Raw genomic sequence first — 55,376 nt, 5'->3', positions numbered from 1 at the left:
TGCTCGACGCCGTGATCGACTTCCTGCCGTCGCCGGTGGACATTCCCCCGGTCAAGGGCGAGCTCGAAAACGGTGAAACGGCCGAGCGCCGCGCAGCCGACGACGAGAAGTTCTCGGCACTCGCGTTCAAGATCATGACCGACCCGTTCGTCGGCCAGCTGATCTTCTTCCGCGCGTACTCGGGCATCGTCAACTCGGGCGACACCGTGCTGAACTCGACCAAGGGCAAGAAGGAACGCCTCGGCCGTATTCTGCAGATGCACGCGAACAACCGCGAAGAAATCAAGGAAGTTCGCGCTGGCGACATCGCCGCCGCGGTCGGCCTGAAGGAAGCGACCACGGGCGACACGCTGTGCGACCCGGCGCACCCGATCGTTCTGGAACGCATGGTGTTCCCGGAGCCGGTGATTTCGCAGGCCGTCGAGCCGAAGACCAAGGCTGACCAGGAAAAGATGGGCCTCGCCCTGAACCGCCTGGCGCAGGAAGACCCGTCGTTCCGCGTCCAGACGGACGAAGAATCGGGCCAGACCATCATTTCGGGCATGGGCGAGCTCCACCTCGAAATTCTGGTCGACCGCATGAAGCGTGAATTCAACGTGGAAGCGACCGTCGGCAAGCCGCAGGTTGCCTACCGCGAAACGATCCGCGCAACGGCGAAAGACGTGGACGGCAAGTTCGTCAAGCAGTCGGGTGGTCGCGGCCAGTACGGTCACGCGGTCATCACGCTCGAGCCGAACGAGCAGGGCAAGGGCTACGAGTTCCTGGACGAGATCAAGGGCGGTGTGATTCCTCGCGAATTCATCCCCGCGGTCGACAAGGGTATCCAGGACACGCTGAAGGCTGGCGTGCTGGCGGGCTTCCCGGTCGTCGACGTCAAGGTTCACCTGACGTTCGGTTCGTACCACGACGTGGACTCGAATGAAAACGCGTTCCGCATGGCCGGTTCGATGGCGTTCAAGGAAGCCATGCGCAAGGCGCAGCCGGTCATCCTCGAACCGATGATGGCTGTCGAAGTCGAAACGCCGGAAGACTACATGGGCAACGTGATGGGCGACCTGTCGGGCCGTCGCGGTATCGTCCAGGGCATGGAAGACATGGTTGGCGGCGGCAAGATCGTTCGCGCCGAAGTGCCGCTGTCGGAAATGTTCGGCTACTCGACGTCGCTGCGCTCGCTCACGCAGGGTCGCGCAACGTACACGATGGAATTCAAGCACTACGCAGAAGCACCGCGTAACGTGGCCGACGCGATCATCAGCGCGAAGGCGAAGTAAGCATCGGCGCTCATTTGAGCACGCAGTGGGCCAGACATGGGTCTGGCTCACTTTGCACAAGTCACCGATTCATCACTTTTTTGAAAGAAGAGAAACATGGCAAAAGGTAAATTCGAACGGACCAAGCCGCACGTGAACGTGGGCACGATCGGTCACGTTGACCACGGCAAGACCACGCTGACGGCAGCGATCACGACGGTTCTGACCAAGAAGTTCGGCGGTGAAGCCAAGGCGTACGACCAGATCGACGCAGCACCGGAAGAAAAGGCACGTGGTATTACCATCAACACCGCGCACGTCGAGTACGAAACGGCTAACCGCCACTACGCACACGTCGACTGCCCGGGCCACGCTGACTACGTGAAGAACATGATCACGGGCGCGGCACAGATGGACGGCGCAATCCTGGTGTGCTCGGCCGCTGACGGCCCGATGCCGCAAACGCGTGAGCACATCCTGCTCGCCCGTCAGGTTGGCGTGCCTTACATCATCGTGTTCCTGAACAAGTGCGACATGGTCGACGACGCCGAGCTGCTCGAGCTCGTCGAAATGGAAGTGCGCGAACTCCTGTCGAAGTACGACTTCCCGGGCGACGACACACCGATCATCAAGGGTTCGGCCAAGCTGGCGCTCGAAGGCGACACGGGCGAGCTGGGTGAAGTGGCGATCATGAACCTGGCCGACGCACTGGACACGTACATCCCGACGCCGGAGCGTGCGGTTGACGGCGCGTTCCTGATGCCGGTGGAAGACGTGTTCTCGATCTCGGGTCGCGGCACGGTGGTGACGGGTCGCGTCGAGCGCGGCATCGTCAAGGTCGGCGAGGAAATCGAAATCGTCGGTATCAAGCCGACGGTGAAGACGACCTGCACGGGCGTGGAAATGTTCCGCAAGCTGCTCGACCAGGGCCAGGCAGGCGACAACGTCGGTATCCTGCTGCGCGGCACGAAGCGTGAAGACGTGGAGCGTGGCCAGGTTCTGGCCAAGCCGGGTTCGATCACGCCGCACACGCACTTCACGGCTGAAGTGTACGTGCTGAGCAAGGATGAAGGCGGCCGCCACACGCCGTTCTTCAACAACTACCGTCCGCAGTTCTACTTCCGTACGACGGACGTGACGGGCTCGATCGAGCTGCCGAAGGACAAGGAAATGGTCATGCCGGGCGACAACGTGTCGATCACGGTGAAGCTGATCGCTCCGATCGCGATGGAAGAAGGTCTGCGCTTCGCAATCCGCGAAGGCGGCCGTACCGTCGGCGCCGGCGTGGTTGCCAAGATCATCGAGTAAATCGAGTAGAATACTCGGCTTGCTGTAAGCAGTAGTAGTTGAGGTACTTGGACCGGCCTGCGGCTCTCCGCCGCAGGCCGGTCCTGCGCTCTTTATATCGTCTGGCGGCGCAAGTCCGCCTCGCTCTTTTCAAGGAATTGCCATGCAGAACCAAAAAATCCGTATTCGCCTGAAGGCCTTCGACTATCGCCTGATCGATCAATCGGCTGCTGAAATCGTCGAAACGGCGAAGCGGACGGGTGCAATCGTTCGCGGTCCGGTGCCGCTGCCGACGCGCATCCAGCGTTTCGACATCCTGCGTTCGCCGCATGTCAACAAGACCTCGCGCGACCAGCTCGAAATCCGCACCCACCTGCGTCTGATGGACATCGTCGACCCGACGGACAAGACCGTCGACGCGCTGATGAAGCTGGACCTGCCGGCTGGCGTGGACGTCGAAATCAAGCTGCAGTAAAAGTCTCGAGCGCGGCCAGGATAGCCTGATCGTGCTAAGTCTTTGATTGCTTGCGGAAATCGTGGGAGGACGTTATACTTGACGTCTTTTCGCGCATTTGCGCAAAAAATCGGTGTGATTTTTCGGGCCTTTACCCTGAAAACACGCCGGTACTTTGTAAATTAGCCCCGACCAATCGCAGTCGGGAATGGAGAAAACGATGAGCCTTGGACTCGTAGGTCGCAAGGTTGGCATGACGCGTATCTTCACGGCTGACGGGGATTCGATTCCCGTGACCGTGCTGGACGTGTCCGACAACCGCGTGACGCAGATCAAGACTGTTGAAACCGACGGCTACACGGCCGTTCAGGTTGCGTTCGGTACGCGCCGTGCATCGCGCGTGACGAAGCCGCTCGCAGGTCATCTCGCCAAAGCTGGCGTTCAAGCCGGTGAAATCCTCAGGGAATTCCAGATCGACGCCGCCAAGGCTGCCGAACTGTCCGCTGGCGCCGTGATCGGTGTGGAACTCTTCACGGAAGGCCAAAAGATCGACGTGCAAGGCACCTCGATCGGTAAGGGCTACGCCGGTACCATCAAGCGTTACAACTTCAGCTCCGGCCGTGCTTCGCACGGTAACTCGCGCTCGCACAACGTGCCGGGTTCGATCGGTATGGCGCAGGATCCGGGCCGCGTGTTTCCGGGTAAGCGCATGACCGGTCACATGGGCGACGAGACCGTAACGGTGCAAAACCTCGAAATCGCCCGTATCGACGCAGAGCGCAAGCTGCTGCTGGTCAAGGGTGCCGTGCCGGGTGCTAAGGGCGGCAAGGTTTTCGTGACGCCGGCCGTCAAGGCGCGCGCCAAGAAAGGAGCGCAATAATGGAACTGAAGCTCCTGAACGCTAATGGTCAAGAAGGTGCTGCAGTCAATGCGTCGGACGTCGTGTTCGGCCGTGACTACAACGAAGCACTGATTCACCAGATCGTTGTCGCCTACCAGGCGAACGCGCGCAGCGGTAACCGCGCGCAGAAGGATCGTGAGCAAGTCAAGCACACCACCAAGAAGCCGTGGCGCCAGAAGGGTACGGGCCGTGCTCGTGCCGGTATGTCGTCGAGCCCGCTGTGGCGTGGCGGTGGCCGCATCTTCCCGAATTCGCCGGAAGAAAACTTCTCGCACAAGGTCAACAAGAAGATGCATCGCGCAGGCCTCTGCTCGATCTTCTCGCAGCTGGCCCGCGAAGGCCGCATCTCGGTCGTCGAAGAGCTCTCGCTCGAAGCGCCCAAGACGAAGCTGCTGGCCGAAAAGTTCAAGGCCATGGGTCTCGAATCCGTGCTGGTCATCACCGACACGGTCGACGAGAACCTGTATCTCGCGTCGCGCAACCTGCCCCACGTGGCAGTCGTTGAGCCGCGTTTTGCCGACCCGCTCTCGCTGATCTACTTCAAGAAGATCCTGATCACGAAGGCAGCGGTCGCCCAGATCGAGGAGTTGCTGTCATGAGCGAGATTCGCAAGAACGATCATCGTTTGATGCAGGTCCTGCTCGCACCGGTGATCTCCGAAAAGGCGACGCTGGTTGCGGAGAAGAACGAACAAGTCGTCTTCGAAGTCGCGCCGGACGCGAACAAGCAGGAAGTCAAGGCTGCTGTCGAGCTGCTGTTCAAGGTGGAAGTCGAGTCCGTCAATGTGCTGGTCCAGAAGGGCAAAGCCAAGCGCTTTGGCCGCTTCAACGGCAAGCGCAAGGACGTGAAGAAGGCGTATGTCTGCCTGAAGCCCGGCCAGGAAATCAACTTTGAAGCGGAGGCCAAGTAATCATGGCAATCGTGAAAGTTAAGCCGACCTCGCCGGGTCGCCGCGCGATGGTGAAGATCGTCAACAAGGATCTGCACAAGGGCGCGCCGTACGCACCGCTGCTCGAAAAGCAATCCGTGAAGGCGGGTCGTAACAACAACGGTCACATCACGACGCGTCACCAGGGTGGCGGTCACAAGCAGCACTACCGTGTGATCGATTTCCGTCGTACGAAGGATGGCGTCCCCGCGAAGGTGGAGCGTCTCGAGTATGACCCGAACCGTAGCGCGAATATTGCGCTGGTTCTGTACGCAGACGGCGAGCGCCGCTACATCATTGCGCCGAAGGGCGTGACGGTTGGCACGCCGCTGATGTCGGGCTCGGAAGCGCCGATCAAGGCAGGCAACACGCTGCCGATCCGCAATATCCCGGTCGGTACGACGATCCACTGCATCGAAATGCTGCCGGGCAAGGGCGCGCAGATCGCGCGTTCGGCTGGTACGTCGGCCATGCTGCTGGCACGTGAAGGCGTCTACGCGCAGGTTCGTCTGCGTTCGGGCGAAATCCGTCGCGTGCACGTTGAATGCCGTGCAACGATCGGTGAAGTCGGCAACGAAGAGCACAGCCTCCGTCAAATCGGTAAGGCTGGCGCGAACCGCTGGCGCGGTATCCGCCCGACGGTCCGTGGCGTTGCAATGAACCCGGTCGACCACCCGCACGGTGGTGGCGAAGGCAAGACTGCGGCTGGTCGCGACCCGGTGAGCCCGTGGGGCACGCCGACGAAGGGCTATCGCACCCGCAGCAACAAGCGCACGACGAGCATGATCGTCCAGCGCCGTCACAAGCGTTAAGGAGTAGGCAATGGCACGTTCTATTAAGAAAGGTCCGTTCTGCGACGCCCATTTGCTGAAGAAGGTTGAGGCGGCTGCAGCTACGCGCGACAAGAAACCGATCAAGACCTGGTCGCGTCGTTCGACGATCCTGCCGGACTTCATCGGCCTGACGATCGCCGTGCACAACGGCCGTCAACACGTTCCGGTGTATGTCACGGAAAACATGGTCGGCCACAAGCTTGGCGAGTTCGCACTGACCCGTACGTTCAAGGGTCACGCGGCCGACAAGAAGGCCAAGAAATAAGGGGCAATCAAGATGGAAGTGAAGGCAATTCATCGCGGTGCCCGCATCTCGGCGCAGAAGACGCGCCTTGTGGCTGACCAGATCCGCGGTCTGCCGGTCGACAAGGCTCTGAACGTTCTGACGTTCTCGCCGAAGAAAGCGGCTGGCATCGTGAAAAAGGTTGTGCTCTCGGCTATCGCCAATGCGGAACACAACGAAGGCGCCGATATCGACGAGCTCAAGATCAAGAGCATCTACGTCGACAAGGCTGCTTCGCTGAAGCGTTTCACCGCACGCGCAAAGGGTCGCGGTAACCGCATCGAGAAGCAATCCTGTCACATCACTGTGACGGTCGGGAATTAAGGAGCCATACGATGGGACAGAAAATTCATCCGACTGGCTTCCGTTTGGCCGTCAGCCGCAATTGGGCTTCGCGTTGGTACGCGAACAACAACAATTTCGCGGCGATGTTGAAGGAAGACATCGGTGTTCGTGAATACCTGAAGAAGAAGCTGAAGAACGCTTCGGTGGGCCGTGTTGTGATCGAGCGCCCGGCTAAGAACGCTCGCATCACGATTTACAGCTCGCGCCCGGGTGTGGTGATCGGCAAGAAGGGTGAGGACATCGAACTCCTCAAGGCCGAACTCCAGAAGCGCATGGGCGTTCCGGTTCACGTGAACATCGAAGAAATTCGCAAGCCGGAAACCGACGCGCAGCTGATCGCCGACTCGATCACGCAGCAGCTCGAGCGCCGCATCATGTTCCGTCGCGCAATGAAGCGCGCGATGCAGAACGCGATGCGTCTGGGTGCCCAGGGCATCAAGATCATGAGCGCCGGCCGTCTGAACGGTATCGAAATCGCACGTACCGAGTGGTACCGCGAAGGTCGAGTGCCGCTTCACACGCTGCGTGCTGACATCGACTACGCAACCTCGGAAGCGAAGACGACGTACGGCATCATCGGCGTGAAGGTTTGGGTCTACAAGGGCGACACGCTCGGCCGCAACGACGCACCGGTGGTGGAAGAAGTCGCCGAAGAAAAGCGTCCGCGCCGCAATGCGCGTCCGGGCGATCGTCGTCCGCGCCGTGATGGCGAAGGCGCACCGGGTGCCCGTCGTGGCGCACCGCGCCGTGGCGACGGCAAGAGTGGAGAATAACGATGCTGCAACCGAAACGCAGGAAGTATCGCAAAGAGCAGAAGGGTCGTAACACCGGTATCGCAACGCGCGGCAACGCGGTTTCGTTCGGTGAATACGGTCTGAAGGCTATCGGTCGTGGTCGCCTGACCGCGCGTCAGATTGAAGCAGCGCGTCGTGCAATGACGCGTCACATCAAGCGTGGCGGCCGCATCTGGATCCGTATCTTCCCGGACAAGCCGATCTCGCAAAAGCCGGCGGAAGTGCGTATGGGTAACGGTAAGGGTAACCCTGAGTACTACGTCGCTGAGATCCAGCCGGGCAAGATGCTGTACGAAATGGATGGTGTGTCCGAAGAACTGGCCCGTGAAGCCTTCCGTCTGGCTGCAGCCAAGCTGCCGCTGAAGACGGTCTTCATGGTTCGCCAGCTCGGCGCCTAAGGAGTGAATGATGAAGGCTTCTGAACTTCACCAGAAAGACCAGGCCGCGCTCAACCAAGAGTTGTCGGACCTGCTTAAGGCGCAATTCGGCCTGCGCATGCAACTCGCGACCCAGCAGCTCACGAACACGAGCCAGCTGAAGAAGGTTCGTCGCGACATCGCACGTGTGCGGACCGTCCTGACTGAGAAGGCGAACCAGAAATGAACGAAAGCGTGAAAACCTCGCTTAAGCGGACGCTGGTCGGCAAGGTCGTCAGCAACAAGATGGACAAGACGGTCACCGTCCTGGTCGAGCGCCGCGTCAAGCACCCGATCTACGGCAAGTACGTCGTGCAGTCGAAGAAGTACCACGCTCACGACGAATCGAACACGTACAACGAGGGTGACCTCGTTGAAATCCAGGAAACCCGTCCGATTTCGAAGACGAAGGCCTGGACCGTGTCGAAGCTGATCGAAGCAGCACGCGTCATCTAAGAGCCGTTTCAGATGATGCAGTACCTCGGGGGCCCTCCCCGGGGTAGAGAAGTTGTTGAAATCGCTAAAGATTTCGCTTGCGAGACCAAGATTATCGAGTTATAGTCTTGGTCTTCCCTCTTTATGGGTTCGTTGTTGGCAAAGCAACGGGCGAAAGTAGTGGGGGAGGTGGTTCGGGCGCCAGTCCGGATCTGCAAGATTCACCGGAATGCGATGGCCGGTTTCGTTTGCCGTCGCTGCTGTTCTAACCCAAGCAGCTGAGCGGTCGTTCTAGTGGCGGCGCGGCTGACGGGACCAAGACTGACCGGATGTGCCATGGTGGCGCAACCGGATTAAGTTGGGAAAGATAAACCATGATCCAGACCGAAACTCGGCTTGAAGTAGCCGACAACACGGGTGCGCGTGAAGTCATGTGCATCAAGGTGCTCGGCGGCTCGAAGCGTCGTTATGCCAGCATTGGCGACATCATCAAGGTGAGCGTCAAGGAAGCAACGCCGCGCGGGCGCGTGAAGAAGGGCGAAATCTACAACGCTGTTGTGGTTCGCACCGCCAAGGGCGTGCGCCGTCAAGACGGCTCGCTGATCAAGTTCGATGGCAACGCCGCCGTGCTTTTGAATACCAAGCTTGAGCCGATCGGCACCCGCATTTTCGGGCCGGTTACGCGTGAGCTGCGTAGCGAACGATTCATGAAGATCGTTTCGCTGGCGCCGGAAGTGCTGTAAGGAGTCGCGATGAACAAGATTCGCAAGGGTGACGAAGTTATCGTCATTACCGGCAAAGACAAGGGCAAGCGCGGTGTCGTGGTCGCCATCGGTGAAGAGCGCGTTACTGTCGAAGGCATCAACATTGCGAAGAAGCATGTGAAGCCGAACCCCATGAAGGGTACGACGGGTGGCGTGGAAGCCAAGGCAATGCCGCTGGCTATCTCGAACGTCGCATTGGTCGACGCGAACGGCAAGCCGTCGCGCGTGGGCATCAAGGTCGAAGGGGACAAGAAGGTTCGTTTCCTGAAGACGACCGGTGCTGTCCTGAGCGCCTGACGCTGCGGAGTAAAAAATGGCACGTTTGCAAGAATTTTATAAAGAGAAGGTCGTCCCCGGCCTGATCGAGAAGTTCGGTTACAAGTCGGTCATGGAAGTGCCGCGCCTCACGAAGATCACCCTGAACATGGGTGTGGGTGAGGCCGTCGCTGACAAGAAGGTCCTCGAGCACGCCATTGGCGACCTCACGAAGATCGCCGGCCAGAAGCCTGTTGTGACGAAGTCGCGCAAGGCAATCGCCGGCTTCAAGATCCGTGAAGGTTATCCGATCGGCACGATGGTTACGCTGCGTGGCAATGCCATGTACGAATTCCTGGACCGTTTCGTGACGGTTGCGCTCCCCCGCGTGCGCGACTTCCGTGGTGTGTCGGGCAAGGCGTTCGACGGCCGTGGTAACTACAACATCGGTGTGAAAGAGCAGATCATTTTCCCCGAAATCGACTATGACAAGATCGACGCGCTGCGTGGGCTGAACATCAGCATCACGACGACCGCGAAGACCGATGAAGAAGCAAAGGCACTGCTCGCCGGCTTCAAGTTCCCGTTCAGAAACTGAGGTTACCGTGGCTAAACTGGCACTGATTGAACGTGAAAAGAAGCGCGCTCGTCTGGCAGCGAAGTTCGCGCCGAAGCGCGCAGCGCTGAAGGCGATCATCGACGACCAAAGCAAGTCGGAAGAAGAGCGCTACGCAGCTCGCCTCGAACTGCAACAACTGCCGCGCAACTCGAACCCGACCCGCAAGCGTAACCGCTGCGCGATCACGGGTCGTCCGCGTGGTACGTTCCGCAAATTCGGTCTCGCACGTAACAAGATTCGTGAAATCGCGTTCCGTGGTGAGATCCCTGGCATCACCAAGGCGAGCTGGTAATAGGAGAAACATAAATGAGCATGAGTGATCCTATCGCCGATATGCTGACTCGCATCCGCAATGCGCAGATGGTCGAGAAGGTTTCGGTTGCTATGCCCTCGTCGAAAGTGAAGATTGCCATTGCGCAGGTTCTGAAGGACGAAGGTTATATCGACGACTTCGCGGTGAAAACCGAAGGTGCGAAGTCGGAATTGAACATCGCGTTGAAGTACTACGCTGGCCGTCCCGTTATCGAGCGCATCGAACGCGTTTCGAAGCCGGGCCTGCGCGTGTACCGCGGCCGCAACGACATCCCGCAGGTCATGAATGGCCTGGGCGTTGCAATCGTGTCGACGCCGAAGGGTGTGATGACGGACCGCAAGGCGCGCGCTACTGGCGTCGGCGGCGAAGTTATCTGCTACGTCGCTTAAGACCTAAGGAGAAGAAACATGTCTCGAGTAGGTAAGAGCCCGGTCGCGCTGCAAGGCGCAGAAGCGACGCTCAGCGACGAGAAGATTACCGTCAAGGGCGCGCTGGGTACGATTTCGCAAGCTGCGAACCGCCTCGTGAAGGTGGTGAGCGAAGACGGTCAGCTCAAGTTTGAGCCGACGGACGACAGCCGCGAAGCCAATGCGATGTCGGGCACGATGCGCGCGATCGTCGCGAACATGGTGCAAGGCGTGACGAAGGGTTTTGAGCGCAAGCTGACGCTGGTTGGCGTTGGTTACCGTGCTCAAGCGCAAGGCGACAAGCTGAACCTGTCGCTGGGTTTCTCGCACCCCGTGGTGCACCAGATGCCGGAAGGCGTCAAGGCTGAAACCCCGTCGCAAACGGAAATCGTGATCAAGGGGATCGACAAGCAGAAAGTTGGCCAAACCGCTGCCGAAGTGCGCGGTTATCGCCCGCCGGAGCCCTACAAGGGCAAGGGTGTGCGTTACGCCAACGAGGTTGTGATCCTCAAAGAAACGAAGAAGAAGTAAGGGTGCGCAATCATGGATAAGACTCAATCTCGCCTGCGCCGCGCTCGTCAGACGCGTCTCAAGATCGCTGAGCTGCAGGTCGCGCGCCTGGCCGTGCATCGCACGAACACGCACATCTATGCGCAAGTGTTCTCGCCCTGCGGCACCAAGGTGCTGGCCAGCGCGTCGACGCTTGAAGCCGAAGTGCGTGCGCAACTGGCTGACCAGTCGGGCAAGGGCGGCAACGTCGCCGCTGCCTCGCTGATCGGCAAGCGTATTGCAGAAAAGGCTAAGGCCGCCGGCATCGAATCCGTCGCCTTTGACCGCTCGGGTTTCCGCTATCACGGCCGCGTCAAGGCGCTGGCTGATGCTGCGCGCGAAGCCGGGCTCAAGTTCTAAGGAAGGAATTCGTCATGGCAAAGATGCAAGCGAAAGTTCAGGCTGACGAACGCGACGACGGCCTTCGCGAAAAAATGATTTCGGTCAACCGCGTGACCAAGGTCGTGAAGGGTGGCCGTATTCTCGGCTTCGCCGCACTGACCGTGGTTGGCGATGGTGATGGCCGCGTCGGTATGGGCAAGGGCAAGTCGAAGGAAGTGCCGGTTGCTGTCCAGAAGGCGATGGAACAAGCTCGTCGCAACATGTTCAAGGTGCCCCTGAAGAACGGCACCCTGCAACACGAAGTGCACGGCAAGCATGGCGCATCGGTCGTCCTCCTCGCTCCGGCGAAGGCAGGTACGGGCGTGATCGCCGGCGGCCCGATGCGTGCCGTGTTCGACGTGATGGGCGTGCAGAACGTCGTGGCCAAGAGCCACGGTTCGACGAATCCGTACAACCTCGTTCGTGCGACGCTGGACGGCCTGCGCAAGCAGTCGACCCCGGCTGACATCGCGGCGAAGCGCGGCAAGTCCGTCGAAGACATTCTGGGCTAAGGGTGGGCACCATGTCTGAAAAAACTGTCAAGGTTCAGCTCGTCAAGAGCCTGATTGGGACCCGCGAATCGCACCGTGCCACCGTGCGCGGTCTCGGCCTGCGTCGCCTGAACTCGGTTTCCGAGCTGCAGGACACGCCGGCAGTGCGCGGCATGATCAACAAGGTCTCGTACCTCGTCAAGGTCATCGCTTAAGCGCACTCGGACCAAAAGACTCCAGGAGTTGAAAATGGAATTGAATAACCTGAAGCCGGCAGAAGGCGCGAAGCACGCAAAGCGTCGCGTCGGTCGCGGCATCGGCTCTGGCCTCGGCAAGACCGCTGGCCGTGGTCACAAGGGTCAGAAATCGCGTTCGGGCGGCTTCCACAAGGTCGGCTTCGAAGGCGGTCAAATGCCGCTGCAACGTCGTCTGCCCAAGCGTGGCTTCACCTCGTTGACGAAGGAATTCGTTGGTGAAGTGCGCCTCGCGGATATCGAGAAGCTGCCGGTCGACGAAATCGATCTGCTGGCTCTCAAGCAGGCAGGCCTCGTTGGCGAAATGACCCGCAGCGCGAAGATCATCGCTACTGGCGAGATCAAGCGCAAGGTCGTGGTCAAGGGCCTGGGTGCGACGAAGAATGCGCGTGCTGCGATCGAAGCAGCAGGCGGTTCTTTTGCCGAGTGATTGTGGGTGGTGCGTGCGGGCTTGCCCGCCGTCACTAACATCTGCATCGGAGAAGCTACTTGGCTAACAGCCCGAGTCTCGCAAAAACCGGTCGCAGCGCTCCGAAGTTCGGCGACCTGCGCCGGCGTGCAATGTTCTTGCTGCTGGCGTTGGTCGTTTATCGGATCGGAGCGCACATTCCGGTTCCCGGTATCGACCCGGACCAACTGGCGAAGCTCTTCCAGAGCCAGTCAGGCGGCATCCTGGGCATGTTCAACATGTTCTCGGGTGGCGCGCTGTCTCGCTTCACGATCTTCGCGCTGGGTGTGATGCCGTATATCTCGGCGTCGATCATCTTGCAGCTGATGGCGATCGTCTCGCCGCAGCTCGAGGCGCTGAAGAAGGAAGGGCAGGCTGGACAACGCAAGATCACGCAGTACACGCGGGTCTTCACGGTGGTGCTGGCAACCTTTCAGGCTTTCGGCATCGCGGTCGCGCTGGAAAACCAGCCTGGCCTCGTGATCGATCCGGGCATGGTGTTCCGCCTGACGACGGTGGTGACGCTCGTGACGGGCACGATGTTCTTGATGTGGCTTGGTGAGCAGATCACGGAACGCGGGCTTGGCAACGGCATTTCGATCATCATCTTCGGCGGGATCGCAGCGGGTTTCCCGAATGCGATTGGTGGTCTCTTCGAACTGGTTCGCACCGGCTCGATGGGTCCCATCTCGGCGATCATCATCGTGGTGCTGATCGCAGCCGTGACGTATCTGGTGGTGTTCATCGAACGCGGCCAGCGCAAGATCCTCGTGAACTATGCGAAGCGTCAGGTTGGCAACAAGATTTACGGTGGGCAGTCGTCGCACCTGCCGCTCAAGCTGAACATGTCGGGCGTGATTCCGCCGATCTTCGCGTCGTCGATCATCCTGTTCCCGGCAACCATCCTGAACTGGTTCAGTTCGGGGTCGCGGACCGGCTGGTTCGCGGACACGCTGCACAACGTGGCCGAAGCTCTCAAGCCTGGTCAGCCTGTGTACGTGTTGCTGTACGCGTTGGCGATCGTCTTCTTCTGCTTCTTCTACACCGCTCTGGTGTTCAACAGCAGGGAAACGGCCGACAACCTGAAAAAGAGTGGCGCGTTCGTACCTGGCATCCGCCCGGGCGATCAGACGGCTCGCTATATCGACCGCATCCTCACGCGTCTGACGCTGGCCGGTGCGATCTATATCGTGTTCGTTTGCCTGCTGCCCGAGTTTCTGGTGCTGCGCTGGAATGTGCCGTTTTATTTTGGTGGTACGTCGCTGCTGATCATTGTCGTCGTCACAATGGACTTCATGGCGCAGGTGCAGTCGTACGTGATGTCGCAACAATATGAATCGCTGCTCAAGAAGGCCAACTTCAAGGGCGGCGGCGTCCCGATGCGTTGAAAGGACCTATGGCCAAAGACGATGTAATCCAGATGCAGGGTGAGGTCATCGAAAACCTCCCCAACGCAACCTTCCGGGTGAAGCTGGAAAACGGCCATGTCGTTCTCGGGCATATTTCCGGAAAAATGCGGATGCACTACATCCGCATTCTCCCGGGCGACAAGGTGACGGTTGAGTTGACGCCTTACGATCTGTCGCGTGCGCGGATCGTGTTCCGGGCGAAGTGATTTAGAAAAAGGGTAATATCATGAAAGTGATGGCATCGGTAAAGCGCATTTGCCGCAACTGCAAAATCATCAAGCGCAACGGCGTCGTTCGCGTGATCTGCAGCTCGGACCCGCGCCACAAGCAGCGTCAAGGCTGATTAGCGCGCTTGCGCTTTTTGTTTGAGGAAAAACAATGGCTCGTATTGCAGGGGTTAACATCCCGAACCACCAGCACACTGAAATCGGCCTGACGGCAATTTTCGGTGTTGGCCGCACGCGTTCGCGCAACATCTGCGTTGCCGCGGGTGTGCCGTTCAACAAGAAGGTCAAGGACCTGGACGACGCGGATCTCGAAAAGCTGCGTGAGGAAGTGGGCAAGTTTGTCGTCGAAGGCGATCTGCGCCGTGAAGTGACGATGAACATCAAGCGCCTGATGGACCTCGGCTGCTACCGCGGCGTGCGCCATCGCAAGGGCCTGCCCCTGCGTGGCCAGCGCACGCGCACCAACGCACGTACGCGCAAGGGTCCGCGCCGCGCAGCACAGTCGCTGAAGAAGTAAGCGGAACTGACAGTTACAGGAAAACGTAATGGCTAAGGCTTCGAACAACTCCGCGGCGCAACGCGTTCGCAAGAAGGTCAAGAAGAACGTCGCCGAGGGCGTGGTTCACGTTCACGCGTCGTTCAACAACACCATCATCACGATCACCGATCGTCAAGGCAACGCGCTTGCCTGGGCAACCTCGGGCGGTCAGGGCTTCAAGGGCTCGCGCAAGTCGACTCCCTTCGCAGCTCAGGTCGCAGCCGAGTCGGCTGGCCGTGTCGCGATGGAATACGGCGTCAAGAACCTCGAAGTGCGTATCAAGGGCCCCGGCCCTGGCCGCGAATCGGCGGTGCGCGCGCTGCATGGTCTTGGCATCAAGATCACCGCGATCTCCGACGTGACGCCGGTCCCGCACAACGGCTGCCGTCCGCCGAAGCGCCGCCGCATCTAAGGCGTCGCTTGAGCCGAACGCCTGAGCCGCCGGAAACGGCGACCCAGGCTCTCGGCGTTATTGAATTGACTAAGCCCACCGTTCGGTTCAAAGAGCCGGACTAGCGTGAAACCGCGGGTTCGCCCATTCAGGTTTCGCGTGATCAATTATCGAAGGAAAGCAACGTGGCACGTTATATCGGCCCGAAGGCCAAGCTGTCCCGCCGTGAAGGCACCGACCTCTTCCTGAAGAGCGCACGCCGCTCGCTCGCCGACAAGTGCAAGCTCGACAGCAAGCCGGGTCAGCACGGCCGCACCTCGGGCGCCCGCACGTCCGACTACGGCACGCAGCTTCGCGAAAAGCAAAAAGTGAAGCGCATCTACGGCGTGCTCGAGCGCCAGTTCCGCCGCTACTTCGCGGAAGCTGACCGTATCAAGGGCAACACCGGCGAAAACCTGCTCAAGCTGCTCGAATCGCGTCTCGACAACGTCGTGTACCGCATGGGCTTCGCATCGACCCGCGCTGAAGCGCGTCAGCTCGTGAGCCACAAGGCTCTCACGCTGAACGGCGTCGTCGCGAACATCCCGTCGATGCAAGTGAAGGCAGGCGACGTCGTCGCAATTCGCGAAAAGGCGAAGAAGCAGGCGCGTATCGTCGAAGCGCTGTCGCTCGCTGAGCAAGGCGGCATGGCAGGTTGGGTGTCGGTCGACGCGAAGAAGTTCGAAGGCACGTTCAAGGGCATGCCTGAGCGCAGCGACATCGCTGGCGACATCAACGAAAGCCTGATCGTCGAATTGTATTCGCGTTAATCGGATTGACGGCCGGGGTAGCCTCTGTGCTTCGCGCAGGAGGTGGCCTCGGCTGTTTTTTTCAGGTTGTTGCCATCTCAGCCTTATCGGTGTAACGAGCCGAGGGTATTGAAAAGGAAAACCTATGCAAACCAGTTTGTTGAAACCCAAGATCATCGCTGTGGAATCGCTCGGCGAGAACCACGCGAAAGTGGTCATGGAGCCGTTCGAACGCGGTTATGGCCACACCTTGGGTAACGCGCTCCGGCGCGTGCTGCTGTCGTCGATGGTGGGCTATGCGCCGACCGAAGTGACGATCGCAGGCGTCGTGCACGAATACTCGACGCTCGATGGTGTGCAAGAGGACGTGGTCAACCTGCTGCTGAACCTGAAGGGCGTGGTGTTCAAGCTGCATAACCGTGACGAAGTGACGGTTACGCTGCGCAAGGAAGGCGAAGGCGTTGTCACCGCTGGCGACATCGAACTCTCGCACGACTGCGAAGTCATCAACCCGGAACACGTGGTTGCGCATCTGACGAAGGGCGGCAAGCTCGACGTGCAGATCAAGATCGAGAAGGGCCGTGGCTATGTGCCGGGCAACGTGCGCCGCTACGGCGACGAGTCGGCCAAGATCATCGGCCGCATCGTGCTGGACGCGTCGTTCTCGCCGGTTCGCCGCGTGAGCTACGCCGTCGAGAGCGCGCGTGTCGAGCAGCGTACCGACCTCGACAAGCTCGTGATGAACATCGAAACCAACGGCGTGATCTCGCCTGAGGAAGCGATTCGCCAGTCGGCGCGCATCCTCGTGGATCAGCTGTCGGTGTTCGCGGCTCTGGAAGGCACGGAAACGGCAGCGGAAGCCCCGTCGCGCGCGCCGCAGATCGACCCGATCCTGCTGCGTCCGGTGGACGATCTCGAACTCACGGTTCGCTCGGCGAACTGCCTGAAGGCCGAGAACATCTACTACATCGGCGACCTGATCCAGCGTACCGAGAACGAGCTGCTCAAGACCCCGAACCTGGGTCGCAAGTCGCTCAACGAGATCAAGGAAGTGCTCGCTTCGCGCGGTCTCACGCTCGGCATGAAGCTCGAAAACTGGCCGCCGGCTGGTCTCGACAAGTAATGTAAGTGGCACGGACGCGGATTTTCCTTTAAAATCCGCGTCTTGCTTTTTTCTGTACCGGCCCGTGCCCGAGTTTGATGCTCTGGCGATAGAAGAGCTGGACCAAAACTTTGTTTCAAGGAAATTGAAATGCGTCACCGTCATGGTCTGCGGAAACTGAACCGCACGAGCAGCCACCGTCTGGCAATGCTCCGTAACATGTCCAACTCGCTCATCGAGCACGAAGTCATCAAGACGACGCTGCCGAAGGCGAAGGAACTCCGTAAAGTGGTCGAGCCCCTCATCACGCTCGGCAAGAAGCCCTCGCTGGCGAACCGTCGTCTGGCGTTCAACCGCCTGCGCGATCGTGACTCGGTCACGAAGCTGTTCGACGTGCTCGGTCCGCGTTTCGCGAACCGTCCGGGTGGCTACCTGCGCATCCTGAAGTTCGGTTTCCGTGTTGGCGACAACGCACCGATGGCTCTGGTCGAACTGCTCGACCGTCCGGAAGTCGCGGAAGAGAACGTCCAGGAAGCGGAATAAGCTTTCGGTCGCCTGGTCCCCGGATCAAGCGGCGTGCGAAAAAGCCAGGCCTAGCCTGGCTTTTTTGTTTTCAGCAGTGGATTAAACGGCTCGGGAATGTGTTTGCTGTATGTCACCGCTGTGTCGTCGCTTCGCATGCTTACGGCGCATGAGCGAAGCCAGTTGACGCCGGTGGTACGATAACGTTCTGCCTCAGGCGCCCCCGGCTCTCGCGCCGTGGGGGCGGGGCACCATGACGGAGCTTGTCGTGACCCTCAATGTAATCTTGATGTTGACCACCTTGCCCGACGAGGACGCCGCCGAAAAGCTGTCGTCGACGGCGCTCGAAGCCCATCTCGCGGCCTGTGTGACGCGGCTTGGCCCGGTCCATTCGCAGTACCACTGGCAGGGCAGGATCGAGTCCAGCGACGAGGTGCAGCTTCTTTTCAAGACGAGTCTCGCGCGCGCGGCCGAGCTCGAACAGTTCATCCAGACCCAGCATCCTTACGAGACGCCCGAGATTCTCTCGTGGCAGGTCACGGCGTCGAACGCCTATGGCCAATGGGTCAATGCCGAGACACAGCGTCCCATTCATGTTTAAGCGTTTCGATCGGCGCTTGCGCGCCGTGCCGTACACCTCGTTTCTGGCTTTCCTCGCACTCGTCGGTTGCGTGCTGCCGCTCTTGTTCGGTGCAGCGCCCGCCCGCGCCGACGACGACTTCCTGCCGCCCGATCAGGCCTTCACGTTCAGTGCGAGCGAGGAGCCGGGCGTCGTCGATGTTCACTTCAAGATTGCCGATGGCTATTACATGTACCGCGAGCGCTTTGCATTTGCGACGCGCAACGATACGGCCACGCTCGGCGATGCACAGATTCCTCCAGGGCATGTGAAGTTCGATACAACGTTCAACAAGAACGTCGAGACCTATCGCAAGGAACTTACGATCCGCGTGCCCGTGAAGCAGGCGCGCGGGGCATTCGATCTTGCGGTGACGTCCCAGGGATGCGCCGACGCCGGCATCTGCTATCCGCCGGCGGAGCATGTCTATCACGTGAGCGGCGCGGCGCTTCAAGCCGCGGCCGGCGGGCAGAGTGCGGCGGCCACCGTTGCGCCGGCCACTTCGGCCACGCCTTCGGCACCGGCGGACAACGCACGGCAGTCGTGGTACGAACGCGCGACGAGCGCGGACTATGCGCAATCGCTGCTGCAAGGCGGTGGCTTTTTCGGCGTAGTCGGTTTGTATTTTCTCGCGGGCATCGTGCTCAGCCTGCTGCCCTGCTCGTATCCGATGATTCCGATCCTCTCGGCCATCATCGTGGGCGAGGGCGCGCAGGTGACGCGCGCACGCGGTTTCGCGTTGTCGTTCGTCTACGTGCTCGGCATGGCGCTGGTCTACACGGTGCTCGGCATTGCCGCGGCGCTGATCGGGCAAAGCCTTGGGGCGTGGTTGCAGAACCCGTGGGTGCTCGGCGTGTTCGCCGGGCTGCTGACCGCCTTTGCGCTCATGCTGATCGCCGGCTACGACCTCGCATTGCCGCAGCGCTGGCAGGATGGTGCATCTCGCGCGTCTCAGGGCCGCTCGGGCGGCAAGTTCGTGGCTGTTGCCGTGATGGGCGCGCTGTCCGCCCTGGTGGTGGGCGCCTGCATGACCGCGCCGCTCTTCGCCGTGCTCGCGTTCATCGCGCACACAGGCAACGCCGTTCTCGGCGGCGCCGCGCTTTTCGCAATGGGCATCGGCCTTGGCGTGCCGCTCATGATCATCGGGCTCGGCGCAGGCACGCTGCTGCCGCGCGCGGGCACGTGGATGGATGGCGTGAAGGTCTTCTTCGGCATCGCGCTGCTCGCAGCCGCGCTGTGGATCGTATGGCCTGTGCTGGGCGCGAGCGCGCAAATGCTGCTGGCTGCGCTCTGGCTCCTGCTCGCCGCCGCCGGGCTTGGACTTTTTACGCCGAATGCGGGCGGCTCCAATGTCTGGCGGCGTCTGGGGCGCGGCGTAGGCGCGGCGTTCGCGATCTGGGCCGCTACGCTCATCGTCGGTCTTTCGGCTGGCTCGACCGATCCGCTGCGCCCGCTCGCCGTGCTGGCCGCACGCGCGGGCGGCGCTGCAGGCAACGACGCGGCGCGGGTGGCCGAGGCCGATGCACTGACCTTCGCCCCGGTGCGCTCGTCGGCGCAACTCGACGCGATGCTCAAGACGGCGGGCAAGCCCTCGATGCTCGACTTCTACGCAGACTGGTGCGTGAGTTGCAAGGAGATGGAGAGCCTCACGTTCAGCGATTCGCGCGTGCAGGCGCGCCTCGCGCAACTCGGTCTGCTGCGCGCCGACGTGACGGCCAATAACCGCGACGATCAGGCGCTGCTCAAGCGCTTTGGCTTGTTCGGCCCGCCGGGCATCATTTTCTTCGATGCAAGCGGTCAGGAGGTGCTGCGCGTGGTGGGCTACGAAAACGCGGATAAATTCCTCGCCCGGCTCGATCGCGTGGTGGCGCAGGGACAGACGCCGGCGCCTTCGGCCAAGTCCGTGCAATCGGTGCTTTCGACGCTCACGGGCAGATCGTAAGCACACCGCACGACGCATCGAGCATTCGCGCAAACAAAAAGGCACGTCGCGAGACGTGCCTTTTTTCATGCGTCAAGCGCGAATCCGCGCGGCGCTTATTTCTGCGCGCGCAACAGGCGAGCGGCGTCGAGCGCGAAGTACGTGAGAATGCCGTCGGCGCCCGCGCGCTTGAACGCGAGCAGCGACTCCATCATCACTTTGTCGTGGTCAAGCCAGCCGTTTTGCGCTGCAGCCTTGAGCATCGCGTATTCGCCGCTCACCTGGTACACGTAGGTCGGGAAGCGGAACTCGTCCTTCACGCGGCGCACGATGTCGAGATACGGCATACCGGGCTTGACCATCACCATGTCGGCGCCTTCTTCGATGTCGAGGCGCACTTCGCGCAGCGCTTCGTCCGAGTTCGACGGGTCCATCTGGTAGGTCATCTTGTTGCCCTTGCCCAGATTCGACGCGGAGCCCACGGCATCGCGGAACGGTCCGTAGAACGCCGAAGCATACTTCGCCGAGTACGCCATGATGCGCGTATGGATGTGGTTCTCGCTCTCGAGCATCTCGCGGATCGCGCCGATGCGGCCGTCCATCATGTCCGAAGGCGCGACGATATCGACGCCCGCTTCAGCCTGCGCGCGTGCCTGAGCGACAAGGATCTCGATGGTTTCGTCGTTGATGACGTAGCCGTTTTCGTCGATCACGCCGTCCTGGCCGTGGCTCGTGTACGGGTCGAGCGCGACGTCGCATAGCACGCCGAGTTCGGGAAAGCGCTTCTTGAGCTCGCGCACGGCGCGCGGAATCGTGCCGTCGGGGTTGGTCGCTTCGATGCCGTCGGGTGTCTTCAGCGCCGGATCGACGGCGGGGAAGAGCGAGAGCACCGGAATGCCCAGTTCGACGCATTGCTCGGCCACGCCCATGAGCAGATCGACCGAAACGCGCTCGACGCCGGGCATCGACGGCACGGCTTCGCGCACGTTGGTTCCAGCGACCACGAATACGGGGTAGATCAGGTCATTGGTGGTGAGGAGGTTTTCGCGCATCAGGCGGCGCGAGAAGTCGTCGCGGCGCATGCGGCGCGGACGATGATGCGGATAGAAGCTCATGTCGGCAGGGATATCTTGAAACGGGGCGCGCCTTGGCGCACAGGAAACTTTTCAGGACAATGGTATATCATACCGATCGAGCGAGGCGCCTGGCGCCGGACTCCCCGCTTCTCCTCCCTGAGCGGGTGCCTGTCGTTTTTCGATAAGGCTGTTTAGCCCGCCGGCATTTACGGCGGGTTTTTTTATGTGCCGCCGAAATTGAGCAATGCCGGTACGCCGGCGAGGACGTGCGGCGTCGCACGTCCCGTTATGTGGCTAACGCACATTCGTGCACCGAACGTGGCAAGCGAAGCGTCGGCCTGGCTTCGCGTGCGAGCGCGCCGGCCTTAAACCTCGCCGGATTTGACCTCGGGCGCGATCCAGCTTTCGATGACCGCGTGCGCCTCGTCGAGCCCCACGCGCTTGAGCGCGGAAAAGAGCTGTGCGCTCAGCTTCCCTTCATAACCCAGCTTGCGGTACTCGTCGAAGGCCTTGTTCGTCGTGCGCAGTGCGAGAACGCTTTCTTGGCGCGTCAATTTGTCGCATTTCGTCAGAAGCGCGTGGACGGGCTTTCCGGTCGGCGCGAACCACTCGATCATGCGCCGGTCCAGTTCGGTGAGCGGCCGGCGCGCATCCATCATCAGCACGAGGCCGGCGAGTTGGGCGCGCGTTTGCAGATAGAGCGAGAGCAGTTGCTCCCAATGCGCCTTCGCGGCTTCCGGCACTTCGGCATAGCCGTACCCCGGCAAGTCGACCAGATAGCCTGTGGGATCGTCGGCGCTGCCCACGCCGAAATAGTTGATGTGCTGCGTGCGGCCAGGGGTCTTCGACGCGAAGGCGAGGCGCTTCTGGTTGCACAGCAGATTGATTGCCGTGGATTTGCCCGCGTTCGAGCGGCCGGCGAACGCGACTTCGGGCCGTGCCGTAGCGGGCAGGTCGCGCAGATGATTCACCGTCGTGAAGAAACGGGCTTGGTGCAGCAGGAAGGCCATCGGTAGGACCACAAGTGAAGTAGCGAGGCGGGCGGGACCGCCCAAGCCCGGAGGTGCCGGGAACGATCTGAAGATATCGGGGGGAGGCCCGACTGGCGCCGTGGCGCCTTGCGCGCTATTGTACAATGCGACGGTTTACTGAATACCGGGAAGGCCAGCGCGGAGCTTTTCGGGTAGATCGGTCGCTGTCGTGTATTTGCAGAACCTGATTCCCACAAGACGAAACAAGGTGCGCGAATGAATCGATTGGGCAAGTCCTTGAAGGTACTCCAATTTGCGATAGGTGCGACAGCAGCAGGTCTCGTAGCAAGTGTTTCGATGATGGCGACGGCAGCCGAGTCGGCGCCGGCCAAGCCCGATCTGGCCCGGGGGCAGGCCATCGCGGGGCAGGTCTGCGCCGCCTGTCATGGCGCCGATGGCAACAGCAGCGGCGGCGCCTATCCCAAGCTCGCCGGTCAGCACGCCGAGTATCTCGTCAAGCAGCTCAAGGATTTCAAGCCACAGCCCGGTGGCAAGCCCCCTGTGCGTAATAATCCAATTATGGTTGGCTTTGCCAGCGCGCTTAACGATCAGGATATGATCAACGTTGCGGCGTGGTTCGCATCGCAGACGCCCAAGCCCGGCACCGCCCACGACGCGAAGACCGTGCCGGTCGGCCAGAAGATCTGGCGCGCCGGTATCGCGGACAAAGGCGTGCCTGCATGCGCCGGGTGCCACGGACCCACGGGGCAGGGCATTCCGGTTCAGTACCCGCGGCTGTCGGGCCAATGGTCGGAGTACATCGTCGCGCAGTTGCAGGCGTTCCAGCAGCGCACGCGCAACAACAACGAGCCGATGCGTGAAATCTCGCACCGTCTCTCGGACGACGAGATCAAGGCTGTCGCCGACTACGCAGCCGGCCTGCACTGATCCCGGCGTCGCGCCGGGCAGTCCAAGAACAAGAAAAGGGTGTGGGCGCCGCATGGATGCGGCGGTCCCGCACCCTTTTTTGCTGTAATGCGCTGACGAAAAGCGCAGTGAGAAGTGCCATGAGAAGCGGAGTTTGAATGAGCGTCACCACGCAGGGTCTGCAGTTGAATATCCGCCAGAGAGCGGTCAGAAGCACCATCGAGCTGCTCAGCTCGATGCGCTTTGCCATCGCGCTGCTCGTGGTGCTGTCCATTGCGAGCATTATCGGCACGGTGCTCACGCAGGACGACCCGTATCCCAACTACGTCAATCAGTTCGGCCCGTTCTGGGCCGACATCTTCCGCGCCCTGAGCCTCTACACCGTATATAGCGCGTGGTGGTTCATGACCATCCTCGGCTTTCTCGTGGTGTCGATCTCGCTGTGCGTGATCCGTAACGCGCCGAAGATGATTGCCGACACGAAGAGCTGGAAGGACAAAGTCCGCGAAGGCAGCCTGCGCGCGTTCCACCACAAGGGCGAGTTCGTGCTCGAGGGCGGCTCGCGCGCGCAGACCGCCGCGACGCTAGGCAAGCTCGCGCAGCGCCTCGGCTACAAGTTCGTCACGCGCGAAAGCGAGGGCGCGACGCTCATCGCCGCCAAGCGCGGCGCCCTCGCGAAAATCGGCTATATTTTTGCCCACCTCGCCATCGTGGTGATCTGCATTGGCGGCCTGCTCGACAGCAATCTGCCGATCAAATTCCAGATGTGGCTCTTCAACAAGACGCCCATCCAGAGCAATGCCGTCATCAACGACATTCCGCCCGAGCATCGGCTTTCCACCGCGAACCCGACGTTCCGCGGCTACGCGTGGGTGCCCGAGGGCCAGTACGTCTCCACGGCCATCCTGAACCAGCCCAACGGCTCGCTAATCCAGGATCTGCCGTTCTCGATCCAGCTCAACAAGTTCATCGTCGATTACTACTCGACCGGGATGCCCAAGCTCTTCGCGAGCGACATCGTCGTGATCGATCACAAGACCGGCCAGCGCATTCCGGCGCGTATCGAGGTCAACGAGCCGTTCGAGTACGACGGCGTGTCGATCTACCAGTCGAGCTTCCAGGACGGCGGCTCGCAGATGCACATGACCGCGTGGCCCATGGCCGGCGCGAGCGCGAAGAGCTTTCCGTTCGAAGGCACCATCGGCAATTCGGCGAAGCTTGCGCTGCCCGCGGGCCAGAGCGTGCCGGGCGTGGATGGCCAGACCATCGAATTCGCCGACTTCCGCGCGATAAACGTCGAGAACATTTCGAACGGCAGCGGCCAGACCGACGTGCGCGGCGTCGCGCATCAGACCCTCAAGGAAGCGTTCGACGAGCGCCTCGGTTCCGGCGCGAAGAGCTCGAAGCCGATCGATCTGCACAACGTCGGCCCCTCGGTGCAGTACAAGGTGCGTGACAAGGACGGCCAGGCGCGCGAGTACAACAACTACATGCTGCCCGTCGACGTGGGCGGCGCGCGGATATTCCTCGCGGGCATGCGCGAGAACCCCGACGAGCCGTTCCGTTACCTGCGCATTCCGGCCGACAGCGGCGGCACGATGAAGGAATGGATGCTGCTGCGCGCCGCGTTCGAGGATCCGGCGCTGCGCGAGCAGGCCGCGCAACGCTTCGCCGCGCGCTCGGTCCCCGATGCGAACCGCGAGTTGCAGCAGCATCTGCAAGAAAGCGCTTCGCGCGTCCTGACCCTTTTCGCGGGCGCCGATCCTTCGGCGCAAGGCACGTCCGAGGCGCAAAAGGGCGGCTTCCAGGCCGTGGCGATCTTTATCGACAAGTCTGTGCCCAAGGGCCAGCAGGAAAAGGCCGCCGGGCTGCTGCTGCGCATGCTCGAAGGCGCGACGTGGGACCTTTGGCAGCTCGCGCGCACGCGGGCCGGCGAGCCTGTGCTCACGCCTGACGCGCAATCGACGCGCTTCGTCCAGGACTCGATCAATGCGGTTTCGGACAGCTTCCTGTACGGGGCGCCTGTCTATCTACAGCTTGATTCATTCAAGCAGGTGCAAGCTTCGGTATTTCAGCTGACGCGCGCGCCAGGCAAGAAAGTCGTGTATCTTGGCAGCCTGTTGCTCGTACTTGGCATCTTCTCGATGTTCTATGTGCGCGAGCGACGTCTGTGGTTCTGGCTGAAGGACCGGAGCGGGGCCAACGGCGGGGGTGTCGACGTCATCATGGCGATGTCGACCGCGCGCCGCACCCTCGACTTCGAGAAAGAGTTTGCCCGTACCCGCGAAGCGGTCTCCCGAGCCTTGGGTGCGAAACCCGAGGCCACCGGCGCCGGCAGCAGCGGGACGGACCGTACCCCTTGATCCACGCGCCACTCATGCGATTCACGCGACTCACGTGATTGATGCGATCCACGGAAACTCACGATCGACACCGGTAAGCCCATGGACTTGACTCAAGTAACTTCTTCCGCGCAAACCCGCCGCGCCGACCGCGCGGCAGCGGCTGCGCCGCACGATGCGGCGCTTGCGCACGATCCCCACGCGGACGCGTTCTTCGACGAACGCTCCTTCCTGCGCCGTCTCACGGCACTCGACTGGCTGTTCGCGCTGGCCCTGGTGTTGGGCGCGGGCTTCGCGCTGTCGCGCTATCACGCGCACATGAACTATTACGACAAGCTGGTGCTGTGCGGCACGGTGCCGGCGCTCGTCGTGCTGGGCTGGCGCTGGAAGCCGGCGCGTCTGTTGATGGCGGGCATTGCGGTGCTGTCGGTCGGCGCGATCCAGATTTATCAGGGCGACCTCGCGCGCGCCGACCAGGCGTTCTTCCTCAAGTACTTCCTGTCGAGCCAGTCGGCCATCCTGTGGATGAGCGCGCTGTTCGTGCTAGCGACGTTCTTCTATTGGGTCGGTCTGCTTTCGCGCTCGCCCACGGGTGGCGCGATCGGCACGAAGCTCACGTGGACGGCGGTGCTGATCGGCTTCGTCGGCCTGATGGTGCGCTGGTACGAGTCGTATCTGATCGGCGCCGACGTCGGCCATATTCCCATCTCGAACCTCTACGAAGTGTTCGTGCTGTTCAGCCTCATCACGGCGCTGTTCTATCTGTATTACGAAAAGCACTACAACACGCGCGCGCTCGGCGCATTCGTGCTGCTCGTGATCAGCGCGGCCGTGGGCTTCCTGATGTGGTACTCGATCTCGCGCGACGCGCAGCAGATCCAGCCGCTCGTGCCCGCGCTGCAAAGCTGGTGGATGAAGATTCACGTGCCGGCGAACTTCATCGGCTACGGCAGCTTCGCGCTTTCGGCGATGGTGGGCGTGGCCTACATCATGAAAGAGCGCGGCATGCTGGCGGACCGCCTGCCCGCGCTCGACGTGCTCGACGACGTCATGTACAAGTCGATCGCGGTCGGCTTTGCGTTCTTCACCATCGCGACCATTCTTGGCGCGCTATGGGCGGCGCAGGCGTGGGGCGGCTACTGGAGCTGGGACCCGAAGGAAACGTGGGCGCTGATCGTGTGGCTCAACTACGCGGCATGGCTCCACATGCGTCTCATGAAGGGCTTGCGCGGCGGCGTGGCCGCGTGGTGGGCGCTAACGGGCCTGCTCGTCACGACCTTCGCGTTCCTCGGCGTGAACATGTTCCTCTCGGGCCTGCACAGCTACGGCAAGCTGTAACGCCCGGTAACGCCCGGGAGCACATGATGTTGGCGGACGGTGTAACCGCCGCCGTCCGCCCAGCGAACTAACCGTCGGAAGCCTCGCGCTCCGGCGGTTTTTTATTTGCGGGGCGGAAGAATTGCGGATCGCGTGCGTTTGCCCGGTAGTGGAGGGCTCGCAACGGCGCGCGGGCGCGGCGGGGCCGAGTGGGTCCATTCGACAGGAGCAACATCATGTGGATCAAGCGCAGCAGCAGGATCATCCTCAACGGCGACGACATTGCCGCGAGCGAGATCACGCCGCAAAAGGTGTATGAACAGCGCCGCCGTTTGCTGCAGGCGGCCGGAGCGGCAGCGCTCGGCGGCGTGGCGGGCCTGTTCGGCGCGCGCGATGCGTTCGCGGAATACGCGTCGCCGGATGCGAAGGCGCTCAAGCTGGCCGCGAAGACCAACACGAAGTTCGTCGCGCTCGACAAGGTCACGCCCTACAAGGACATCACGACCTATAACAACTTCTACGAGTTCGGCACCGACAAGGGCGACCCGGCGGAAAACGCGCATACGCTGCGGCCGCGCCCCTGGAAGGTGAGCGTGGAGGGCGAGGTGAAGAACGCGAAAGTCTACGACATCGACGAGATTCTCAAGCTCGCGCCGCTCGAGGAGCGCGTGTACAGGCACCGCTGCGTGGAGGGCTGGTCGATTGTGGTTCCGTGGATCGGCGTGTCGCTTGCGGAGTTGATTCGCCGCGCGCAGCCCACCGGCAACGCGAAGTACGTGCAGTTCATCACGCTCGCCGACCGCTCGCAGATGCCCGGCCTCGCCGATCCGATCCTCGATTGGCCGTACTCCGAAGGACTGCGCATGGACGAGGCGATGAACCCACTCACGTTGCTCACCGTGGGGCTCTACGGACAGGTGCTGCCGAACCAGAATGGTGCGCCGCTGCGCGTGGTGGTGCCGTGGAAGTACGGTTTCAAGAGCGCGAAGTCGCTCGTGAAGATCCGCTTCGTGGAAAAGCGGCCGCCCACGAGTTGGAACACTTACGCCGCCAACGAATACGGCTTCTATTCGAACGTCAATCCGAACGTCGATCACCCGCGCTGGAGTCAGGCGACGGAGCGGCGCATCGGCGAGGACGGTTTTTTCGCGCCCAAGCGCAAGACGCTCATGTTCAACGGTTACGGCGATCTGGTGGCGTCGATGTATCAGGGCATGGATCTGCGCAAGAACTTCTGAGCCGAGAGACGGTAATGGAGCATCCGATGGAATCAACGACCGTTTCTCCGCGCACCGGTGCGGCGACCGCGCGCGCGGCGCGGGCGTTGCCCGCGGCCACCGGTCCGCGCTGGCTGCCGTGGGCCAAGGGCGTGGTGTTCGTCGCGGCGTGGTATCCGCTTGCGCGGCTGGTGTTCTTCGGCGTCACGGACCGGCTCGGCGCGAACCCGATCGAGTTCATCACGCGCTCGACGGGCCTATGGACGCTCGTGTTCCTTTGCATCACGCTCGCGGTCACGCCGTTGCGCCGCCTTACGGGCTTCAATGCGCTGATACGCTTTCGGCGCATGCTCGGGCTCTACGCGTTCTTTTACGCCGCGCTGCATTTCACCACTTATATCTGGTTCGACAAGTGGTTTGACGTGGCCGCGATGCTCAAGGACGTCGGCAAGCGGCCCTTCATCACGGTGGGCTTCACGGCGTTCGTATTGCTGATTCCGCTCGCCATCACCTCGACGCGCGCGATGGCGCGCAAGCTCGGGCGTCGCTGGCAGACGCTGCACCGGCTGGTGTACGCGATCGGCGTGCTCGCGATCCTGCACTTCTGGTGGATGAAGGCGGGCAAGCACGATCTCGCGTTGCCGAAGCTCTATGGCGCGATTATGGTCGTGCTGCTCGGCTGGCGGATCGGCGCGTGGCTGCTTGCGCGCTGGAAGACGCGGCCGGTGACGTCGCGCTAACCGCTTGTCTCGCTTTCCCTCGCGCGGGCAATAAAAAAGCGACGCACGAGAGGCGTCGCTTTTTGCATTCAATGCCGGCACTTTGCGCCCGACACGGTGCTCAATCCGGCAGCAGATGCTCGCCGGCGAACAGTTGCTGCACCGTCTCGCGCTCGCGCGCGACGTGCGCGCGCGCGCCGTCGACCAGGACTTCGGCCGCGCGCGGACGCGTGTTGTAGTTGGAGCTCATCACGAAGCCATAGGCGCCCGCCGAGCGGATCGCGAGCACGTCGCCGGCCTCGATCGCGAGCGTGCGCGAACGGCCGAGCCAGTCCCCGCTCTCGCACACGGGGCCGACGATGTCCCAGGTCTGCGCGGAGTCAGCGCGCTCGGTGACCGGCTCGATGGCGTGATACGCCTCGTACATGGCTGGACGCGCGAGATCGTTCATCGCAGCGTCGACGATCGCGAAGTTTTTCTCCACACCGGGCTTCAGGAATTCGACGGTCGTGAGCAGGATGCCTGCATTGCCGACCAGCGAGCGGCCCGGCTCGAAGTACACCTCGCGGGTCCTGCCGGTCTTCGCCCCGTGGGCCTCGATGCGATCGAGCACGGTGCGCACGAATGCGCCGACATCGGGCGGTGTTTCATCATCGTAGCGAATGCCGAGGCCGCCGCCCACGTCGATGTGATGGATGTGCACGCCATCCGACTCGATCTGGTCGACGAGCTCGAGCACCTTGTCGATGGCGTCGAGATACGGTGCGACTTCGGTGATCTGCGAGCCGATATGGCAGTCGATGCCGACCACGTCCAGATTCGGCATGGCTGCCGCCGCGCGGTAGGTCGCGCGCGCCTCGTCGAACGCGACGCCGAACTTGTTCGACTTCAGGCCCGTGGAGATGTACGGATGCGTCTTCGCGTCGACGTCCGGGTTCACGCGCAGCGAAACCGGCGCCTTCTTGCCCAGTTCGCCAGCGACGGCGTTCAGACGGTCGAGCTCGGGAATCGACTCGACATTGAAGCACTTCACGCCTGCTTCCAGCGCCAAGCGCATTTCGTCAGGATGCTTGCCCACGCCCGAGAACACCGTGTTTGCCGCTTTGCCGCCCGCTGCCAGCACACGGGCGAGTTCGCCGCCCGAGACGATGTCGAAGCCCGCGCCTTCGCGCGCGAACACGTTGAGCACCGCGAGGTTGCTGTTCGCCTTGACTGCGAAGTGCACCGTGGCGCGGCGGCCCGCGCACGCGTCGGCGTAGGCGTGCCATGCAGCAGTGAGCGCCGCGCGCGAGTAGACGTAGAGTGGAGTGCCGTACTGCGCGGCGAGGTCGGCGGCGGACACGCCTTCGACGAAGAGCGTGCCGTTGTCACGGTGAAAGGCGCGATGAAAAGCGGGCTGGGTCATGCGGGCGTCTGATTGAAGTCGGTGCGGGTTTGCGGCTTACTGAACCGGGGTTGCGGCGGAAGCAGGTTGCAAATCGGGCTGCGCGCCGCTGGCGGGCACGGATTTGAGTTCGGCATCCGGGGACAGCGAAAGCGGCGTGCCCGATGTGTCGGGAAGCTCGCCGGCTTGCGCGCCCGATGCCGGTATGCCCGACGCCGGTATGCCCGATGCGGGCCGCACGGTGGCGGGCGTCGGCCGTGCGTTGTCGCCGGTTTGCGTCTCGAAATTCGGCTTCTGCGGGAGCGGTGGCACCGTGGGCATGTAGAGCGGCCCTCTCTGGCCGCAGCCTGCCAACGAAAGCGCGGCTACAGCGCCGATCGCGAAAGCAGCTAGAATTGCGCCGGGCGTCGATACGCGGGGCGTCGATACGCGGGATGCCGGTGCGCGCATCCTGGAATTGACACGCATAATTGTCCCTGAATGATTAACCGGTGGAGTTTAGCATGCCAGATAGTGACTACCTGAGCCGCGCGGAGGCCGTGCTGGCGGCGGTGGAGCGCGTCGCCGACGAGGCCGAGGCCGATATCGAACTCGAGCGCAGCGGCAACGTTTTGACACTCGAATTCGAGAATCGCACGAAGATCATCGTGAATCTGCAGCCGCCGATGCGCGAGATCTGGATCGCGGCGAAAGCGGGCGGCTTTCATTATCGTTTTATCGATGGCGAATGGCGCGACACACGCACGGGCACTGAGTTCTTTTCGGCGCTCACGGCCTACGCGAGCGAGCAGGCGGGCGAGCCTGTCACGTTCAAGCCGTGACGTCGCCATGATGCCGCTTTGAATGCCGCTGCGAATCTCGCGGTGAAGCGGTCGAGCGGCGAAGTGGTCAGGCGCTCAACGTGAAAACGGGCACCCTCGGGTGCCCGTTCTTCATGGTGCTGAGCGTGCTCAATGGCCGCGGAACAGATTCATGATGTCTTCCTTCTCCTTGGCGTTGACCTGCTCGGGCGCCGAACCTGCGCCTGCCTGACCGCCCATGCCCGCGGCGCCGCTCGTCTGGGCGTCGAGCGCGGCCTGGCTGATGCCGACCGTCGAGACGAAGCCGTGGCCCGGCGTGGCGTCGGCGTAATAAAGCTCGTCGCCGAGGGTGACGATGCCATCGGGCATCGGCATCTTGTATTCGGGCACGCCGTTGAGCGCCTTCTGCATGTATTCGATCCACACGGGCAGCGCGAGGCCGCCGCCGGTTTCCTTGTCGCCGAGGCTGCGCGGATTGTCGTAGCCGATCCATGCGATGGCCGCGAGCGTGTGCTGATAGCCCGCGAACCAGGCGTCGCGCGAGTCGTTGGTCGTGCCGGTCTTGCCGCCGAGGTCGGTGCGCTTGAGGACGTTCGACTTCGCGCCCGTGCCGCGCTGGGCCACGCTCTGCAGCAGGCTGTTCATGATGTACGCGTTGCGCGGGTCGATCGCGCGCGGCGCGTTCTGGCCTGCCACGAGCGGCTGCGCCTGCGCGACCACCATGCCGCGCTGATCGGTGACTTCGGCGATCAGGTACGGATTCACGCGATAGCCGCCGTTGGCGAACACCGAATACCCGCCCGCCATTTGCAGCGGCGTGACGAGACCCGCGCCGAGCGCCATGGGCAGATAGGCGGGATGGCGCTCGGCGTCGAAGCCGAAGTGCGTGATGTATTGCTGTGCGTACTTCGTGCCGATGTGGTTGAGGATGCGGATCGACACGAGGTTCTTCGACTTCATGAGCGCGGTGCGCATGGTCATCGGGCCGTCGAAGCCGCCGCCGTAGTTCTTCGGCTCCCACGCCTGGCCGCCCGTTTCGGCGGCGCTGAAGAAGAGCGGCGCGTCGTTGATGATGGTGGCCGGCCCGAGCCCCTTGTCAAGCGAGGCCGAATAGATGAACGGCTTGAAGCTCGAGCCCGGCTGGCGCCATGCCTGGGTGACGTGGTTGAACTTGTTCTTGTTGAAGTCGAAGCCGCCCACCAGGGCGCGGATCGCGCCGTCTTGCGGCACGACCGAGACGAACGCGCCTTCAATCTGCGGCAACTGTGTGATCGACCATTCGCCGGCGCTGCTTCCCGCGCTGTTTGCGGAGCTGTTAGCGGCGTTATGTCCGGCGCTATTGCGCATGATACGGATGATGGCGCCCGGGCGAATGCGCTGGTTCGGCTGCGCGCGCGCGCTCAGGTTGTATTGCGCGAAGCGCAGGCCGTCGCCGGTGATGGTGGCCGTGTTGCCGTCCATGAGGGTCGCCTGCACCTGCTTCGGGCTCGCCGAGGTGACCACGGCCGCGACGAGCTCGCCGTTGTCGGGGTGCTCGAGCAGCGCGTCGTCGATGGCCTGCTCGCGGTCGTCCGCGTCGGCGGGCAGTTCGATGAACGCTTCGGGCCCGCGATAGCCGCGCCGCCGCTCGTAATCGAGCAAGCCCTTGCGCAGCACGCGATAGGCGACATCCTGATCGGCCGAATCGATGGTCGTGACGACGCTCAGTCCGCGCGTGTACGCCTCTTCGTGATACTGGGCGTACATCATCTGGCGCACCATCTCCGCTACATACTCGGCGTGCACGCTGAATTCCTTGCCCGCACCCTTGACGACGAGCGGCTGCTGCGCGGCTGCATCGAATTGCTGCTGGGTGATGTAGTGCAGTTCCAGCATGCGCTCGAGGATGTACTCCTGGCGCACCTTGGCGCGCTTCGGATTGACGACCGGGTTGTACGCCGAGGGCGCCTTGGGCAGACCCGCGAGCATCGCGCATTCGGCGAGCGTGAGATCTTTCAGATCCTTTCCGAAGTACACGCGCGCGGCGCTCGCGAAGCCGTAGGCGCGCTGTCCCAGATAGATCTGATTCATGTACACCTCGAGAATCTGATCCTTGGAGAGCTTCGACTCGATCTTGTAGGCGAGCAGCATCTCGTAGATCTTGCGTGTGTAGGTCTTCTCGCTCGACAGGAAGAAGTTGCGCGCCACCTGCATGGTGATCGTGCTCGCGCCCTGCGAGGCGTGGCCATTGGTGAGCGCGACGAAGCCCGCGCGCGCGATGCCCGTGAGGTCGACGCCGCCGTGCTCGTAGAAGCGCGCGTCTTCGATCGCGAGGATCGCTTTCTTGAGGTTATCGGGCACGTCCTGGATATGGACGATATCGCGCCGTTCCTCGCCGAATTCGCCGATCAGCACGTGGTCGCGCGTATAGATGCGCAACGGCACCTTCGGCCGATAGTCGGTGAGCGCGTCGAGCGACGGCAGGTTCGGGGTAGCGACGATGAGCGCATAGCCGAGCACGAGCGCCGCACTGGCGGCCGCGCCCACGATCAGCACGGCAGTGCCGATGAGCAGCTTGAGCCACCACGGCCGCTTGCGTTTGGGCGGCGCGGGCGGCGTGGACGGCGGAACGGATGAGGGAGGCAGAGCTTCGTGCATACGGACACCGGAAAAACAGTCCCGCGATTATAGCCGCCTGCCCAGGCGCGCTTTCGGAATGCTTACGCCGGATGGGCGAGGCCGGGTGGGAGCGAGGCGAGCGGGACGGCCACGCGGCATAGACGCACTCTAGCCGTGTCTCGCATGTGCGAGAAGATCGTATGACGGTCGCAGTCGGTTGTATTCGGTTGTACCGGTCGACACGAAGCCACGGCATGCACGGATTGGCCATCCGGACGAGTGTGCGCGGCAAGCGCCGCTTCGCACAATTTCCCCCTGAGCGCGTCACGAATGGTTCGCGGCGCGACGCACATGGGAGGAATGCGATGAGCTTGCTCAATCCGCTGTTGCTGGGTGCGCGCCGCTTTGCTGCGGGCGTCGATGTGGGCGCGCGTGGCGTCACGCTGGTTGTTCTGAGTCAGCGGGTGTTCGGCGGCGGGCCGTTGCGCATCGAATGGCTGGGCCGTGCGCCGCTTGCGCGCGAGGCGCTCTCGGGCGCCGAGATCGTCAATCGTCAGGCGCTGGCAGGCGCGCTGCAGGAGGTGTTCGGCGCGCTGCCATCCGCTTGTGCGCAGGCCACTCTGCGTTGCTCGATGGCGCTGCCCGCCGGCGCGACGCTGCTGGCATCCATGCCGCTCTCGCGGTTGGCGTCTGTGGAGGGGAGCAGCCGCACCGGCGGGATGGACCGGCCGGACATTTCAGGCCTTTACGCCGAGCTCGAGCCGCTCGTGCTCGCCGAGGCGGAGCGCGTGTCGGGTGTCGAGCGCGCCGAGCTGGCGGTGGATTGGCGTGTGGGCCCGCTTGCACTGGAGTGCGGCGTAGCGTCCGCGCACGAAACCCAGGTGACGATTGCGGCCACGGCGCGTGCCCATCTGGAGGCGCGCATCGAATGCGCGGCGATGGCGGGCGTCACGCTATGCGCCGTAGACGACGAGGCGCATGCGGCACTGCGCGCGATGCGTCATGCCGCTGAGTTCGAGTTGTCGCCGCACGAGGCGTGGGTGGCGTTGTGGATCGGCGCGGACGGCGTGCACGGCTGGTTCGTTGCCGAAGAGACCGTTGTGCGAACCATGCGTTTTCCGGCGCTGGAGCACGCCGATCTGGTCGAAGCGCTGCGCGATCTGGCGGGCGACGGGCAAACCGGCTGCACGTTCGTGGCCGGCGACCTCGGCTTGCTGCACGGTGCGCATCTTTCGCTCGCCGATATCGGCGATGTGCTCGGCACTCCTGTGCTGCCGTTCGAGTGCGCGCCGCTCGCAGACATTGAACACCCACTCGACGCCAATCTGCTGCACGACCCGTCGTGTGCCGTCGCGTTCGGCCTCGCCATGCGCGGGGTGAGCGAATGAGCTTGCGAGCGGGTAGCGTGCGCGAGCAGAGCGCCGTGCCGGGAGCGTGGAGCGGTGGATTCAACTTGCTGCCATGGCGGCCCGCCGCGATGCGGCGTTTGCGCCGTCGCCGCGCGTTCGAGTGGCTGGCGGCGTTGACCGTAGGCTGTGCATGCGGCAGCGCCGTAGCCGGATGGCAAATGTTCGAGCGCACGCGAATCGAGGTGCGCAGCGAGGCGGTAGAGCAACAATTCGCACGGTTGGCGGTGCCGCTGGAGCTTGCGCGCAAGCTCGAACGCGAAGCCGAGAGGCGCCGCGCCGCGCGTTCCGAAGCGCAGCAGCGGGCGAAGCCGCTTTCACACGTGTTTGCGCTCATAGATGCGTTGTCGGGGGCGCGCACGGTGGGCGTGACCCTCGAGCAGCTTGCGCAACGCGCCGAAGAATCGGAGTTGCACGCAAGCGCGACCGACGAGGCGGCAGCCGCGGCATGGCTCGCAAGCCTGCACGCGATCCCGGGAGTCGAGGCCGTCGACGTGCGCGAATTGAAGCGTGCACAGGAGCCTGGGCTCATGCGCGAGCGCGTTCCGCCTGGTGCGTCGCGCGGCATGGTGCCAGCCCGTGCGCCGATTCGTGTGGCCGTGCGGCTGATGTGGAAAGGCGCGGCGGCGAAGGCGGCCAGCACGGCGCGTAGCGTGAGCGCGAAGGAGGCGAAATGATGGCCGCGCTGGCGATGCGCGCCCGCCCGTTTGGGCGCGAAAGCACGCACGGCGGCGTGTTCTCCACGCGCTTGCGCGGCTGGCGGCCCATACACGCGTGGAGCGGCCGGCGCCGCGCCGTGGTCGCTGCGGTGCTTGGTGTGCTCGCTATGTGTCTGGTGAGCGGCGCGTGTGTGGTCCTGGACGTGGGCGGCGTGCAGGCGACGCAATCAGCGCTTGCCGATGCCCATGCGCGACTCGCGGGCGCGCGGCAAACACTGGCGCGCCTGCCGCCTTTGCAGCGCGACGCGCAAGACGGGCCGCAGCGCGAGCGCGAGGGCAGCGCCGCCGGTGATATTCGCGGCATCTCGCAGCTCGCGGCGCAGGCCGGGCTCGTGCTGATCGCGCTCGAGCCAGCGGCTTCGGGCAGTGCCCCGGCACCGGCGTTCCGCACGACGAAGCTGGTCGCGCTGGGTAGCTTCGGGCAATTGTCGGCCTTCCTCGGCGGACTAGCGACGTTGCCCGAGCTTGTGGTGCCCAGCGAACTCTCAGTCAGGCGCAGCGGAGGCAGCCTCGCGATCTCGGCCGTGCTGCAGGTGTTCGACGGACTGCCCGCTGCTGCCTTTGTGCGCAATGGCGACGAAGGCGGCACGCTTGCCGATCCGTTCGGAAGTGGGTTCCCCGGCGTTCAGGGCGCTGCGGGGATACAGGGCGACGCTGCGATGCGTTTGTCCGGCATGCTGGTGGAGCGCGGGCGAGCCGTTGCACTGGTTGAAACCGCCGAAGGCACGGTGGCCGTGCAGACCGGCGCCACGCTTGCGGGCGCACGGGTGTCGAGCGTGGATCCGGTGCGCATCGTGCTCTCGCTCGATGGCGCGACGCATACCTTGGGCTGGGCGGAGGACACCAAATGAAATCCCGGCAATCGGTGTGTTCTGACGAAAGCCGGCTTCGGGCCCCGGAGCGCCTCACGATCCATTGGCTGAGCTGCGTGCTTGCATCGATGGCGCAGGCAGTGCCCATCGCACAGGGCGCTGTGCCGCCACCGCTGCCGGCGTGGCGCCAGGCTGCCGCGCCGGTGGCGCGTTATGAGGCGCCGCCGCTGCCGCCACAACCACCGCTCGGTGCTGGCGGAACGGGCGGGGAGTCCGCTGCTCCGCCAGGCTGGGTCGCGAATCCGTTCGCGCCCGAAAACGGCGCAGATAATGCTTCGCTACCCGGTGCTGCCGAGGGTGAGGGCGGCGATCCAGTAGCGCAGCGTGCAGCAGTGCCGGCTGCGCCCGAGGCGCCGCCACCGCTCGAAGGGCCACCCGTGCCGCTGCGTCCACCTGCCCGCTTGAGCGGCGCAGCATCGGACGATGATGGCCTGCCGCCCGATCGCCCGATTTCGCTCAATTTTCAGCGCGCGGAGCTCACGGCTGTGCTGCACGCGTTCGCGCAGTTCACGAAGCTGAACATCGTTGCGAGCGAGCGCGTGCGTGGCCAGGTCACGCTGCGGCTCGATCGTGTGCCATGGCGTGCCGCATTCGATCTGCTGCTCGTGTCGAACGGCCTCGCCATGGAGCGCACAGGCCGTGTGCTCTGGGTCGCGCCTGCGGCAGACATGGCGGCGCGTGAGCGGCAGCTATTCGAAGCGCACGCGCGCGCCGCCGAACTGGAGCCGCTTGCGAGCCGCACGTTCGAGCTTCAGTACGCGCGCGCCGAGGACCTGCGCCGGCTCCTCACCGGCTCGGGCACGCAGCGCGCGCTCTCGAAGCGGGGCGCTGCCGTGGCGGACACGCGCACGAATCTGCTGTTCATCACGGATTTGCCGGCGCGTCTCGACCAGATCGCGCCGCTCATCCAGCGCCTCGATGCGCCCGCGCGCCAGGTGCTGATCGAGGCGCGCATCGTCGAAGGCGACGAAGGTCTGTCGCGCGAGCTGGGCGTGCGGCTCGGGCTCTATCCGACCAATCCCGATGGCGTCCCGCGCGGGCTGCACGGCGATGCGGTCGGCGCGGTCTACGACTTGCCTGCAGGGCCGCTCTCCGGTTTCGACGCCGCCCAACTCGGCCTCACGCTGCTGGCCGCGCGCGCGACCCGCCTGCTCGACATCGAGTTGAGCGCGCTAGAAGCCGAAGGGCGAGGGCGCGTGGTATCCAGTCCACGCGTCGTGACCGCTGACCGCACCAAGGCTGTCGTCGAGCAGGGCACCGAGTTGCCGTATCAGGCGAAAGTCGGACAGGGCGTCTCGGGCGTGCAATTTCGCCGCGCCACGCTGAAGCTGGAGGTCGAGCCGCAGATCACGCCGGATGGCCGCGTGATTCTCGATCTCGACGTGGCCAAGGACAGCGTGGGCGAGCAAACCGCCGCAGGGCCGGCGATTCACACCAAGCACGTGCAGACGCGGGTGGAGATCGAGGACGGCGGAACGGTCTCGATTGGCGGCATCGATGCGACCGATGACCGGGACGATGTGACGCGGGTGCCGCTCCTGGGCAAAATACCGTTATTGGGCGCGCTTTTTTCGCATCGCGCGCATCGTGACCGACGCAGCGAACTGGTGGTGTTCATCACGCCGCGCGTGGTCAGCGGAGATTGAACGATGCGCGCGGGCGTAAGATGCTGGGTTTGGTCTCAGATTAATGCAGCGCCGCGAGGACTCCCGAAAAGGGCCGGACCGTGGGCGCTGCAGGCTCGACAACGCGGCCGCTTTGCCAGTAAGCTGCGGCACCAACCTTTCGTAGGAAACGCTGCAAGTGCGGGACGCAAACGCCAATGTATTTTTCGTAGGGCTCATGGGCGCCGGCAAGACGACCGTGGGCCGGGCGGTCGCGCGTCGGCTTGAGCGTCCGTTTTTCGACTCCGATCACGAGATCGAGGCGCGCACGGGCGCGCGCATTCCGGTGATCTTCGAGCTGGAAGGCGAAGCGGGCTTTCGCGAGCGCGAGGCGCACGTGATCGACGACCTCAGCGCGCGCGAAGGCATCGTGCTGGCGACGGGCGGCGGCGCGGTGCTGCGGCCCGAGAACCGCGCGGCGCTCAAGGAGCGGGGTTTCGTGGTCTATTTGCGCGCGAATCCGCACGACCTCTGGCTGCGCACGCGCCGCGACAAGAACCGGCCGCTCCTGCAGACCGAAGACCCCAAGGGGCGGCTCGAAGCGCTTTACGCGCAGCGCGATCCGCTTTATCGCGAGGTCGCCGACTTCGTGATCGAGACCGGCCGCCCGTCCGTGAACGGCCTCGTCAACATGGTGTTGATGCAGCTCGACATGGCCGGCGTCGCTCGAACCCCGGCGAGCGAGTAGGGCGTTCCTGCTCGTGTCACCCACCCTGAACGAATGCCTCGCATGATTACCGTCAACGTCGAACTGGGCGACCGCGCCTACCCCATCCACATCGGCACCGACCTCATTGGCCAGACGGCGCTGTTCGCGCCACATATCGCCGGCAAGTCGGTGACCATCGTGACCAACACGGTCGTAGAGCCGCTTTATGGCGACCAGTTGCGCGCTGCGCTCGCGCCGCTCGGCAAGGACGTCCACACGGTCGTGCTGCCCGATGGCGAGGCGTACAAGAACTGGGAAACACTCAACTTGATCTTCGACGCGCTGCTTACCGCGCGCGCCGACCGCAAGACCACGCTGATCGCGCTGGGCGGCGGCGTGACCGGCGACATGACGGGCTTCGCGGCCGCCTGCTATATGCGCGGCGTGCCGTTCATCCAGGTGCCCACGACGCTGCTCTCGCAGGTCGATTCGTCGGTGGGCGGCAAGACCGGCATCAACCATCCGCTCGGCAAGAACATGATCGGCGCGTTCTATCAGCCGCAGGCCGTGATTGCCGATATCGGCGCGCTGCGCACGCTGCCGGCGCGTGAACTCGCGGCGGGCGTGGCCGAGGTCATCAAGACCGGGGCGATCGCGGACGCCGAATTCTTCGAATGGATCGAGGCGAACGTGGCGGCGCTCAACCGCTGCGAGCCGGAGGCGCTCGCGCATGCGGTGAAGCGCTCGTGCGAGATCAAGGCATCGGTGGTGGCCGCCGACGAGCGCGAAGGCGGCTTGCGCGCGATCCTGAATTTCGGGCATACGTTCGGCCATGCGATTGAAGCGGGCCTCGGCTATGGTGAGTGGCTGCACGGCGAGGCCGTGGGCTGCGGCATGGTGATGGCGGCTGATCTTTCGGTGCGTCTCGGCATGCTCGACGAAGCGTCGCGCGAGCGGCTGGTGCGCGTGGTGAAGGCGGCGAATCTGCCCATCGTGGCCCCGGCGCTGGGCGCGGCGCGCTATGTCGATCTCATGCAGGTCGACAAGAAAGCCGAGGGCGGCGCGATCAAGTTCATTCTGCTCGAGCGCTTCGGGAAGACGCATATCGGCCGCGCGCCCGACGAAGCCGTGCAGGCGACGCTGGCCGCCGCCGTGAAGGGCTGATTCAAGGGCCTGAAGCTGGCGGCCTGAGCTTGCGCGGCCCGTGCCCGAGAGGCCGCGGCCGCCCCAGATGCGATCCTTGCGGAGGAACCGTTGAGCGACACCCGCAGCGACATTAGAGGCGAACATCCCGGTGAGCGCGCAGGTCCGGACGGCGTTCACGCGCCGGGCGTTGTCGGTGTGCCCGTCGATCTCGAAGCGGGACTCGCGTCCTACGCGGCACGTTCCGCGCAATCGCGTGGCCGCCGGTTCGCCGAGCCGCCGCCCGCCGCGCGCAGCGAGTTTCAACGCGACCGCGACCGCATCGTCCATTCCACAGCGTTCCGGCGGCTCGAATACAAAACTCAGGTGTTCGTGAACCACGAGGGCGATCTCTTTCGCACGCGGCTCACGCACAGCCTCGAAGTCGCGCAGATCGCCCGCTCGGTCGCTCGCAATCTGCGCGTGAACGAGGATCTCGTCGAGGCCATCTCGCTCGCGCACGACCTCGGCCATACGCCGTTCGGCCATGCGGGCCAGGACGCGCTCAACGAATGTATGCGCGGGCACGGCGGCTTCGAGCACAACTTGCAGAGCCTCGCCGTCGTTGACGAGCTCGAGGAGCACTACGGCGCGTTCGACGGCCTGAATCTGTGCTTCGAGACACGCGAAGGCATCCTCAAGCACTGCTCGCGCGAGCACGCGCGGCAGCTCGGCGAACTGGGCGAGCGTTTCCTGCTCGGGCGCCAGCCTTCGCTCGAAGCGCAGATCGCCAACATCGCGGACGAAATCGCCTACAACAATCACGACGTGGACGACGGGCTGCGTTCGGGGCTCCTCACCATCGAGCAGCTCGCCGAGGTCGACCTCTGGCAAATGCACTACGAAGCCGCGCGCGCCGAGTACCCGCAAATAGAGGGGCGGCGCCTCGTGCATGAGATCGTGCGGCGCATCATCAACACGCTGATCGTCGACTTGATCGACGAGACGAGCCGCAATCTCGCGAGGCTCGCGCCGCAATCGCTGGGCGATGTGCGCGCTGCGCCGCCCATCGTCGCGCACAGTGAGCGTGTTGCAGCCCAGGCCGCCGCGCTCAAGCGGTTTCTGTACCGTAACCTGTACCGGCATTACCGCGTGATGCGCATGGCGAACAAGGCGCAGCGCATCGTGAAGGGTCTTTTCGAGGCGTTTTCCGACGATCCGCGCTTGCTGCCCCCCGCGTACCAAACCCATGACGAAGCCTCGCAACCGCGCCAGATCGCGCACTACATCGCGGGCATGACCGACCGTTATGCCCTCAAGGAATACCGGCGCCTCTTCGTCGTGTCCGACGAGGTTTGAGCGCCCCTGTCTTGAATCCGGAGTCCAGACGATGAATAACTGGCCGTATCCGCGCGTTGCCGCGCACCGCGGCGGCGGTACGCTCGCACCTGAGAACACGCTGGCGGGCCTGTGCGTCGGCGCCGGGTTCGGACACACGATGGTGGAGTTCGACGCCAAACTGTCGGCCGACAACGTAGCGTTCCTGCTGCACGACGACACCGTCGAGCGCACCTCGAACGGGCGCGGCGCGGCGGCGCAACTGCGCTATGCGCAGATTGCGGCGTTCGATGCGGGCAGCTGGTGCGATTCGCGCTTCGAAGGCGAGCACATGCCGACGCTCGCCGAGGTGGCGCAGTGCTGCCGCGAGGAAGGCCTGGCGGCGAATGTGGAGATCAAGCCGTGTCCGGGGCGGGAGGCGGAGACGGGCCGTATCGTCGGAGCGGAGACGGCGCGGCTGTGGCGGGCGTCGGGGCAAGACAGGTCCGCAGTACAGCCGCTGCTTTCCTCATTTTCGCCCGAGGCGCTCGCGGCGGCGCGCGATGCCGCTCCGGATCTGGCGTGCGGCCTGCTCGTCGAGCGCGTGCCCGACGACTGGCGCGAGCAGACGGCCGCACTCGGTTGCGTTTCGCTGCATGCGAGTCACCGGCATCTCGACGAGGGACTGGTTCACCGCATCAAGAAAGCCGGCCTTTATATTCTCGCCTACACGGTGAACGACCTCGAGCGCGCGCGGCTACTCGTGAGCTGGGGCGTGGACACCATCTGTACTGACCGCATCGACCTGATCGGGCCGCACGCGCTCGACGGATAGCACGGTTTCAGGCACGCCTGAGGGGTGCCGGGCCGGTCGCAAGCCCATCGGTGCGCAACCCCGGGCGAGCTTGCGGCGCGCAGTGCGACTTCAGCGCAGGCGCGAAAGCAGCGCGCCTGCGACCAGCGCGACGCCGCCTACGATGGCGAGGGCTTGCCACGGGTTGGCATGCACGTAGTCGTCGGCCTGGGCCATGGCTGCGTCGGTGCGTTCGCGCGCGGAAGCGCGTGCAACTTCCAGGCGCTCGCGTGCCGAATCCAGACGCTTGCGAATGTCGGCGCGCAGCGCGGTAGCGTCGGCTTGCGTGCCTTCACCCAGCGTCGTTTCCAGTTCGGCGAGCAAATCCCGCAGTTCTTCGGCGATGTCGGCGGCCGCGTTGCGGCCGTGGCGCGCCATGCGGCGCGCATGGCGGCCCGTGCGCGTCCAGGATTCTCCGATGGCGTCTCGCGTGTTTGGAAATGCGCTCATGAATGACTCCGTCGTTTAAAAACACAGGGGGCCCGCCGTGCCTGCGTCCTAAAAGCGAGGCGCAGCGGGCGGAGGGCTTCAAGTATTGCGCATTTCGGGTGCCCGACGCGCCCAGGTGTACAGGCGGGATTACGCTTAGGCTCGCCGGCAAGACCCGCCTGGCGGGGCTTCGCGGCCCGCGAGCGGGGGCTGGAGAGCAAATCGGCGCATCTTGTTTGCGACAAATGATTACGGGGACAGCACGGATTTTCCGAGAGGCATAGAATCAAGAAAAGCCAATCGAGATGTAGGAGATAGTCGCCGTTGATGTAGGAGGCGCCGCCCTCCGTCGGTTACCGTGAGGGCAGGACGGAGAGCAGAGCCAGGAAGGCTGGCGCGGGGTGTTCCGAAGCGCGCGGGCGCTCAGAAGTTGTAGCCGACCTTCAGGAAGGTGACGAGCGGATTCAGGTGGATCTTGGCTTCGGAGCGTCGTTGGGTGCCCAACTGGTTGGCGACGGTGGTATCGAACGTGGCGATCACACTGACCGGGATGTACGAGAGCGAGAAGCCAGCGAACCAGTGCTTCGTGAAGTTGTAGTTGAAGCCCACATTAAATACGGGCGCCCAGGAACGATCCGTCGAAACACTGGTCGGACCCCCAAGTACGCCTTGCTCGAATGTGGGGTTCGTGATTTTCGCGTCGGTGAACCACACATACGTGAAACCGATGCCGGCGTAAGGACGGAATTTTGCTTCAGGCGTGTTGAAGTAGTACTTGAGCAGCAGTGCCGGGCTCCACAGGCGCGCTTCGCCAACCTTGCCGAACTGGTTGAAGCTGCCGCCGCCGTAGAGATCGAACTTCGGCGGAATGCCCAATTCGGCTTCAGTTGCGATGTGGTCGGTAACGAAGTAGCCGAAGGAGAGACCCAGTGTGTCGGACGAGCTAATGCTGGCGCCTGTGTTCGGAATGGCGAGGTTGACGGGCCTGCCTCCCGCGCTGTCGATTTTGAGCGGGTCGCTGCTGTCCTGCGGCGCGAAGTGGAACCATCCGGTTGTAACGTAGAAGGTGTTGGCCGATTGTGCGTAAGCCCCCGACACGCAGGCGAGTGCGGCGGTGGCTGCCAGCGCCTGTTTTAATTTCATATATGTGCTCCTCCATGAAAGGCCCGCTCATTATGAACACAACGTTTGCAACAAACCATACACGACCGTTAGAGCTTTTTCCCTAAGCGCCGCGAGCGTTCCGCTCAAGCCGGCATGCCCGCGAAAATGAGTGCTGGCGCGGCTTGGCGGGCATGCGGGTATTCACTAACGTACCAGGAAAATCGAGCATGGCACGGCTTGCACGTCTTTATGTTCCCGACCAGCCGCAGCATGTGATTCTGCGCGGACTGGACCAGCAGCCCGCGTTCGTCGACGACCAGGATTACGAACTGTTCATCGACTGCCTGAAGGCGGCGGCGCGCGATCATCATCTGGCGGTTCACGCCTGGGTTTTGATGCCCGGTGCGGTGCAACTGCTCGTCACGCCCTCTGACGAATCGAGCCTTCCCAAGGCGATGCAGGCGGTCGGCAGACGCTACGTGGCGCATTTCAACCGCCGCTATGCCCGGCGCGGCACGCTCTGGGAGGGGCGTTATCGCGCCACGGTCATCGAGGGCGAGCGTTTCTTCCTGCTCGCGAGCCGCGTCGTCGAGCTCGCGCCGGTGCGCAATCACCTCGTGACGGCAGCGGAAGACTACCGATGGTCGAGTTATCGACATCACATCGGACTCACGGTGGATAGCCTCATTACCGACCACCCGCTGTACTGGGCGCTCGGCAACACGCCGTTCGAGCGCCAGCGCGCCTATCGCGAACTCTGCGAGCAGCCGTTCGACGAGCGCGAGACCACGCAATTGATGCAGGCCACGCTCAAAGGCTGGGTGCTCGGTAGCGATACCTATCGCGAGTGGGCTTCGCGCTCGGCGAACCGGCGCGTCTCGCCGCTGCCGCGCGGTCGGCCGCGCAAGGTGCGCGAGACGCCCGCCGCGTCTGCAGCGGCCGGCGCGCCGGCCGCCAGTGCGGTTGGCGCAGCAGCCACCGCGGCCGCGGGCGGCAGCGCAGGGGCGCCGAACGTGTCACAGTCCCATGCTGGCGGGCAATCGAACCCCAATTATTCGCCGCCTGCTGGCGGGAATCCCGATGCGCATTCGGGAGGCCATGGCGGCACGCACGCGGGGAGTGGTTCCGGCGCAACGCCAGGGGCAAATACGGGTGGTGCGGGGGGGCATTCGGCGGGTTCGGCGTCGTCTGGCTCGGGCAGCGGCTCCGGTTCATCGCCGGTTCATCATGAGCGCAAGCCCGGCACAGGAACGCACTAATCCGCTTCCAGATCAAGGGGTTACCAGAAAAACGGCATCTTCGGGTGCCGTTTTATTTCGTCCGAATTAAATATGACCCCAATAAAATACGTGTGCGATGCACCATCTTGATAATTGGGGATCAATCATTAGGTTTTATTTGCATGTTCTTGATTCGTTGCGTATATTCGCCTTTCGGCTCTCCTGGACGCACAACGCGGGAAGCCAACATCGCCCGCGCAACGCCGTACAGCGGTCACGCAAGCGGCGGGAAACTAAAAAGTACGGAATCAACGGCCATCCCCTGGCCCCTCTTGGACGGTGTCCCCATGAACGATCACCTGCAGCGCGCCGCGGTGCCCGCCGCGCAAGGTCTGTATGACCCGCAAAACGAACACGACGCGTGTGGCGTCGGCTTCGTCGCCCATATCAAGGGCAAGAAGAGCCACGAAATCATTCAGCAAGGTCTGAAGATTCTCGAAAACCTCGACCACCGGGGCGCCGTGGGCGCGGATCCGCTGATGGGCGACGGTGCGGGCATCCTGATCCAGATTCCGGACGCGTTCTATCGCGAAGAGATGGCGCGCCAGGGCGTGACGCTGCCGCCGTCCGGCGAATACGGCGTCGGCATGATCTTCCTGCCGAAGGAGCACGCCTCGCGTCTCGCGTGCGAGCAGGAACTCGAGCGCACCGTGCGCGCCGAAGGCCAGGTCGTGCTGGGCTGGCGTGACGTGCCGGTCGACCATGCGATGCCGATCTCGCCCACCGTGAAGGCGAGCGAGCCGCTGATCCGCCAGATCTTCATCGGCCGCGGCAAGGACGTGATGGTCACCGACGCACTCGAGCGCAAGCTCTATGTGATCCGCAAGACTGCGAGCCACCGTATCCAGGCGCTCAAGCTCAAGCACGGCAAGGAATACTTCGTGCCGTCGTGCTCGGCGCGCACGATCGTCTACAAGGGCCTGCTGCTCGCGGGCCAGGTGGGCGTGTACTACCGCGACCTGCAAGACGAGCGCGTGGTCTCGGCGCTCGCACTCGTGCACCAGCGCTTCTCCACGAACACCTTCCCGGCGTGGGAGCTGGCTCACCCGTACCGCATGATCGCCCACAACGGTGAAATCAACACCGTGAAGGGCAATGTGAACTGGCTGAACGCCCGTACTGGCGCGATCGCCTCGCACGTGCTCGGCGACGACCTGCCCAAGCTCTGGCCGCTGATCTACCCGGGCCAGTCGGACACGGCTTCGTTCGACAACTGTCTCGAACTGCTGGTGATGGCAGGCTACCCGCTCGTCCACGCGATGATGATGATGATCCCGGAAGCCTGGGAACAGCACACGCTGATGGACGAGAACCGCAAGGCGTTCTACGAGTACCACGCCGCGATGATGGAGCCGTGGGACGGCCCCGCCGCGATCGCCTTCACCGACGGCCGCCAGATCGGCGCGACGCTCGACCGTAACGGCCTGCGTCCGGCGCGCTACATCGTCACGGATGATGATCTCGTCATCATGGCCTCGGAAGCCGGCACGCTGCCGATCCCCGAGTCGAAGATCGTCAAGAAGTGGCGCCTGCAGCCGGGCAAGATGTTCCTGATCGACATGGAGCACGGCCGCATCATCGACGACAAGGAACTCAAGGACAACCTCGCCAACGCGAAGCCCTACAAGAGCTGGATCGACGCCGTGCGCATCAAGCTCGACGAGATCGAGCCGAAGGCGGAAGACGTCGCCACGGCGCGCGCCGAAGCCGCTGCGCTGCTCGACCGTCAGCAGGCGTTCGGCTACACGCAGGAAGACCTCAAGTTCCTGATGGCGCCGATGGCGGCATCGGGTGAAGAGGCTGTCGGCTCGATGGGCAACGACTCGCCGCTGGCGGTCATGTCCAACAAGAACAAGACGCTCTACAACTACTTCAAGCAGCTGTTCGCGCAGGTCACCAACCCGCCGATCGACCCGATCCGCGAAAACATGGTGATGTCGCTCGTGTCGTTCATCGGCCCGAAGCCGAACCTGCTCGACACCAACAACATCAACCCGCCGATGCGTCTCGAAGTGTCGCAGCCGGTGCTCGACTTCAAGGACATTGCGAAGATCCGCGCGATCGAGCAGTACACGGGCGGCAAGTTCAGCAGCTACGAGCTGAACATCTGCTATCCGGTGGCCTGGGGCAAGGAAGGCATCGAGGCGCGTCTCGCGTCGCTGTGCGCGGAAGCCGTCGACGCGGTCAAGTCGGGCTACAACATCCTGATCGTCTCGGACCGCCGCGCGGACCGCGGCAATGTCGCGATTCCGGCGCTGCTCGCCACCTCGGCAATCCACTCCCACCTCGTGCAGCACGGTCTGCGCACGAGCACGGGTCTCGTTGTGGAAACAGGTTCGGCGCGCGAGACGCACCACTTCGCGCTGCTCGCCGGTTTTGGCGCGGAAGCCGTGCACCCGTACCTCGCGATGGAAACGCTCGCGCAGATGGCGCAGGGCCTGAAGGGCGACCTGTCGGCGGATAAGGCCGTCTACAACTTCACCAAGGCAGTGGGCAAGGGCCTGCTCAAGGTGATGTCGAAGATGGGCATCTCCACGTACATGTCGTACACGGGCGCGCAGATTTTCGAAGCGGTCGGCCTCGCGGACGACCTCGTGCAGAAGTACTTCAAGGGCACGGCATCGAAGGTGGGCGGCATTGGCCTGTTCGAAGTGGCAGAGGAAGCGATCCGCCTGCACCACGACGCATTCGGCGACAACCCGGTGCTCGCGAACATGCTCGACGCGGGCGGCGAGTACGCGTACCGCGTGCGCGGCGAAGACCACATGTGGACGCCGGACGCGATCGCCAAGCTCCAGCACTCGGCGCGCAGCAACTCGTACCAGACGTACAAGGAGTACGCGCATCTGATCAACGACCAGACGAAGCGTCACATGACGTTCCGCGGCCTGTTCGAGTTCCGCCTCGACCCGGCGCGCGCGATCTCGATCGACGACGTCGAGCCCGCCAAGGAAATCGTCAAGCGCTTTGCAACGGGCGCGATGTCGCTCGGCTCGATCTCGACCGAAGCGCACGCCACGCTCGCCGTCGCGATGAACCGCATCGGCGGCAAGTCGAACACGGGTGAAGGCGGCGAAGACGAGAAGCGCTACCGCAACGAACTGCGCGGCATTCCGATCAAGAACGGCGACACGATGCGCTCGATCATCGGCTCCGAAGTCGTGACGGACATCCCGCTGAAGGATGGCGACTCGCTGCGCTCGAAGATCAAGCAGGTTGCGTCGGGCCGCTTCGGCGTGTCGGCGGAGTACCTGTCGTCGGCGGACCAGATCCAGATCAAGATGGCGCAGGGCGCGAAGCCGGGCGAAGGCGGTCAGCTGCCGGGCCACAAGGTTTCGGAATACATCGGCAAGCTGCGTTACTCGGTGCCGGGCGTGGGCCTGATTTCGCCGCCGCCGCACCACGACATCTACTCGATCGAAGACCTCGCGCAGCTGATTCACGATCTGAAGAACGTGAATCCGGTTTCGTCGATCTCGGTGAAGCTGGTGTCGGAAGTGGGTGTGGGCACGGTCGCGGCCGGCGTGGCGAAGGCCAAGGCCGATCACGTCGTGATCGCCGGCCATGATGGCGGCACGGGCGCTTCGCCGCTCTCGTCGGTCAAGCATGCGGGCACGCCGTGGGAGCTCGGCCTCGCCGAAACCCAGCAAACCCTGGTGCTGAACCAGCTGCGCGGCCGTATCCGCGTGCAGGCCGACGGCCAGATGAAGACGGGCCGCGACGTGGTGATCGGCGCGCTGCTCGGCGCGGATGAATTCGGCTTCGCGACGGCGCCGCTCGTCGTCGAGGGCTGCATCATGATGCGCAAGTGCCACCTGAACACCTGCCCGGTCGGCGTCGCGACGCAAGATCCGGTGCTGCGTGCGAAGTTCTCGGGCCAGCCCGAGCACGTCGTGAACTTCTTCTTCTTCGTTGCCGAAGAAGTGCGCGAAATCATGGCGCAACTGGGCATCCGCAAGTTCGACGATCTGGTCGGCCGCGCCGATCTGCTCGACACCCGCAAGGGCGTGGAGCACTGGAAGGCGAAGGGTCTCGACTTCTCGCGCGTGTTCTACCAGCCGCAAGTGGGCGCCGAAGTCGCGCGTATGCACGTGGAATCGCAAGACCACGGTCTGGACCGCGCGCTCGATCACACGCTGATCGAGAAGGCGAAGGCCGCGATCGAAAGCGGCGAGCACGTCTCGTTCATCCAGCCGGTGCGCAACGTGAACCGCACGGTGGGCGCGATGCTCTCGGGCGTGGTTGCGAAGAAGTACGGTCACGACGGTCTGCCCGACGACTCGATCCATATCCAGCTGAAGGGCACGGCGGGCCAGAGCTTCGGCGCGTTCCTCGCACGCGGCATCACGCTGGATCTGGTCGGCGACGGTAACGACTATGTAGGCAAGGGCCTGTCGGGTGGCCGGATCATCATCCGTCCGACCAACGACTTCCGTGGCAAGTCCGAAGAAAACATCATCTGCGGCAACACGGTGCTGTACGGCGCACTCGAAGGCGAAGCCTTCCTGCGCGGCGTGGCGGGCGAGCGCTTCGCGGTGCGCAACTCGGGCGCGACGGCCGTTGTGGAAGGCACGGGCGACCATGGCTGCGAATACATGACGGGCGGAACGGTGGTCGTGCTCGGCGAGACGGGCCGCAACTTCGCGGCAGGCATGTCGGGCGGCGTGGCTTATGTCTACGACCCGGAAGGCACGTTCGCCGGCAAGTGCAACAAGTCGATGGTCGCGCTCGACCCGGTCCTGCAACAGGCCGAACAGGAACGCACCGTGGACCGCGCGCTGTGGCACGCGCGCGAAACCGACGAAGTGCTGCTCAAGGGACTCGTCGAGCGTCACTTCCAGTTCACCGGCTCGCCGCGTGCGAAGGCGCTGCTGGAAAACTGGGATGCGGCGCGCCGCCAGTTCGTGAAGGTGTTCCCGACGGAATACAAGCGCGCACTGGGCGAGCTCGGCGCGAAGAAGGCGAACCAGGAAGAGCTGGCCGCTTAGTTTTCGCGACGACGACGCCAAGACGAAGGAGCGCCCGCCGCGCGACATGAGTTACGACAACTCGCGCGGCGGCGGGCGCGGTCCCCTCACCGAATTAGATAGAGATAGACGAGAACCAAATGGGCAAGGCAACCGGTTTTCTCGAGTTCGAGCGCCAGCATGAGGCGTACGAAGCACCACTCACGCGCGTGAAGCACTACAAGGAATTCGTCGCGGCGCTCTCCGACGCCGACGCGAAGGTCCAGGGCGCGCGCTGCATGGACTGCGGCATCCCGTTCTGCAACAACGGCTGCCCGGTCAACAACATCATTCCGGACTTCAACGATCTCGTGTTCCGCCAGGATTGGAAGAGCGCGATCGAAGTCCTGCACTCGACCAACAACTTCCCCGAGTTCACGGGCCGCATCTGCCCGGCGCCGTGCGAAGCGGCGTGCACGCTCGGCATCAACAACGATCCTGTAGGCATCAAGTCGATCGAGCACGCGATCATCGACAAGGCCTGGGCTGAAGGCTGGGTCGCGCCGCAAGTCGCGAAGCACAAGACGGGCAAGAAAGTGGCTGTGGTCGGCTCGGGCCCCGCAGGCCTCGCCGTCGCGCAGCAGCTCGCGCGCGCCGGCCACGATGTGACCGTGTTCGAGAAGAACGACCGCATCGGCGGCCTGCTGCGCTACGGCATCCCCGACTTCAAGCTGGAGAAGTGGCTGATCGACCGCCGCATGCGCCAGATGGAAGCCGAAGGCGTGACGTTCCGCACCAACGTGTTCATCGGCAAGGGCGAATTGCCGGCGCACATTGGCAATACGGCCAAGCAGACCATCACGCCCGCCGAACTGAAGGAACAGTTCGACGCCGTGGTGATCGCGGGCGGTTCGGAAACGCCGCGCGATCTGCCGGTGCCGGGCCGCGAGCTGGAAGGCGTTTACTACGCGATGGAGTTCCTGCCGCAGCAGAACAAGGTCAACGCGGGCGACAAGCTGCCGGACCAACTGCTGGCCAAGGGCAAGCACGTAGTCGTGATCGGCGGCGGCGATACGGGCTCCGATTGCGTGGGCACCTCGAACCGCCACGGCGCGAAGAGCGTCACGCAGTTCGAGCTGCTGCCGCAGCCGCCCGAGGAAGAGAACAAGCCGCTCGTGTGGCCGTACTGGCCGGTCAAGCTGCGCACCTCGTCGTCGCATGAGGAAGGCTGCTCGCGCGACTGGGCGGTCGCTACCAAGCGCCTCGAAGGCAAGAACGGCAAGGTCGAGAAGCTGATCGCGGCGCGCGTCGAGTGGAAGGACGGCAAGATGGTCGAAGTGCCGGGTTCGGAGTTCGAAATGAAGGCCGATCTCGTGCTGCTCGCGATGGGCTTCACGCAGCCGGTCTCGCCGGTGCTCGAAGCGTTCGGCGTCGAGAAGGACGCGCGCGGCAACGTGCGCGCCGCGACCGAAGGCGAGAAGGCGTACTACACGTCGGTCGACAAGGTCTTCACCGCCGGCGACATGCGCCGCGGCCAGTCGCTCGTGGTGTGGGCGATCCGTGAGGGCCGTCAGTGCGCACGCTCCGTCGACGCGTTCCTGATGGGCAGCTCGGAGCTGCCGCGCTGAGATGGGTTGAGTAGATTCAAGCCGGCGAGCGATCCTCGCTGGCCGCAGTGGGCAACACGCAGTAAACACCGTCAAGCCGGGCCGCCTGTAAGGGTGGTCCGGCTTTTTTTCGCTGGCTTCCGTCGAGGTGGGCCGTCGCTGCGCGGGCCGGCGCAAGCGCATAAGGCCAGCAAACACTGGCAGGCGCGCTACCATGGGGCGGTTTTCCTCATCCCGAGGCCTGCCGATCATGTCCGAAGCCCGCGAGACCGATCAATGGCGGCGCTGCTTCGTCGCGCTCGCGCCCGATGCGCCTTCGCGCGACGCACTCGCCGCGCTCGACGTGCCGCCCAACGCGCGCCGGGTGCCGTATGCGCAGTTGCATCTCACGGTGGCGTTCATTGGCGCGATGTCGTTCGCGCAGGGCGAGTCGCTCGCGGCGCGCCTCGCCGAGCGTACGGTGCCGCCTTTGTCTCCATTCCCGCCCGCGTCCGTCACCAGGATCGAGTGCTGGCCGGGGCGTGCGCAGCCGCGCTTGATGGTGGCCGTGCTGGCCATGTCCGATGCGTTCACGGCGCTCGACTGGCGGGTGCGCTCCCTGATGGGCGAGGTGGGCTTGCCGCTCGATGCGCGCGCGTTCCGGCCGCACATCACGCTGGCGCGTTTTGCGCGCGACGCGCGCGGTGGGCCGCATGAGAACGGAGCGCCGGCGCTGCCGCCGTTGCGGTTTACTTCGCTCGTGCTGTATTCGAGCACGCTCGCGCGGCAGGGCGCGCGTTATGAGGCGCTCGCGAGCGTGGCGGTCTAACCCGCTCGACGCCGCAATTAGCGTCGATACCGCTCCAGCGTCAACCCATCGAGATCGATCTCGGGCTTGCGTCCGGCGATCAGATCGGCGACCACACGTCCCGAGCCCATCGACATCGCCCAGCCGGTCGAGCCGTGGCCGACATTGAGCCACAGCCCTTGAACGCCGGAACGGCCGAGCAGCGGCGCGCCGTCGGGGACCATCGGCCGGCGTCCGACCCAGAACTGCGCGGAAGAAGGCGTGGCCGCGTGCGGAAACCAGTCGTCGAGCACTTTCATGAGCGTTTGCAGCGCCTGCTCGCGCAGCGTCGTGCGGTGATCGCCGAGCTCCGCGGTGCCGGCCACGCGAAGGTAGGGCCCGAAGCGCGTGATGGCGGTCTTGAGCGATTCGTCCATGAGTGCGGCGCGCGGGGCTTTCTGCTCGTCGACCACGGGCAGCGTGGCCGAGTAGCCCTTCACCGGATACAGCGGCACCCGCACGCCGAACGGCGCGACGAGCGCCGCGCTTTCCACGCCGAGCGCCACTACGACGGCGTCCGCCGCGAGCGTTTGCGGCTCGGTATCGGCTACCTCGTTCAAGTCCGCGGGGCGCAGCACTTCGGCGGGCGCGCGGCGTTGCTCGCGGCGCTGCTCCCGCAGCTCGCGGCGGTTGTTCGCCGTGCGCCGCCCGGGCACGGGCCGCACGCGCACGCCGCTCACCCGGCCACCGATGGCTTCGAGTGCGAGCACTTCGGTGTCGAAAACGAACTTCACGCCGCTCGTCTCGCACACGGCACGCAGTTCGCGCGTGAAGCGTGCGCAGTCGCCGGCCTCGTCGTCGGGCAGATAGATGCCGGCCACGGGTTTCAAGCTCGACCACGCGAGGCCCGGCTCGATCTGCGCGCAGCCTGCGGCGTCCAGTTCGCGATAGGCGATGCCCGCGTCGCGCAGCACGCCCAGCGCCGGTTGGGCGAGTTCGACGTCGTAGTCGCTGCGAAAGATCTGAAGGTAGCCCTGGCTGCGCCCATATTCGAACGCATGCTGCGCGCGAAACGCGTGCAGGCACGCGCGGCTGTAGTAGGCGATGCGCTGCATGCGCTGCTTGTTCATGCGAAAGCGCTCGAGGTCGCACTCGCGCAGCCAGCGCGCGATCCAGCGCCATTGCGCGGCATCGAGCGTGGGCCGGAAAATCAGCGGCGAAGCGGGCTTGAGCAGGTACTTGACGAGCTTGGCCGGCATGCCCGGCGCGGCCCAGGGGGTGACGTACCCCGGCGCGATCACGCCGGCGTTGCCAAAGCTCGTGCCGAGCGCGACGCCCGGCTCGCGCTCGATCACCGTGACGTCGCAGCCCCGTTCGCTCAGGTAATACGCAGTGGCGACGCCGATCACACCGGCGCCGAGGACAATCGTTTTCATGCCGGTCGTAGTGAGTGGGGCGGGAACGGACGGTGTTGCACCACGTTCGCGCTCATTGTGCAGTGGGGTCCGCCGAAGGACGGGCAGACTCGCTGCCGGTCGCAGTTGCGGGATCGTCGGTCAGCGCCTTGCCCTTCGTTTCTGGCAGGCACAGCGCGGAGACGATCACGAGCAGATAGCCCGCGCCGGCCACCGCGCCGATCGCTTTCACGAGTGCCGTGGTCTGCGCGAGCGTGCCCACGAGGATCGGGAAGAACGAGCCGAGGCCGCGCCCGAGGTTGTAGCAGAAGCCCTGGCCCGAGCCGCGGATCGCATTCGGATAGAGCTCGGAAAGATAGGCGCCCACGCCCGCGAAGATCCCCTGCACGACAATGCCGAGCGGAAAGCCGAGCAGCAGCATGGCGGTGTCGGTGATCGGCAGCATCGTGTAGGCCATGCCGAGCGCGAACGAGCCGATGGCGAACAGGATGAAGGATGCGCGCCGGCCGATCTTGTCGCACAGAATGGCCCCGACGATATAGCCCGTGAACGAACCGACGATCAGCACGACCAGATAGCCGCTCGTGTTGAATACCGACAGATGGCGCACGGTTTTCAGATAGGTGGGAAGCCAGGTGGTGATCGCGTAGTAGCCGCCCAGCATGCCGGTGCACAGTGCGCTGCCGAGCAGCGTCGTGGCGAGGTGCGCGGGCGCGAAGATCTGCAGGAAATGGCCGTGCGTTTCGCCGCGCTCGCGTGCGCGGCGCGTTTGCAGGAACACTTCGGGGTCGCTCACGTTGCGGCGCACGTAGAAAATCCACAGTGCGGGCACGATGCCGATCCAGAAGCACGCGCGCCATGCGTACTGCTCGGGCAGCAGCGCGAAGAACGCCCAGTAGAGAATGGCGGCGGCGCCCCAGCCGAACGACCAACTGCTCTGCACGGTGCCCACCGCTTTCGCACGGTGTTGCGGCGAGCGGATCGTCTCGGCCATCATGATCGTCACGACCGACCATTCGCCGCCGAAGCCGATGCCCTGCAGCGTGCGCGTGGCGAGCAGTTGCCAGAACGAATGCGTGAAACCGGACAGAAATGTAAAGAGCGCGAAGGTGGCGATGGTCCACTGGAGCACGCGCACGCGGCCGTAGCGGTCGGCGAGGATGCCCGCGAGCCAGCCGCCGAGCGCCGAGGAGATCAGCGAGCTCGTCGCGATCATGCCGGCCTCGCTCTTGGTCATGCCCCAGGCGGCGATGAGCGTCGGGATCAGGAACGAGTAGATCATGAAGTCGAACGCGTCGACCGCATAGCCGCCGAAGCCGGCGTAGAGCGTGCGCCGCTCGCGCTCGTTCAGCTCCCTGAACCACTGGAAAGATCCCATTGTGCCGTCCCCATATTTGTTGTGCGCGCAACGACCCATGAAGCTGTGAAGCGGTGAGTCGCGCATGCGGTGTCCGGCGGGGCGGGCATCGCAGCAGGCGCTCGAACGGCGCTATTTTACGGTGCGAAAGGCATTCGCGGGCAGGGGAGTTGAAGGTCGGGGCGTGCGGTGGGGCAAGTGATGCCTGCCTGGGCGCCTCGCCCGGGGGGCTTCGGGGCGGTGTGCGAAGCCCGTTGCGCCGGGCCTCAGCCCAGCGTCAGGCCGCCGTCGACGTGGATCGTCTGGCCGGTGATATGGCGTGCGGCGTCGGACAGCAAAAAGGCGATGAGCTCGGCGATGTCGGCGGGTTCGGCCACGCGGCCAAGCGGCGTGGCCTCGGCGGCGCGCGCCCAGGCCGGCGCGTTTTTGGGCGACGGGCCCGCGTCCTTGCGGGTGTAGCCGGGCGCCACGCAGTTCACGGTCACGCCGTGTGGCGCGAGTTCGGCGGCGGCGCTCCTGGCGAGCGATTCGAGCGCGGCCTTGGCGGCCGCAGTGGCGGCGAACGGCGCATCGGCGCGGTAGCGGTGCGCGACGA

General features: G+C 63.8%; 59 protein-coding genes and 3 pseudogenes (2 of these 62 only partly in view). 51 read left to right on the top strand and 11 right to left on the bottom strand.

Annotated features, from left to right (window positions below):
• The 33 genes from fusA to dsbD form a co-directional block, all read left to right on the top strand.
• Window positions 1-1,271, top strand: the 3' portion of a protein-coding gene (gene fusA / locus P5W99_RS13855) for an elongation factor G (protein ID WP_421024923.1). It extends 832 nt beyond the left edge of the window; the window shows 1,271 of its 2,103 coding nt (coding positions 833-2,103); its start codon lies beyond the left edge, outside the window; its stop codon occupies window positions 1,269-1,271.
• Window positions 1,272-1,367: 96 nt separating this feature from the next.
• A complete protein-coding gene (tuf, locus tag P5W99_RS13850; protein ID WP_129563002.1) occupies window positions 1,368-2,558 on the top strand; it encodes an elongation factor Tu in 1,191 nt (396 codons plus the stop codon).
• Between the two features lie 142 nt (window positions 2,559-2,700).
• Window positions 2,701-3,012 carry a 30S ribosomal protein S10 gene (rpsJ, locus tag P5W99_RS13845; protein ID WP_027819357.1) on the top strand — a complete coding sequence of 104 codons (312 nt, stop codon included), beginning with the start codon at window positions 2,701-2,703 and terminating at the stop codon, window positions 3,010-3,012.
• A gap of 199 nt (window positions 3,013-3,211) precedes the next feature.
• Window positions 3,212-3,871 carry a 50S ribosomal protein L3 gene (rplC, locus tag P5W99_RS13840; protein ID WP_421024922.1) on the top strand — a complete coding sequence of 220 codons (660 nt, stop codon included), beginning with the start codon at window positions 3,212-3,214 and terminating at the stop codon, window positions 3,869-3,871.
• Window positions 3,871-4,491 (top strand): 50S ribosomal protein L4, encoded by a 621-nt coding sequence (rplD, locus tag P5W99_RS13835; protein WP_028213350.1) that lies wholly within the window; start codon window positions 3,871-3,873, stop codon window positions 4,489-4,491. Before rplC ends, rplD begins: the two co-directional genes overlap by 1 nt.
• Window positions 4,488-4,802, top strand: a complete 315-nt coding sequence (gene rplW / locus P5W99_RS13830; RefSeq protein WP_028206513.1) for a 50S ribosomal protein L23 — start codon at window positions 4,488-4,490, stop codon at window positions 4,800-4,802. Before rplD ends, rplW begins: the two co-directional genes overlap by 4 nt.
• Window positions 4,803-4,804: 2 nt before the next feature.
• Complete coding sequence (gene rplB, locus P5W99_RS13825; protein WP_421024921.1) at window positions 4,805-5,632, top strand: 50S ribosomal protein L2; 828 nt, start codon at window positions 4,805-4,807, stop codon at window positions 5,630-5,632.
• Between the two features lie 10 nt (window positions 5,633-5,642).
• Window positions 5,643-5,918, top strand: a complete 276-nt coding sequence (rpsS, locus tag P5W99_RS13820; RefSeq protein WP_027797286.1) for a 30S ribosomal protein S19 — start codon at window positions 5,643-5,645, stop codon at window positions 5,916-5,918.
• Window positions 5,919-5,930: 12 nt separating this feature from the next.
• A complete protein-coding gene (rplV, locus tag P5W99_RS13815; protein ID WP_004199272.1) occupies window positions 5,931-6,260 on the top strand; it encodes a 50S ribosomal protein L22 in 330 nt (109 codons plus the stop codon).
• A gap of 11 nt (window positions 6,261-6,271) precedes the next feature.
• Window positions 6,272-7,054, top strand: coding sequence for a 30S ribosomal protein S3 (gene rpsC / locus P5W99_RS13810; protein WP_129562998.1), 783 nt, complete (start codon window positions 6,272-6,274; stop codon window positions 7,052-7,054).
• 2 nt (window positions 7,055-7,056) lie between these two features.
• Window positions 7,057-7,473 (top strand): 50S ribosomal protein L16, encoded by a 417-nt coding sequence (gene rplP, locus P5W99_RS13805; RefSeq protein ID WP_042269753.1) that lies wholly within the window; start codon window positions 7,057-7,059, stop codon window positions 7,471-7,473.
• Between the two features lie 10 nt (window positions 7,474-7,483).
• Window positions 7,484-7,678, top strand: a complete 195-nt coding sequence (rpmC, locus tag P5W99_RS13800) for a 50S ribosomal protein L29 (protein WP_035967606.1) — start codon at window positions 7,484-7,486, stop codon at window positions 7,676-7,678.
• Window positions 7,675-7,947, top strand: coding sequence for a 30S ribosomal protein S17 (gene rpsQ, locus P5W99_RS13795; RefSeq protein WP_027797289.1), 273 nt, complete (start codon window positions 7,675-7,677; stop codon window positions 7,945-7,947). Before rpmC ends, rpsQ begins: the two co-directional genes overlap by 4 nt.
• A 353-nt stretch (window positions 7,948-8,300) precedes the next feature.
• Window positions 8,301-8,669: a 50S ribosomal protein L14 gene (gene rplN, locus P5W99_RS13790; protein WP_028213345.1), complete on the top strand. Its 369-nt coding sequence runs from the start codon at window positions 8,301-8,303 to the stop codon at window positions 8,667-8,669.
• Between the two features lie 9 nt (window positions 8,670-8,678).
• Complete coding sequence (gene rplX / locus P5W99_RS13785; protein ID WP_421024920.1) at window positions 8,679-8,987, top strand: 50S ribosomal protein L24; 309 nt, start codon at window positions 8,679-8,681, stop codon at window positions 8,985-8,987.
• A 16-nt stretch (window positions 8,988-9,003) separates the two neighbouring features.
• Window positions 9,004-9,543, top strand: a complete 540-nt coding sequence (gene rplE / locus P5W99_RS13780) for a 50S ribosomal protein L5 (protein WP_035531716.1) — start codon at window positions 9,004-9,006, stop codon at window positions 9,541-9,543.
• A 7-nt stretch (window positions 9,544-9,550) separates the two neighbouring features.
• Complete coding sequence (gene rpsN / locus P5W99_RS13775) at window positions 9,551-9,856, top strand: 30S ribosomal protein S14 (protein WP_035531713.1); 306 nt, start codon at window positions 9,551-9,553, stop codon at window positions 9,854-9,856.
• A gap of 14 nt (window positions 9,857-9,870) precedes the next feature.
• Entirely contained in the window at window positions 9,871-10,266 is a 396-nt protein-coding gene (rpsH, locus tag P5W99_RS13770; RefSeq protein WP_027819345.1) for a 30S ribosomal protein S8, read from the top strand.
• An 18-nt stretch (window positions 10,267-10,284) separates the two neighbouring features.
• Complete coding sequence (gene rplF, locus P5W99_RS13765; RefSeq protein ID WP_421024919.1) at window positions 10,285-10,815, top strand: 50S ribosomal protein L6; 531 nt, start codon at window positions 10,285-10,287, stop codon at window positions 10,813-10,815.
• A gap of 12 nt (window positions 10,816-10,827) precedes the next feature.
• Complete coding sequence (gene rplR / locus P5W99_RS13760) at window positions 10,828-11,193, top strand: 50S ribosomal protein L18 (RefSeq protein ID WP_027819343.1); 366 nt, start codon at window positions 10,828-10,830, stop codon at window positions 11,191-11,193.
• Between the two features lie 14 nt (window positions 11,194-11,207).
• Entirely contained in the window at window positions 11,208-11,726 is a 519-nt protein-coding gene (gene rpsE / locus P5W99_RS13755) for a 30S ribosomal protein S5 (protein WP_028206522.1), read from the top strand.
• 11 nt (window positions 11,727-11,737) lie between these two features.
• Window positions 11,738-11,920: a 50S ribosomal protein L30 gene (rpmD, locus tag P5W99_RS13750; protein WP_006400644.1), complete on the top strand. Its 183-nt coding sequence runs from the start codon at window positions 11,738-11,740 to the stop codon at window positions 11,918-11,920.
• 34 nt (window positions 11,921-11,954) lie between these two features.
• A complete protein-coding gene (gene rplO, locus P5W99_RS13745) occupies window positions 11,955-12,389 on the top strand; it encodes a 50S ribosomal protein L15 (protein WP_028222618.1) in 435 nt (144 codons plus the stop codon).
• 59 nt (window positions 12,390-12,448) lie between these two features.
• On the top strand, window positions 12,449-13,795 hold the full coding sequence (gene secY / locus P5W99_RS13740; RefSeq protein WP_129562996.1) for a preprotein translocase subunit SecY: 1,347 nt from the start codon (window positions 12,449-12,451) through the stop codon (window positions 13,793-13,795).
• A gap of 8 nt (window positions 13,796-13,803) precedes the next feature.
• Window positions 13,804-14,022: a translation initiation factor IF-1 gene (infA, locus tag P5W99_RS13735; protein ID WP_004521905.1), complete on the top strand. Its 219-nt coding sequence runs from the start codon at window positions 13,804-13,806 to the stop codon at window positions 14,020-14,022.
• Window positions 14,023-14,042: 20 nt separating this feature from the next.
• Complete coding sequence (gene rpmJ, locus P5W99_RS13730) at window positions 14,043-14,159, top strand: 50S ribosomal protein L36 (protein WP_027819338.1); 117 nt, start codon at window positions 14,043-14,045, stop codon at window positions 14,157-14,159.
• 35 nt (window positions 14,160-14,194) lie between these two features.
• On the top strand, window positions 14,195-14,560 hold the full coding sequence (rpsM, locus tag P5W99_RS13725) for a 30S ribosomal protein S13 (RefSeq protein ID WP_035531705.1): 366 nt from the start codon (window positions 14,195-14,197) through the stop codon (window positions 14,558-14,560).
• A 28-nt stretch (window positions 14,561-14,588) separates the two neighbouring features.
• Window positions 14,589-14,993 (top strand): 30S ribosomal protein S11, encoded by a 405-nt coding sequence (rpsK, locus tag P5W99_RS13720; protein ID WP_006052224.1) that lies wholly within the window; start codon window positions 14,589-14,591, stop codon window positions 14,991-14,993.
• Between the two features lie 164 nt (window positions 14,994-15,157).
• Window positions 15,158-15,781, top strand: coding sequence for a 30S ribosomal protein S4 (gene rpsD / locus P5W99_RS13715; RefSeq protein WP_042269728.1), 624 nt, complete (start codon window positions 15,158-15,160; stop codon window positions 15,779-15,781).
• A 124-nt stretch (window positions 15,782-15,905) separates the two neighbouring features.
• A complete protein-coding gene (locus tag P5W99_RS13710) occupies window positions 15,906-16,883 on the top strand; it encodes a DNA-directed RNA polymerase subunit alpha (protein ID WP_028222614.1) in 978 nt (325 codons plus the stop codon).
• A 129-nt stretch (window positions 16,884-17,012) separates the two neighbouring features.
• Window positions 17,013-17,405 (top strand): 50S ribosomal protein L17, encoded by a 393-nt coding sequence (gene rplQ, locus P5W99_RS13705; protein WP_027797304.1) that lies wholly within the window; start codon window positions 17,013-17,015, stop codon window positions 17,403-17,405.
• Between the two features lie 247 nt (window positions 17,406-17,652).
• Window positions 17,653-17,985 carry a divalent-cation tolerance protein CutA gene (gene cutA / locus P5W99_RS13700; RefSeq protein WP_213299013.1) on the top strand — a complete coding sequence of 111 codons (333 nt, stop codon included), beginning with the start codon at window positions 17,653-17,655 and terminating at the stop codon, window positions 17,983-17,985.
• Window positions 17,978-19,945 (top strand): protein-disulfide reductase DsbD, encoded by a 1,968-nt coding sequence (dsbD, locus tag P5W99_RS13695; RefSeq protein ID WP_434661131.1) that lies wholly within the window; start codon window positions 17,978-17,980, stop codon window positions 19,943-19,945. Before cutA ends, dsbD begins: the two co-directional genes overlap by 8 nt.
• A gap of 95 nt (window positions 19,946-20,040) precedes the next feature.
• On the opposite strand, the gene hemB is transcribed toward dsbD, so the two are convergent.
• Both hemB and yihA read right to left on the bottom strand, forming a co-directional pair.
• Window positions 20,041-21,039 (bottom strand): porphobilinogen synthase, encoded by a 999-nt coding sequence (gene hemB, locus P5W99_RS13690; protein ID WP_213299019.1) that lies wholly within the window; start codon window positions 21,037-21,039, stop codon window positions 20,041-20,043.
• Window positions 21,040-21,365: 326 nt separating this feature from the next.
• Window positions 21,366-22,010 carry a ribosome biogenesis GTP-binding protein YihA/YsxC gene (gene yihA / locus P5W99_RS13685; protein ID WP_421024917.1) on the bottom strand — a complete coding sequence of 215 codons (645 nt, stop codon included), beginning with the start codon at window positions 22,008-22,010 and terminating at the stop codon, window positions 21,366-21,368.
• A gap of 237 nt (window positions 22,011-22,247) precedes the next feature.
• On the opposite strand from yihA, the gene P5W99_RS13680 reads away from it, so the two are divergent.
• The 5 genes from P5W99_RS13680 (at window position 22,248) to msrQ (ending at window position 28,514) form a co-directional block, all read left to right on the top strand.
• A complete protein-coding gene (locus tag P5W99_RS13680; RefSeq protein WP_421024916.1) occupies window positions 22,248-22,919 on the top strand; it encodes a c-type cytochrome in 672 nt (223 codons plus the stop codon).
• Window positions 22,920-23,056: 137 nt separating this feature from the next.
• On the top strand, window positions 23,057-25,261 hold the full coding sequence (locus P5W99_RS13675) for a cytochrome c biogenesis protein ResB (RefSeq protein ID WP_434661128.1): 2,205 nt from the start codon (window positions 23,057-23,059) through the stop codon (window positions 25,259-25,261).
• 81 nt (window positions 25,262-25,342) lie between these two features.
• Window positions 25,343-26,578, top strand: coding sequence for a c-type cytochrome biogenesis protein CcsB (ccsB, locus tag P5W99_RS13670; RefSeq protein WP_421024914.1), 1,236 nt, complete (start codon window positions 25,343-25,345; stop codon window positions 26,576-26,578).
• A 215-nt stretch (window positions 26,579-26,793) separates the two neighbouring features.
• Entirely contained in the window at window positions 26,794-27,795 is a 1,002-nt protein-coding gene (gene msrP / locus P5W99_RS13665) for a protein-methionine-sulfoxide reductase catalytic subunit MsrP (RefSeq protein WP_434661126.1), read from the top strand.
• A gap of 14 nt (window positions 27,796-27,809) precedes the next feature.
• Window positions 27,810-28,514, top strand: coding sequence for a protein-methionine-sulfoxide reductase heme-binding subunit MsrQ (gene msrQ / locus P5W99_RS13660; protein ID WP_421024912.1), 705 nt, complete (start codon window positions 27,810-27,812; stop codon window positions 28,512-28,514).
• 100 nt (window positions 28,515-28,614) lie between these two features.
• Here the strand turns inward: msrQ and lysA are convergent, their stop codons facing one another.
• From lysA to P5W99_RS13645, 3 genes and pseudogenes are all read right to left on the bottom strand, one after another.
• Complete coding sequence (lysA, locus tag P5W99_RS13655; RefSeq protein WP_421024911.1) at window positions 28,615-29,898, bottom strand: diaminopimelate decarboxylase; 1,284 nt, start codon at window positions 29,896-29,898, stop codon at window positions 28,615-28,617.
• 36 nt (window positions 29,899-29,934) lie between these two features.
• Complete coding sequence (locus P5W99_RS13650) at window positions 29,935-30,198, bottom strand: hypothetical protein (RefSeq protein WP_434662629.1); 264 nt, start codon at window positions 30,196-30,198, stop codon at window positions 29,935-29,937.
• 21 nt (window positions 30,199-30,219) lie between these two features.
• Window positions 30,220-30,327 (bottom strand): annotated as a pseudogene (locus P5W99_RS13645) (hypothetical protein); the annotation flags it as partial.
• Window positions 30,328-30,380: 53 nt separating this feature from the next.
• On the opposite strand from P5W99_RS13645, the gene cyaY reads away from it, so the two are divergent.
• Window positions 30,381-30,698 carry an iron donor protein CyaY gene (gene cyaY / locus P5W99_RS13640; protein ID WP_035531687.1) on the top strand — a complete coding sequence of 106 codons (318 nt, stop codon included), beginning with the start codon at window positions 30,381-30,383 and terminating at the stop codon, window positions 30,696-30,698.
• A gap of 129 nt (window positions 30,699-30,827) precedes the next feature.
• On the opposite strand, the gene P5W99_RS13635 is transcribed toward cyaY, so the two are convergent.
• The gene (locus P5W99_RS13635; RefSeq protein WP_421024910.1) at window positions 30,828-33,314 is read right to left on the bottom strand and encodes a penicillin-binding protein 1A; all 2,487 of its coding nucleotides are present in this window, start codon (window positions 33,312-33,314) and stop codon (window positions 30,828-30,830) included.
• A gap of 326 nt (window positions 33,315-33,640) precedes the next feature.
• On the opposite strand from P5W99_RS13635, the gene pilM reads away from it, so the two are divergent.
• The 8 genes and pseudogenes from pilM to ugpQ all read left to right on the top strand — a co-directional run bounded on the left by pilM (window position 33,641) and on the right by ugpQ (window position 41,859).
• Window positions 33,641-34,663, top strand: a complete 1,023-nt coding sequence (gene pilM / locus P5W99_RS13630; RefSeq protein WP_421024909.1) for a type IV pilus biogenesis protein PilM — start codon at window positions 33,641-33,643, stop codon at window positions 34,661-34,663.
• On the top strand, window positions 34,660-35,358 hold the full coding sequence (locus P5W99_RS13625) for a hypothetical protein (protein WP_434661123.1): 699 nt from the start codon (window positions 34,660-34,662) through the stop codon (window positions 35,356-35,358). The genes pilM and P5W99_RS13625 overlap by 4 nt, the downstream gene beginning before the upstream one ends.
• Window positions 35,355-36,251, top strand: coding sequence for a hypothetical protein (locus P5W99_RS13620; protein WP_421024907.1), 897 nt, complete (start codon window positions 35,355-35,357; stop codon window positions 36,249-36,251). Before P5W99_RS13625 ends, P5W99_RS13620 begins: the two co-directional genes overlap by 4 nt.
• A complete protein-coding gene (locus P5W99_RS13615) occupies window positions 36,248-37,918 on the top strand; it encodes a type IV pilus secretin PilQ (protein ID WP_421024906.1) in 1,671 nt (556 codons plus the stop codon). The genes P5W99_RS13620 and P5W99_RS13615 overlap by 4 nt, the downstream gene beginning before the upstream one ends.
• Window positions 37,919-38,069: 151 nt before the next feature.
• A complete protein-coding gene (aroK, locus tag P5W99_RS13610) occupies window positions 38,070-38,624 on the top strand; it encodes a shikimate kinase AroK (RefSeq protein ID WP_421025280.1) in 555 nt (184 codons plus the stop codon).
• A gap of 42 nt (window positions 38,625-38,666) precedes the next feature.
• The gene (gene aroB, locus P5W99_RS13605; RefSeq protein WP_421024905.1) at window positions 38,667-39,749 is read left to right on the top strand and encodes a 3-dehydroquinate synthase; all 1,083 of its coding nucleotides are present in this window, start codon (window positions 38,667-38,669) and stop codon (window positions 39,747-39,749) included.
• Window positions 39,750-39,935: 186 nt separating this feature from the next.
• Window positions 39,936-41,066: pseudogene (locus tag P5W99_RS13600) on the top strand (deoxyguanosinetriphosphate triphosphohydrolase); the annotation flags it as partial.
• A gap of 31 nt (window positions 41,067-41,097) precedes the next feature.
• Window positions 41,098-41,859, top strand: coding sequence for a glycerophosphodiester phosphodiesterase (gene ugpQ, locus P5W99_RS13595; protein ID WP_421024904.1), 762 nt, complete (start codon window positions 41,098-41,100; stop codon window positions 41,857-41,859).
• A gap of 90 nt (window positions 41,860-41,949) precedes the next feature.
• Here the strand turns inward: ugpQ and P5W99_RS13590 are convergent, their stop codons facing one another.
• Together P5W99_RS13590 and P5W99_RS13585 are read right to left on the bottom strand one after the other, a co-directional pair.
• Window positions 41,950-42,327, bottom strand: a complete 378-nt coding sequence (locus tag P5W99_RS13590; protein WP_421024903.1) for a DUF883 family protein — start codon at window positions 42,325-42,327, stop codon at window positions 41,950-41,952.
• Between the two features lie 402 nt (window positions 42,328-42,729).
• Window positions 42,730-43,449, bottom strand: coding sequence for an OmpW/AlkL family protein (locus P5W99_RS13585; protein WP_421024902.1), 720 nt, complete (start codon window positions 43,447-43,449; stop codon window positions 42,730-42,732).
• A 188-nt stretch (window positions 43,450-43,637) separates the two neighbouring features.
• Here P5W99_RS13585 and P5W99_RS13580 point away from each other — a divergent pair.
• The 4 genes and pseudogenes from P5W99_RS13580 to thpR form a co-directional block, all read left to right on the top strand.
• Window positions 43,638-44,327 (top strand): annotated as a pseudogene (locus P5W99_RS13580) (transposase); the annotation flags it as partial.
• Between the two features lie 650 nt (window positions 44,328-44,977).
• Entirely contained in the window at window positions 44,978-49,678 is a 4,701-nt protein-coding gene (locus P5W99_RS13575; protein WP_421024901.1) for a glutamate synthase-related protein, read from the top strand.
• Between the two features lie 119 nt (window positions 49,679-49,797).
• Window positions 49,798-51,264, top strand: a complete 1,467-nt coding sequence (locus P5W99_RS13570) for a glutamate synthase subunit beta (RefSeq protein ID WP_421024900.1) — start codon at window positions 49,798-49,800, stop codon at window positions 51,262-51,264.
• Between the two features lie 229 nt (window positions 51,265-51,493).
• Window positions 51,494-52,051, top strand: a complete 558-nt coding sequence (gene thpR / locus P5W99_RS13565) for an RNA 2',3'-cyclic phosphodiesterase (protein WP_434661120.1) — start codon at window positions 51,494-51,496, stop codon at window positions 52,049-52,051.
• A 17-nt stretch (window positions 52,052-52,068) separates the two neighbouring features.
• Here the strand turns inward: thpR and P5W99_RS13560 are convergent, their stop codons facing one another.
• From P5W99_RS13560 to P5W99_RS13550, 3 genes are all read right to left on the bottom strand, one after another.
• The gene (locus P5W99_RS13560) at window positions 52,069-53,445 is read right to left on the bottom strand and encodes a D-amino acid dehydrogenase (protein WP_421024898.1); all 1,377 of its coding nucleotides are present in this window, start codon (window positions 53,443-53,445) and stop codon (window positions 52,069-52,071) included.
• A 52-nt stretch (window positions 53,446-53,497) separates the two neighbouring features.
• Window positions 53,498-54,802 (bottom strand): MFS transporter, encoded by a 1,305-nt coding sequence (locus tag P5W99_RS13555; protein WP_421024897.1) that lies wholly within the window; start codon window positions 54,800-54,802, stop codon window positions 53,498-53,500.
• A 245-nt stretch (window positions 54,803-55,047) separates the two neighbouring features.
• Window positions 55,048-55,376: the final stretch of an SDR family NAD(P)-dependent oxidoreductase gene (locus P5W99_RS13550; protein ID WP_421024896.1), read on the bottom strand. The gene runs 445 nt beyond the window's last position; only the last 329 of its 774 coding nucleotides appear in the window; its start codon lies off the right edge, out of view — the gene reads right to left on this strand; the stop codon is at window positions 55,048-55,050.

It is taken from the genome of Paraburkholderia sp. A3BS-1L, from assembly GCF_051125215.1.
In the GTDB taxonomy this organism is placed as follows: domain Bacteria; phylum Pseudomonadota; class Gammaproteobacteria; order Burkholderiales; family Burkholderiaceae; genus Paraburkholderia.
Note: the sequence above shows the minus strand (reverse complement) of the source record. Positions and strands in the feature narration are given on the sequence as shown.

Coding starts and splice junctions, on each gene's coding strand:
- P5W99_RS13590 (WP_421024903.1), bottom strand. CDS start 42,327: ATGAGCGCATTTCCAAACACGCGAGACGCCATCGGAGAATCCTGGACG.
- P5W99_RS13710 (WP_028222614.1), top strand. CDS start 15,906: ATGCAAACCAGTTTGTTGAAACCCAAGATCATCGCTGTGGAATCGCTC.
- rplR (WP_027819343.1), top strand. CDS start 10,828: ATGGATAAGACTCAATCTCGCCTGCGCCGCGCTCGTCAGACGCGTCTC.
- infA (WP_004521905.1), top strand. CDS start 13,804: ATGGCCAAAGACGATGTAATCCAGATGCAGGGTGAGGTCATCGAAAAC.
- tuf (WP_129563002.1), top strand. CDS start 1,368: ATGGCAAAAGGTAAATTCGAACGGACCAAGCCGCACGTGAACGTGGGC.
- rpsH (WP_027819345.1), top strand. CDS start 9,871: ATGAGCATGAGTGATCCTATCGCCGATATGCTGACTCGCATCCGCAAT.
- rpsE (WP_028206522.1), top strand. CDS start 11,208: ATGGCAAAGATGCAAGCGAAAGTTCAGGCTGACGAACGCGACGACGGC.
- P5W99_RS13575 (WP_421024901.1), top strand. CDS start 44,978: ATGAACGATCACCTGCAGCGCGCCGCGGTGCCCGCCGCGCAAGGTCTG.
- msrP (WP_434661126.1), top strand. CDS start 26,794: ATGTGGATCAAGCGCAGCAGCAGGATCATCCTCAACGGCGACGACATT.
- rplE (WP_035531716.1), top strand. CDS start 9,004: ATGGCACGTTTGCAAGAATTTTATAAAGAGAAGGTCGTCCCCGGCCTG.
- aroB (WP_421024905.1), top strand. CDS start 38,667: ATGATTACCGTCAACGTCGAACTGGGCGACCGCGCCTACCCCATCCAC.
- cyaY (WP_035531687.1), top strand. CDS start 30,381: ATGCCAGATAGTGACTACCTGAGCCGCGCGGAGGCCGTGCTGGCGGCG.
- rplO (WP_028222618.1), top strand. CDS start 11,955: ATGGAATTGAATAACCTGAAGCCGGCAGAAGGCGCGAAGCACGCAAAG.
- rplB (WP_421024921.1), top strand. CDS start 4,805: ATGGCAATCGTGAAAGTTAAGCCGACCTCGCCGGGTCGCCGCGCGATG.
- msrQ (WP_421024912.1), top strand. CDS start 27,810: ATGGAGCATCCGATGGAATCAACGACCGTTTCTCCGCGCACCGGTGCG.
- hemB (WP_213299019.1), bottom strand. CDS start 21,039: ATGAGCTTCTATCCGCATCATCGTCCGCGCCGCATGCGCCGCGACGAC.
- P5W99_RS13680 (WP_421024916.1), top strand. CDS start 22,248: ATGAATCGATTGGGCAAGTCCTTGAAGGTACTCCAATTTGCGATAGGT.
- dsbD (WP_434661131.1), top strand. CDS start 17,978: ATGTTTAAGCGTTTCGATCGGCGCTTGCGCGCCGTGCCGTACACCTCG.
- P5W99_RS13615 (WP_421024906.1), top strand. CDS start 36,248: ATGAAATCCCGGCAATCGGTGTGTTCTGACGAAAGCCGGCTTCGGGCC.
- rpsS (WP_027797286.1), top strand. CDS start 5,643: ATGGCACGTTCTATTAAGAAAGGTCCGTTCTGCGACGCCCATTTGCTG.
- pilM (WP_421024909.1), top strand. CDS start 33,641: ATGAGCTTGCTCAATCCGCTGTTGCTGGGTGCGCGCCGCTTTGCTGCG.
- P5W99_RS13570 (WP_421024900.1), top strand. CDS start 49,798: ATGGGCAAGGCAACCGGTTTTCTCGAGTTCGAGCGCCAGCATGAGGCG.
- rpsM (WP_035531705.1), top strand. CDS start 14,195: ATGGCTCGTATTGCAGGGGTTAACATCCCGAACCACCAGCACACTGAA.
- P5W99_RS13625 (WP_434661123.1), top strand. CDS start 34,660: ATGAGCTTGCGAGCGGGTAGCGTGCGCGAGCAGAGCGCCGTGCCGGGA.
- rplF (WP_421024919.1), top strand. CDS start 10,285: ATGTCTCGAGTAGGTAAGAGCCCGGTCGCGCTGCAAGGCGCAGAAGCG.
- rpmJ (WP_027819338.1), top strand. CDS start 14,043: ATGAAAGTGATGGCATCGGTAAAGCGCATTTGCCGCAACTGCAAAATC.
- rpsQ (WP_027797289.1), top strand. CDS start 7,675: ATGAACGAAAGCGTGAAAACCTCGCTTAAGCGGACGCTGGTCGGCAAG.
- rpmD (WP_006400644.1), top strand. CDS start 11,738: ATGTCTGAAAAAACTGTCAAGGTTCAGCTCGTCAAGAGCCTGATTGGG.
- P5W99_RS13555 (WP_421024897.1), bottom strand. CDS start 54,802: ATGGGATCTTTCCAGTGGTTCAGGGAGCTGAACGAGCGCGAGCGGCGC.
- rplQ (WP_027797304.1), top strand. CDS start 17,013: ATGCGTCACCGTCATGGTCTGCGGAAACTGAACCGCACGAGCAGCCAC.
- rplV (WP_004199272.1), top strand. CDS start 5,931: ATGGAAGTGAAGGCAATTCATCGCGGTGCCCGCATCTCGGCGCAGAAG.
- rpsK (WP_006052224.1), top strand. CDS start 14,589: ATGGCTAAGGCTTCGAACAACTCCGCGGCGCAACGCGTTCGCAAGAAG.
- P5W99_RS13635 (WP_421024910.1), bottom strand. CDS start 33,314: ATGCACGAAGCTCTGCCTCCCTCATCCGTTCCGCCGTCCACGCCGCCC.
- ccsB (WP_421024914.1), top strand. CDS start 25,343: ATGGACTTGACTCAAGTAACTTCTTCCGCGCAAACCCGCCGCGCCGAC.
- P5W99_RS13650 (WP_434662629.1), bottom strand. CDS start 30,198: ATGCCCACGGTGCCACCGCTCCCGCAGAAGCCGAATTTCGAGACGCAA.
- rpsC (WP_129562998.1), top strand. CDS start 6,272: ATGGGACAGAAAATTCATCCGACTGGCTTCCGTTTGGCCGTCAGCCGC.
- rplN (WP_028213345.1), top strand. CDS start 8,301: ATGATCCAGACCGAAACTCGGCTTGAAGTAGCCGACAACACGGGTGCG.
- P5W99_RS13620 (WP_421024907.1), top strand. CDS start 35,355: ATGATGGCCGCGCTGGCGATGCGCGCCCGCCCGTTTGGGCGCGAAAGC.
- rplX (WP_421024920.1), top strand. CDS start 8,679: ATGAACAAGATTCGCAAGGGTGACGAAGTTATCGTCATTACCGGCAAA.
- rpmC (WP_035967606.1), top strand. CDS start 7,484: ATGAAGGCTTCTGAACTTCACCAGAAAGACCAGGCCGCGCTCAACCAA.
- rplW (WP_028206513.1), top strand. CDS start 4,488: ATGAGCGAGATTCGCAAGAACGATCATCGTTTGATGCAGGTCCTGCTC.
- rplP (WP_042269753.1), top strand. CDS start 7,057: ATGCTGCAACCGAAACGCAGGAAGTATCGCAAAGAGCAGAAGGGTCGT.
- lysA (WP_421024911.1), bottom strand. CDS start 29,898: ATGACCCAGCCCGCTTTTCATCGCGCCTTTCACCGTGACAACGGCACG.
- P5W99_RS13675 (WP_434661128.1), top strand. CDS start 23,057: ATGAGCGTCACCACGCAGGGTCTGCAGTTGAATATCCGCCAGAGAGCG.
- P5W99_RS13585 (WP_421024902.1), bottom strand. CDS start 43,449: ATGAAATTAAAACAGGCGCTGGCAGCCACCGCCGCACTCGCCTGCGTG.
- rplC (WP_421024922.1), top strand. CDS start 3,212: ATGAGCCTTGGACTCGTAGGTCGCAAGGTTGGCATGACGCGTATCTTC.
- thpR (WP_434661120.1), top strand. CDS start 51,494: ATGTCCGAAGCCCGCGAGACCGATCAATGGCGGCGCTGCTTCGTCGCG.
- rpsJ (WP_027819357.1), top strand. CDS start 2,701: ATGCAGAACCAAAAAATCCGTATTCGCCTGAAGGCCTTCGACTATCGC.
- P5W99_RS13560 (WP_421024898.1), bottom strand. CDS start 53,445: ATGAAAACGATTGTCCTCGGCGCCGGTGTGATCGGCGTCGCCACTGCG.
- rplD (WP_028213350.1), top strand. CDS start 3,871: ATGGAACTGAAGCTCCTGAACGCTAATGGTCAAGAAGGTGCTGCAGTC.
- yihA (WP_421024917.1), bottom strand. CDS start 22,010: ATGGCCTTCCTGCTGCACCAAGCCCGTTTCTTCACGACGGTGAATCAT.
- ugpQ (WP_421024904.1), top strand. CDS start 41,098: ATGAATAACTGGCCGTATCCGCGCGTTGCCGCGCACCGCGGCGGCGGT.